Here is a 55,656-nt window from a genome sequence, read left to right as displayed (position 1 = left end):
AGGCCGAGGCTCCGGGCGACACCCGCCCCGTGATGCTTTTGACCGTGTCCGAACCTTCGCGCGCGGGGAGATGCGGATCGGACCAGGCGCATCCCCAGGTCGGTCTCCCAGTCCTGGATCCGGGCGCGTAGCTCGGTGGTCTCTTCGGGTGTCATGTCGATTCGGTTGTCGAAGGCGGGGCGGCATCGCCGGCGCCCACTCGACGGCTGCCCCGCCCCGCGCTACGGAGGGTGTGCTCCACCCGCGCGGGTCCGGCATACCGCGGAAGGTCCGCGCGCACGTCCAGCGCACGCCGACCGCGGAGGGCGAGTGGGCCACTCCAGGTGCGGAATGTCCGATCTGCCCGACCCGGCGTTCGGCCGGGCGGCCCTCTCCGGACGATGGCGCCGCGCGGGCCGGTGCGAGCGAAGCCGACAACCACAAGAAAAGACAGGCGACTTGCCCCGCCGCAACATCACCCGTGGCATCCTCGTCATCACATTGGGTGCGTGTCTGATCACCGGTCAGGAGAAGGCGCGGGGACGGGGGAAACGCGTGACGGATTTCGGAGCCGGCATGGGGCTGCGCGGCCGCAGCGGAATCGTGTCTCTCGTCGACGCGTGCCTGAAGCAACGTCCGGATGCGGAACGGCCCGTCACCATGCTCCTCGGTCCGCGCGGCAGCGGCGCCAGTGAGGCCCACAGCGCGCTGATGGAACGGTTCGGACCCGCGTACCCCTTCGCGTACGTCAACTTCGGCGGCACCCAGACACTGCTGCCGCGCTACGCTCTGGCGCTCCTCGCCCGCCAGCTGGAGCGCAAGCTGCCGCGCTACGGCCGCTCCCACTTCCCGCTGCTGAGCCTGGGGCTGCTCGCCTCCGACCAGGAGCTGCGGATGCGCAGCCTGGCGGAGGGACGGCGAGCCGTGCAGCGGCAGCTCGACCGGTTCCAGGAGGAGAACGAGGCCCGGCACGGCGACTATCTCGCCGCCTTCTTCGAGGTGGGCATGGGAGCGGTCGGCATGCCCGAAGGCGCCTCGGCCGTGGCGCTCGCGGTATTCCAGGACGCCCTGCGGCGCGGTCGGCGGCGGCTGCCCGGCCGGATGGCCGGTGTGTTCGGGGCCAAGCTCACCGCAAGCGCGCACTGGTACGGACGTCATCCGCTCACTCGTAACCAGGACCCCATGGAAGCGCTGGTCGAACTCAACCTGTGGCGCCACGAGGGCGACGAGGAGGAGCAGCAGCGGCTGAACCGGGTGCTCTTCTCGGCGTTCCTGGAGGACCTGCGGCGCAACGCCGCCCGTTCCTTCATGCCCCGCTCGTATCTGATGCTCCTGGACAACTGCCATACGGAATACGGCCGCCGGTTTCTCGACCTGCTGATCCGCGCCCGGCACGACGACACGGTCGTGACGGGTCTGGCCTGCGACCCGCTCACGGTCGTCGCCAGCTCCAACCGCTGGCTGCCCCGCTGGGGCCCTGCCACCGGGGACGCCTGGCCCTGGCGGCTGCGCGGCCCCGACCGGGCGTCGCCGGAGGACTGGAACGTACACCGGCCGACCCGCGACAGCGAGGACACCTGGTGGTACCCGCTCAGGCTGCGCGACCTCAACCTCGACGAAGTGCGCATCCGGATAGAGCTGCAGTTGGGCAGTCAGCCCGATCTCGCCCCCTTCACGCGCCTGAAGCCCTTCGTCCACCGGCTGACCGGCGGACTGCCACGGGCGGTGCACCAAGTCCTCGGCGTACTGCGGCAGTCCGGGGCTCCGGCGGAGGGCGGGCCCGAGCAGGACCGCTGGTTGCGCACCCTGCCGGACCGGCCGCTGCGCATCGGGGAGCAGACGCGTACGCTCGCCGAGACCGCCCTCGGCCACCTCCTGCGCGGCTTCGACGACAGCGAGCGCGCGGCGCTCGCCGACTACGCCGCCGCCCGTGATCTGTCGGTCGGCACCCGGGTTCTCAGTCCCGGGGAAGCGCTGTTCGGCGAGGTGCGTGCGCGCTGGCTGCTGGCGGGACCGGAGACGACGGTGCCCACCCTCCACCCGTGGCTGCGCCGGCTGTTGCTGTGGCAGCTGGCCCGGCGGCCGGATGACTGGGACTTGGCGCACGAGCTGCTCGCCGAGCACTTCAGAAGTGAGCGGCGGCCGGTGCAGGAGATGTACCACTTGCTGGCGCTGGAGCGGATCGACGAGGTGACCGACCATCTGCTGGCGCGCTTCCCCGCGGTGCCCGCTGTCCAGTGGATCAGCGAGTTCGACGCCATTACCGCCGCCCCCAACAGACTTCCGGCCGACGGTGGCCCGCTGGAGCTGCTGGCGGCGCTCGCGCCGCGCCGCCCCGGGCCGGCGGTGGACGCCGCATCCGTGATCCGTGGCCTGGTCACCGCGCGATGGGTGTGGAGCGATCCGCTCGGCGACCCGGCAATGAGACTGAACGACATGATCGCAGGCGGTTTCACCCAGCTGGCACAGCTGCGGAGGAACGACATCGTGGCCCTCTTCAACGAGGCGGAGCGCTACCGGCACTGGCGGCATCCGCAGACGGCCGCAGGGGGAGGGATGAGCTGATGGTCAGGGTCGAATGGCCGCTTCACGTCGTGCGCCGCATCGCCTTCGGGGTTGTCGCCGCGGTGGCGCTGGCGCTGGTGGGCTGGTTCGGGGTGTCCTGGATCCAGGACAGGCAGGCGCGGTGCGCCGACGGTGTCGTCGAACGGGGCCCCGACGACGAATGCGTCGGGGTGAGCGACGGCTCGTACCACTTCGCCCGCCATCTGGAGGGTGTCATGGAGAAGATCGAGGCGGAGAACGACGAGGTCCTCAAAGCGGCCGGCGAGGAACCCTACGTCAGCGTCGCGTACATGACCTCGTTCACGCTCACCGACGACGACAGCAACTCGGACGAATCAGTACGGCACGAGCTGCAGGGGGCCTACCTTGCGCAGCAGCGGCACAATCGCCTCGACCTCGCCGGATCCCCGAAGTTCCGGCTGCTCATCGCCAATACCGGCAGCAGCTCCGCACACTGGCGGCACACCGTCGACGAGCTGATCAAGCGCAAGGAGACCGGGGACCGACTGGTCGCCGTCACCGGCCTGGGACCGAGCACCGACGAGAACCTGGCCGCGGTGAAGCGGCTGTCCGACCACGGCATCGCAATGGTCGCCAGCACCATGACCGCCACCAGCATCCAGAACATAAAGGGCTTCGTCCGGGTCGCCCCCACCAATATCGACGAGGCGTATGCCGCCGCCGCGTATCTGAAGCGGCAGAAGGTCAGTACAGCGGTCGTCGTGCAGGACGTGTCCCAGGGCAACCTGTACGCCACCACCCTCGGCAGCGCGTTCACCCGGGCCTTCCCCGACGGAAGCGGCCACCGGCTGGTCGCTGAGCGCATGACGTACGACTCCTCGGTGCGCAGCGCCTGGAGAAACGAGCTGCGCTACATGCCGGGCCAGTTGTGCCACCAGAAGCCGCAGGTCGTCTACTTCGCGGGGCGGGGGCAGCACCTCACCCACTTCCTCGACGCGATCTCCAACCGCACCTGCCAAGACCAGCAGTTCAAGGTCATCGCCGGCGACGACACCACCAATCTCACGGCCAAGCAGCTCGCCCACGCGGCCGAGACGGGAGTGCAGGTTCTCTACACCGGCCTCGCGCACCCCGACATGCACGCCACAGCGCCCGAGACGGTCTCCGCGCCCTCCGCGAAAAACTTCCAGGACCGCGGTCTGCTTGCCCAGTGGTTTCCCAACGACCCGCGCCACGACGGTCAAGCCATCATGGGCCACGACGCGGTTCTGACCTCGGCGCTGGGCATCCAGATGGCTGCCCGCTGGCAGGGCGACGTGACCGGTGAGGCGGTGGCCCGGATGTTCCACCAGATGGACGGCCGTGAGCAGGTCGCCGGCGCCAGTGGCTTCATCTCCTTCCAGAACAATGGCAACCCACGCAACAAGGCGGTCCCGATCCTGCGGCTGAACCCCGACGGCCGGGCGGTCTTCCTCGAGGTCTCGGCCGCCCGCGGAAAGCCTCAGGAGGGTCAGTGAGCGGTTGCCGGCGGCGCTCGGTGCTCAGGCCGGTGAGTGTCTGAGGCGGCGCTCGGCGGGGGGTAGCCGGCCAGGGCTTCGGCGTAGTCGCATGATGTCCGGTTCGTGATCATATGAGTCCCAGGAGGGCGAGCGGGCGCCGTGCGTCGCGGACGTTGTGGCGCAGACCGGCCGCGACGTTTGTGACGCCGCTCAGCCGCAGGACTCCGATCATGAGGTTGCGCCAAGTGGCCATCGAACGGGGTGCGTCGCCGGTCCGAAGCTGCGAGGCATCCTCGGCGACTGGGTTCAGGGGCGCTTGCGGTGCCGTTGTCGCAGTTTTTCCAGCCTTGCGCGAGCCGCGTCATCTCGCTTCGTCGGCGGGGTTGCATGTGCCGGACGAGGTACTTGGGGTGGCGTGGGCAGACTCAGAGACGTAGATACGAGTGTGAGGATAGCTTCCAGATCAGTGGCAGCAAGGTGGGCAAGACCACCCTTGTTTAACCCTCGAAAGCGCGAGCCGTTCCTGCGGAACGAGGCCCAAGCCCGTCCCTTTCGGGTAGTGACGCGACTGCGCTCCGCCTGCGAGGTGTATTCGATCTCGATGTCCAGGTGGCGCTGCTCGGCGCGTGACCACCAGGCACGCCACTGTGGGTCGTCGTGGACCATATCGACTACAGTGCCGGCCGCATCGAAATACGCCGCAGGAATGTCGTTGTCGCCGTGCAGAGCGACGCTGAGCCAGGAGGCATCCCCCGTCACGATGGCCGTCGACTCTTCGGGTTCGTCCATCCAGAACCCAGGCAGTGGGCCCAGCCACGGTTGTCCGGTGGTGATCTCATAGGCTGTGGAGACAGCCTCGGCAAGGCCATCTGACTCGCTGAAGTCCCAGGCGCAGTCAGCCACCTGGTCTGGATTTTTCCGGATTTGCTGGAACCGTGAGCTGCCCGCTGCCACAACCGCGAAGTGGAGATTGATGAGCGCGTCACCAACCAGCGGCACCGGCGGCGCGCCTGATGGATCATTCACATCGCGGGCTGGAATTCCCGAGACAAGCTCACTTTCAAGACGCTGCAGCTTTTCCGCCAGCATATCGGCGAATTCTTCAACACGAACCTTCCCCTGTCACGCCAGGGCCTCTGCCAGTGCGGGAGCGGTTCGCTGGTTTGCCACGCCTCCGAGGAGGTCGATGAGGGACCAGAAATCTTCTTCTGTCATGGATTAGCCTCCTTTCCATCGATGAGTGCAGCGGGTGGGGCACCTTGGTGGCACCCTAGGGCTTCGGCATGATGTCCGGTTCGTGATCACGTGAGTCCCAGGAGGGCGAGCGGGCGCCGTGCGTCGCGGGCGTTGTGGCGCAGACCGGCCGCGATGTTTGCGACGCCGCTCAGCCGCAGGACTCCGATCGCGAGGTTGCGCCAAGTGGCCATGGCGCGGGGTGCGTTGCCGGTCCGCTGCTGCGAGGCGTCCTCGGCGAAGGTGGTGTCCCGGACGTGGTGCAGGGCTTCCACCTTCCAGTGGTCGCGCACGAGTGATGCCAGTTGCCCGGGCGTCGCCTGCTCGGCGGTGAGGCTGGTGACGGCGTAGACGGTCTTGATGGTGGTCTTGCCGATTTTGCGGTCGGTGCGGCGGCGTTTGATCTGGACTGCCTGGCGGGCGCCGGGGAAGGGCAAGTTTTTCACGGTGGCCACCTTGATGCGGCGGATCTCGGATCGTCCGTGGCCGCTGTCCCGAGTGCGTCCCTGGAGCGGGATCTGTTTCCAGGGCAGGGACTTGAGCTGCTTGCGCAGCTTCTTCTGGTTCCCCTTGACGATCACCGGTGGCGGGGTCAGGGAAGCAGACAGGCGGCTTCATCGACGATGACGCGGACACCGGCCCGCGCCATCGTGGTGACCCCCTCGATCCACGCCGCTTCCTGCAGCCGGAACTCTGCCCCGACGAGCACCCCGTCGTCCGGTGCGAACTCGATCCCCGATCCGTGCGTTTGCCGGAGCGGCTGTCCGCCGGGCACGAATGCGCGGTGTCACGGGCCCGGCACGCACAAGCAGGCGGGGGCTCCGACGAGGTCATCGACGCCGGAGTCCGTTATCGCTCTGCATCAATGCGTGGGGGCAGGCAGCGGCCCTGCCGGTGCCCGTGCTCTTGCGGACTGATCAGGCGGCTTGGGTGAGTTCGGCTCGGCCGAACAGGAGTGCGTAGCCCGAGGGAAGCTGAGTAAGGATGCGGTCGAGGAGGCCGGGGCCGGCGAGGTGGGCGACGGTGGCGAGGACGGCTCCGGTGTCCCACCGGGCGGTGGCGGGGGTGCGGCCTGTGCGGGTGGCGAGGTCTTTGACGAAGCCCCAGCCGGTGAGTGGTTCGTTGTCGGGGATCTGGGCGGTGAAGGTGAGGGCGGCCTCGATGGGGAGGCGGGCGGCGAGGCCGACCCGTTCGTCGCCCGTGAGCTGACGGCCGAGGGCGGCCAGCACGGCATGCGTGACGTCCTCGGCTCGTTCGCGGGTGGGATACGCGCCTTCGTGGCGGATCTTTTCCAGCATCTGGTCGAACGTCATGCCCGGCGCGGTCGGGGCTGGTTCGGGCAGCGGCTGCATCGGTGGAGTGGTTGCCTTTCTCGTCCTGGAGCTTTCAGTGGCGGTTGCGATCGTTTCGAGCAGGTGCCGGCCCTGCGTTGCCGGTCTTGCGCCGTCGTTGCCCTCTCCTGAGGTCAGGCGGGCTCGGGGTGGCCCAAGAGGCCGTAGCCCGGGGGGAGTTGGTGCAGGACGTGGCGGGTGAGTTCCTCGCCCGCCACGTCGGCGGTCACGCTCAGAACGGCGCTGACGTCCCCAGGTCGCGGTCTGTTCGGTGGCACCCTCGATCCAGGCAGCGGTGGCACGTACGAACCGGTCCGCGGGAAGGGGATCGGCGGTCTGCAGCGGGTTGAGCAGGATCGTGGCGAGGGTGCCTGGGAGCCGGCAGGCCAGCTCGGCCCGGACCTCACCCACCAGATGCGCGCCCAGCAGCGCCAGGACGGTGTGTGCTGCCCGTTCGGCTTCCCGGCTGGTGCCGTACTCGCCGCGTTCCTGTACCTGGTCGAGGAACGCTTCCCCTTGCATGGCCACCACTGCCCCTTCGTCTTGGTACTGGTACGAAGTGCGGAGGACGGGACTGGAGGGTGATCGCTTCCCGTCCTCCGCCGCCGGCACGGGTGAGTCGGGAATGCGGCTCAGCCGCTGATCTGTCTGGGCGCGGACTCCCCGCCGATGGCGATCTTGCGGGGCTTGGCGCGCTCAGCGATCGGGATCCGCAGGGTCAGGACTCCTGCTTCGTAGTCGGCGCTGATGCGCTCAGTGTCCAGGGTGTCGGCCAGCACCAGCTGGCGGGAGAAGACGCCCAGGGGCCGCTCGGAGAGCTCCATCCGGACATCATCGGCCTTAGCGACCGGCCGGCGCTCGGCTTTGACGGTCAGCATGTTCCGCTCGACGTCGATGTCGATCGCGTCCTTCGCGACGCCGGGCAGGTCGAAGGCGATGACGTACTCCTCGCCCTCGCTGTAGGCGTCCATCGGCATCGCCGAGGGTCTGGACCAACTACCCGCCGTCCCCGTCAGCTGCTGGGCGAGCCGGTCGAGTTCGCGGAACGGGTCGGTGCGCATCAACATTGCGAAACACCTCCAGAAGGTTCAGGCAGGAACTGCCAATGCGCTTCACCTGACACGGTTGTAGCATGTCATCCAAACGATGACAAGCGCGATGTCGTCGGAAGGGTGACGCCTGAGAAGGGGACTCCATGACCGCAGCCGACCAGCCCCGTACGCCGGCTTCCTTCCTCGCCGCCGCGGCGGCACTGAGCGCGATCGACGAGGCCGTACACACCGCGCAGCAGCCCCAGACCGGACACCATCCGGAAGACGGCGAGGCCAGCTCGGAGCAGGCCCTGGCCGCTCTGGTTCTGCTGCGCGAGTTGCGCGAGCAGCTTGCCGGATGGGAGCCGGGACTGATCGAAGCGGCCCGTACGGCGGGCGCCAGCTGGGCCGACCTTGCCCATCCCCTTGGCGTCGCCAGCCGCCAGGCCGCCGAACGTCGCTACCTGCGCGTACGTCCCGGAGCCCCGGGCACTACCGCCGAACAGCGCGTGCAGGAGACCCGCGGCCGCCGTGCAGCCGACCGCAGCGTCACCGCCTGGGCCCGGGCCAACGCGGCCGACCTGCGCCAGATCGCCGGCCAGATCACCGCCCTCACCGACCTCCCCACCGGCGCCCGTGTGCCCCTCGCGAGACTCGTCGAAGCTCTCGCCCACAACGACGCTGCCAACCTCGTCGGCCCGCTGACCGACACCCACGCCTACCTGAAGGCTTGCCACTCGGAACTCGCGGGCCGTATCGACACCATTACCCGGCATACCGATCAGCTCCGTCAGGACGGCGGGGACGGTCGCTGAACCAGCACGGACACGCGGCGGCCACCTGCTCCACCGCAATGATCCGGTGCGGCCTGGGGGGATGAGCGTGGCGCCGCTTTTCGGCGCCCTGTCGCTCGGGGCCGTAGCCCGGACCCTGCCCGCTGGGCGAGGTGGTAGCTGCTCTTGGGTCTGCTTTGGGAGTGGGCCAGAGCGGGTCTGGAGTCACCGCCCGCTGCCATTCGCGCGGGCTCACGCCGGCTCGCAGAAGCTGAGCGCCCTGAGCCGCGGTGGCAGGTGCCCTGGTGCACGCCTAGGGTGAAAGGGCGCCTCCAGCCAGGTTCTGTCCACGCCGGTCGGCCGACGCATCCGCATTGGGCCGAGCGGGAGCCCGCGGGGACAGGTGCCGACTTCGCGGCGCGACGTGCACCGCTCGCGACCATTGCGAAGGGGTGTGGCTATGGCCGGACTCTCCCAGCGGCCGGTTCCCCAGCGGGTTCTGTCCCCACTGACGACCGCAGCGATCTTTTTGGTCGTGACGCTCGATCCTGGGGGCGAGCCAGTCGTGCGGAAGGTGCTCTCCGACCTGACAGGCCTGCAGCGGGCGGTCGGCTTCCGGGTGCCGAACGGAAAGCTGAGCTGTGTCACCGGCATCGGATCATTCGCCTGGGGACGCTTGTTCGCCGGGCCGCGTCCGTCGGAGTTGCACCCCTTCCGAGAGCTGACCGGCGCCGCACACCGCGCGGTATCGACGCCCGGGGATCTGCTCTTCCACATCCGGGCCGCACATCTGGACCTCTGTTTCGGGCTGGCCGCCGAGATCATGGAACGTCTCCGTGGTGCCGTCACGGTGCGCGACGAGGTGCACGGATTCAAGTACTTCGATGTGCGTGACCTGCTCGGTTTCGTCGACGGGACCGAGAACCCGGTGGGGCGGGAGGCGAGTGCCGCGGTCCTGATCGGCGACGAGGACCCGCAGTTCGTGGGAGGAAGTTATGTGATCGTGCAGAAGTACCTCCACGATCTGCAGGCGTGGAACGCACTTCCGGTAGAGGCGCAGGAGATGGTGATCGGGCGTAGAAAGCTGTCCGACATCGAGCTGGATGACGAGATCAAGCCGGCCGATTCCCATGTCGCCTTGACCACGGTCGTTGATCCCGATGGCGCGAAGCGGCAGATCCTGCGCGACAACATGCCCTTCGGCCGAGTCGGGCAGGGCGAGTTCGGCACGTACTTCATCGGGTACGCCCGCACCCCGGCAGTAACGGAGACCATGCTGGAACGCATGTTCCTGGGCGACTCGCCGGCGTCTCATGACCGGATCCTGGACTTCTCCACTGCGGTCACCGGATCGCTGTTCTTCGTGCCGACCACTGATTTCCTCGACAACCTTCCCGACCCGCCTGGTGCCGGCGCGGAGTCCGAGGCAGACACGGCGTCCGATGTCCGGGCCCGGCCCCTGGACGTTTCCCTGGGGATCGGCGATATGAAGGGGAGCACTGCCGATGAACAATTTGCACCGTGAGCTGGCGCCCATCTCTTCTGCTGCCTGGGCCGACTTGGAAGAAGAGGCGCGACGCACGTTCAAGCGCCATGTGGCGGCTCGCCGGATCGTCGACGTCCCCGAGCCGGGCGGTTTGGAACTGTCCGCGGTCGGCACCGGGCATCTGGACGCTGTGGACGCTGCGGCCGAGGGGGTCATTGCCCACACGCGCCGTTCGCAGCCGATCGTGGAGCTGCGCGTCGCCTTCACCGTTGATCGTCAGCAGATCGACGACGTGGCACGCGGGGCCAAGGACGCGGATTGGCAGCCGGTGAAGGACGCTGCCCGGCAGATCGCCTTCGCCGAAGACCGCGTGGTGTTCGAAGGCTATGCGGCCGCGGGCATCGCAGGTCTTCGTGAGAGCTCGTCGAACCGGCCCCTGACCGTGCCGGCAGAGGTACGCGACTACCCGGACGCCATCAGCCAGGCCGTGACCGCACTGCGTCTGGCGGGTGTCGGAGGCGCGTACACACTGGCGCTCAGCGCCGAGATGTACACCGCCGTCAGCGAGACCTCCGATTACGGTTACCCGATCATCAAACACATAGCCGGGCTGCTGGACGGCGACATCGTCTGGGCGCCTGCCATCAACGGGGCGTTTCTGCTGTCGACGCGGGGCGGCGACTTCGACCTGCGCATCGGCCAGGACGTGTCCATCGGCTACCTGTCGCACGACGACAGCAGCATACGGCTGTACTTCCAGGAGACGCTGACATTCCTGGTGTACACCAGTGAGGCCGTGGTGGCCCTGGAGACGGAATCACCGTGGCCCGCAACGTGACGACCGGAGATGAAGAGCGTGAAGGCCGGAGTTGTGGGGGTCGGCGCGGTCGCATCCGCTATGGTGCTGTCCTTGGTCGAACGGGGCGGACCTGCCGGGAGATCGATGGTCGACCGCAACACCGCCCGTGAGGGCGTCGCGGCCTGCATGCGCTACGCAGGGCCGCTGGCGCCCACAGTGGACGTGCGGCCTGCGAACGTCGAAGCCGCGTGGCACGCCCGGGCTGTCACTTCGGCGAGGTCGAGCGGATCAAGAGCACTCCGAGCTGTGCCAGGCCCTCAGCATTGTCTCTCTGAGTCTGAGACCGCGTTTGAGATCTCAGCGGTAGCAGGGTTCAGGTCAGTAGCCGGATGCCGGGAGGCTGGGCGTCGGTAGCGAGCGGGGCCGCCCGGTGAGCATAGACCTCCCTTACTGGGCGGACCATATTGCTCTGAATACTGTAGGACCCCGCCTCCTGCGACTGGGGCAGCGGTATCCCATATACAGACGGACCCACGGGGCAGGTGTCCGCGCAGTGGCTGGTCGGTCCCGCCTGGTGTCGTGCAACGGTGCCCACCAGTAGTCGACCACGGACCGGAGTATCAACCGGTCCTGCCCGCTGGTGACGTCGAAGCCGGCGATGCGGGCCGCGGCGGGGTGCCCCGCTCTCCCGTCTCCTGTGCATGCCGCCTGTCCCTCGCCGTACTCAAAGTGAGTGATGCGGCCGGTGCGCCCGCAGATGAAGCAGTCCAGGCTCAGTTCGAGCTCCTGTTGCCGCGAAGCGGTCAACGACCGTACAGCACTGAGGCACGGCAGATCTCAAACGCGGTCTGAGGAATACCACCTTGCTGTCGTCTGCTCGTAGCCCAGCGGCAGGCTCGGCAACATCTCTCAGTTCGTTTGTGGTCCCAGAGTGGCAGAACCGGGCCGATAGGCCCACCACGTGAGAAGAGACGGAATATCATGCCGAACCGCCTGACCCGCCGCACTGTGACCCGTGCAGCCACTGCACTGGCTGTCGGGTCCTGTGCCCTTGCCGTCGTTGTGCCGATGGCGGCCGCTGACCCCCTGCCCGAGCCCGTCGTGTCGGAGCAGGGCACGGAGCACACCCATGGGCCGCGCGGTTTTGACCTGCAGGCGCACCGAGGAGGCCTGGGGCTGGTGGTGGAGAGCACCCCGGCCTCTTTCGCCAACGGCCTGGAAACCGGCGTGAGCACGCTCGAGCTGGATGTACAGATCACCGAGGACCGTCAGGCGGTCGTCACCCACGACCGGAGGATTTCCGGCACGAAGTGCAAGGACACGGGTCCCGTCACGCCTGGCGATCCGGAGTACCCCTATGTCGGCAAGTACGTCGTCAACCTCTCCCTGGCTCAGGTTCGCACCCTCGACTGCGGCTCCTCGACCCTGCCCCAGTATCCCGGGCAGCGCCCGAGTCCTGGTGCCCGGATGCCTTTGCTTACCGAGGTCTTCGACATCGTCAAGAAGTACAAGGCGAAGAAGGTGTGGATGAACATCGAGACCAAGGTTGAGGCGGGCGCCCCGCACGAGACCGCGCCTAGGGAGGAATTTGTCAAGATCGTCGCACGTCAGGTGCGCGAATCGGGTCTCTCGGAGCAGGTGTCCATCCAGAGCTTCGACTGGGGCGCGCTGATGCGGATGCGCCAGGTCGCCCCCGAGCTGCCGATCGTGGCGCTGACCAATGGTCAGCAGTTCCTGCAGGTGGGCATGGAAGGCGCTTCACCATGGCTGGGTGGCATCGACATCGACGATTTCGGCGGAGATCTGGTCGCGGCGGTCAAGTCCTTCGACGCCGACGCGATTTCGCCGGTGCACGGCAACCCGCAGAACGGCACGGTCACCGACCCGGCATACGTCCCCTACACCACCCAGAAGTTGGTGGATGACGCCCACAAGGCCGGTATGAGGGTCATCCCCTGGACGGTGAATGACAAGCCCACCATGCACAAGCTGATCGATGACGGCGTGGACGGCATCATCACCGACTACCCGGACCGGCTCCGCGAGGTTCTGGCGGAGCGCGGCTTCAAGCTGCCCAAGCAGTACACCCTCAAGGGCCACCACTGAGCCATATGCGTTCCCGGTTCCGGGCTTCCCGGAACCGGGAAGGCGTCCCAAGCGCTCGCGCAGTGACTTGCTTCCACCACAGCCGATGTATGTCGGGGGTGCCCAGCTGCGCCGCCTGTGCCGAATCAGTTCCCTCCGCCACTTCCGGGTCCTATGACCGAACCATCCGATAAACCGCGATGTTATTGAGCGACAGCGCCCTGGCTTACGCTCCCGTTCACATTGGGGTGAAGATCAGGCCACTTCGGCTTCGTAGCGTGGATGCGCCCCGACCGCGGCAACCCGTGGTCCATCTTGGCTGGAGGCCATCCGTGCGTCCCGACCCCGCCGCTTCACCCTCGATCTCCGAGCTGGCCCAGCGCCGCCTGTCCCGCAGGACGGTGCTGGCCGGCGGGCTCGTCACCGCCGCCGCATCGTTCTTCGGCGCCGCGACCCCGCCCGAGGCAGCGGCCGCCGCCGAGGCGGGAGCCGCGACGGGCGGTGCCGGCAGGCGGCGGCGGCTGCTCGGGTTCCCGGCGACCCCGCCGAGTGTCGCCGACACAGTCGCGCTGCCGCCCGGATATCGGCACCAGGTCCTCTTCCCCTGGGGCCACCCGATCGTGCCGTCCGGGCCCGCGTTCGCCGAGGACGCCAGCAACAGCGCAGCGGAGCAGGCCGGACAGGCGGGTGATCAGCACGACGGCATGTGGTTCTTTCCGCTCAAGGGTGGGCGCTCCGGTCTGCTCTGCGTGAACCACGAGTGCACGACCGAGCAGTTGCTGCACACCGACGGACGAGCCAACTGGTCGCCGGAGAAGACCGCCAAGTCGCTGGCCGCGCACGGCGTGTCGGTCATCGAGATCGAGCAGGGCCGCGACGGCCGGTGGCACCTCGAGGAGTCGGAGTTCGCCCGCCGGGTGACCATGACCACGCCTGCCGAGATCACCGGTCCCGCGGCGGGACATCCGCTGCTGCGCACCAGCGCGGACCCCGACGGCGTCCGGGTGCTGGGCACCCTGAACAACTGCGCCAGCGGGCCGACCCTCTGGGACACGTATCTGACGTGCGAGGAGACGATCAACAAGTACTTCTTCTTCGGCGAGGAACCGCCGCCGGCCGGTTCGGTCGAGGATCGCTACGGCATAGGATCGGAGAATCCGTACCCGTGGTACACCACGGATGCCCGATTCGACATGAGGGCGGAGCCGAATGAATACAACCGGTTCGGCTGGGTGGTGGAGATCGACCCCTTCGACCCCTCGTCGACGCCCAAGAAGCGGACCGCCCTGGGGCGCATGGAGCACGAGAACGCCGTTGTCGTGCGCGGCAGGCGCGGCGAGGCCGTCGTCTACATGGGCGACGACACACAGTTCGACTACTTCTACAAGTTCGTGGGCGCAGAACCGATCAAGAAGGCGCGCAAGCGCGGGCGAAGTCCCCTCGACGAAGGCACCCTGTACGTCGCCCGGTTCGAGGAGGACGGCTCCGGCAGGTGGCTGCCGCTGGTGCACGGCGTGCCGGGCCTGACCGAGGCCGACGGGTTCGCCGACCAGGCTGAGGTGCTGATCCGAACGCGCCTCGCCGCCGACGCGGTGGGAGCGACTCCGATGGACCGTCCGGAGTGGTGCACCGTACAGCCCGGCACCGGCGCGGTGTTCTTCACCTGCACGAACAACACGGCCCGAACCGAGTCGGTGAACGCGGCCAACCCCCGGCTGAACAACCGCTTCGGGCACATCATGAAAATCGACGAGAACGGCAACCCCAGCGCTGAGAAGTTCGGCTGGGACATCTTCCTGCTCGCCGGAGACCAGGCCAGTGGCGCCACCGTTCCCCCGGATCAGGCATTCGGCTCGCCCGACGGCCTCTGGTTCGACGCCCAGGGACGGCTGTGGATCCAGACCGACGGCACCCAGCCAACCGTCGACGGCGCCCCGCAGAACAACCAGATGCTGGCGGCCGACCCCGACACCGGCGACATCCGGCGGTTCCTGGTCGGCCCGCCGCGCTGCGAGATCACCGGCATCACCTCCACGCCGGACGGCCGGTCGCTGTTCGTGAACATCCAGCACCCCGGTGACTCCGGCACGCCAGACAACCCTCGGGCGAGTTCCAATTGGCCCGACTTCAGCGCCACCGGTCGCCCACGGTCGGCCACGATCGTCATCACCCGAGAAGACGGTGGCGTGGTGGGCGACCGCTGACCCCGCCCGCCGGCGCAGGATTTCGACGCCGGCGCCGGTCTGTAGTCCCCGGACCGGCGCTGAACGATCCGGCCCGCGCACATGACGACGAACGATGAGGCCCGACGGCATCGAGGCCGAGTGGCGGAGGCTGCTCTCGTCGGTCCGGGTGACGTCCGATACATCGGTCCCGGAAGGGGTGGCGGCTTCCTCTTGGCCGGCCCGTCACGACAGAGTCCGTCGGCGCCCCGGTAACCGCAAGTGCGGTGACCGTGGAACGGAGCGGCGCTGCCCGCCTCGCTTCGAGATCACCGGCAGGGGTGTCTGCGTGCCGCCGGGGCCGTCGACGTTACGCAGACCTGCCACCCGCAGACGGTCCGGCGTTGCGCCGGACCAGATGGCGGTCGGGCCTCTCATCAGCGGTCAAACGGTGCTCCGAGCCCGGTGACACCACCCCCCAGGTCATTCCTTCGACAGGGGGCAACAGTCATGCCGGGCCCGGAGGCCAGGAGCCCCGTTTGAGGGCCACGAAGAAAGTGCGGGCTGGGCCGGGCTATTTGGCACGCGCGGACGACGGTCGGCGTGCTCGTTGGCCAACCGCCATAGGGGGAAGGGGATTCAGGCCTACAGGTTCAAACCACCGTCACGGGTTTCTGACCGCTGCCGTGCATGTGCCCGCATCTGAGGGTCGAAACTGACGAATCGCAGACTCGTAGAGCGCAAACCTTTTGGATCAGCGATTAATGTGCCGTTCAACATCTAGGCATGGCAGGTGCATGACGTCACTCTGGAGCGGTCTCGTAAGCCCCACGAGGAGCACGGCCCCTTCCTCCCACGGAGGTTACGCATGCGTCGCCGCTTCGCCGTTCCGTTCGCCGCTGCCGCTCTCTCGCTCCCGCTCGCCCTGATCCCCGCCGTATCCGCTTCGGCTGCCCCTTCGGACAAGCCGCAGGTCCTCAGCTCCTGGACCCAGACAAGCGCCTCCAGCTACAACGCCTGGAACGCCGCGCGCAGCAACCAAGGCGCCTGGGCCGGGTATGGCTTCGACTGGTCGACGGACTACTGCAGTACCTCTCCGGACAACCCGTTCGGCTTCCCCTTCCAAACGGCCTGCGCCCGCCACGACTTCGGCTACCGCAACTACAAAGCGGCCGGCACGTTCTCCGCCAACAAGTCCCGCCTCGACTCTGCGTTCTACGAGGACCTCAAGCGCGTATGTGCCGCCTACTCCGGCGCAACGCGGACTTCGTGCAACAGCACGGCATGGACGTACTACCACGCCGTGGACATCTTCGGCATCGCACCGGCCAAGGCGAACTCCCACAAGCTGCCCCAAGCCGCCTGACAGTCGCCAACCCTTCGGGCCCGGGGCGCGCATTCGCGGTCCGGGCCCGCATGCGTCCACGCTCGCGTTCTGGCAGCTTGCTGCGCGGCCGTGGAGGATGTCGCAGAGCAGTTGACGCGGCTCCACGGCGCTTACGTGCACAAACCACAGCAGAGTTGGGGGCGGGCACGGTTGTAAATGGCCCGGGCAACCCGCGGGGTGCGGATGGCCTCCAGCGATACCGTCGCGAGCCTTTGGTACGGGAGGAGCTCACCGACCTTCATCTTTGGCTGCCTGGTCCGCCGGGGCAATCCTCATCCGCGCCCCCTCGTTGGGGTTCTCGCCTTCCGTCGTCCGGAGTGTCAGCCAAGCCACCAGCTCCGGCCACGGCTGATTGGCCCAGGGCGAAGGTGAAGCGGCCTCACTCATCACTCTCCCGTTGCACACGCGAGTCCCGTCGGCAGACCGAGAAACGGGGGAGGCACGCCTCCGCGGGCACTGATCGCATGCCGCCCCCAGCAGGGCCATTCATAGCCCGGCGGTGTCCCGTGGCCGCGCATTCATCCCACCGGGGGCAAGGTCAGGTTGAACCGCCCGGGCTGCCACGGCGACCCGTACGCTCAGCGCCTCCCACGGCCGGGGGCTGGAGGGTTCACCGCTATTCGGGGCGCATCTGTGCGTCGTGCGACCGTCCCGGGGCGCAGGGCGCCAGGCAGTCGGCGTCCGCGAGACGCGGTGCCGGCCCTGATGGAGCCCGACCGGTTCTTCGGCCGGTCACGGCCGCCCATCGAAGTGCAGTCGGGTCCGCGGACGGCATGCCCGGCGCAGTGAGGGCATGGCGGTCATCCGTCGTGCCTCGACCACACTGGGCAGATCGGTAAGTATTGTCGCGATATGGACCAAGTATCCGGTGGGCGCGTCAGTGTGCAGACCTTCGGCCTGAACGAGGTGCTGCAGGCGATGAGCCGTGACCTCCATACCACGCAGATCACCGCAGCAGGCGGCGGCAACGTCCAGCTCCAGGTCACTGAGGCGACCATCGAACTCTCAGTGGCCGTGGAACAGGGCGGCCCGGACTTCGACGGCGTGAGTGTCAAGGTGCTGGGACTGGGCGTGCCGGACCAACCGGGCTGTGCAGTTCACCGCATCCAGCTCAAGCTCACCACCGCGCCGAGCGGAGCCCGGGCAGTGTCAGCTCCCGGAGAATCTGGCACGGAGGAGGCCGGTCGAACCGGCCGGGCTCCCGCCGCGGCCGGCAAAGCCCCGGTCCGGAGCACCGCCGCCGCCGAGAAGAACACGGCGATCGTACGGAAGACCACGGCCAAGAAGACACCGGCGAAGAAGACCACGGCCAAGAAGACACCGGCGAAGAAGACGGCCCGAAGCCGGGGCTGAACCACCGGCGCTACGCCGACCGCTACGCCGCCGCGCTCCTTGGCGTTGAACGGCCGACCAGGTCGTCAGCGCACCCGGCCCTCGATCCGGGGTGGGCCGAACGGTCTCAGTCCTGCTCGCTCGGGCGGCCGTGCGGGTATGGGTGGGGGCGTGTCATGGGCCGGGGTGCGTACCCGGCTGGCACGGTGAACAGGCCCCCGAACACGGCACGACTGGAAGGGACTGTCCGGGATGGGACATGGCGGGAATGTGATCGAGGAGCTCATGGCGGATCACCGTGAGGTGGATGCGCTGTTCGGCGAGATCGAGACACAGCCAGTGGGTGATCAGCGGCGTCGGGAACTGGCGGACGAGCTGACGATGGAGCTGGTACAGCACGCGGTCGCCGAGGAGCAGTATCTGTATCCGGCGGTGCGTGAGTACGTCGATGGCGGTGACGCGCTGGCGGACAAGGAGATCGCCGACCACGCCAAGGTGGAGCGGCTACTGAAGGACCTTGAAGGCCTCGACGCGGACGACGCGCAGTTCGACGACCGGGTGGCGAGGCTGAAGTTCGAAGTCACCGACCATGTCCGTGACGAGGAAGACCGGCTGTTTCCCATGCTCGCCGACGCCTGCACGCCGCAGACGCTGGAGCAGCTGGGCGACAAGGTCCGCCGGGCAAAGCAGTTGGCCCCGACCCGCCCGCACCCCGCGGCGCCCGACACCCCGCCACTCAACAAGATCCTGGCGCCCGGCGCCGGGCTGGTCGACCGGGCACGCGACCTGCTCACCGGCCGCGGCCGCAAGGACTGAACCGCTCCACCGCCTCGCCACAGGCCTGGCGGCGCCCCCGAACCGATCGTGAAGGCAGAAAGTTATGACCACGGCACGAGACATCATGACACCCGGCGCGGAATGCATTGGCGCCGATGAACCGGTACTGCGCGCGGCGCAGAAGATGACCGAGATCGGCGTCGGCGCGCTGCCGATCTGCGGCACCGACGACCGGCTCAAGGGCGTGCTGACCGACCGGGACATCGTGGTGAAGGTCTTGGGGGCGGGCAAGGACCCTGCGCAGACCACGGCGGGGGAGTTGGCGCAGGGCGAGGCGGTGACGATCGGCGCCGACGACGACGCGCAAGAGATCCTGCGCACGATGAGCGAGCACAAGGTGCGCCGGCTGCCGGTTATCGACGGGCACCGCCTGGTCGGCATGGTGGCCCTGGCCGACGTGGCCCGCGCGCTGCCGGACTCGCAGGTCGGGGACCTCCTCGAGGCCTTGTCCACCGACTGACCAGCCCCGGTGCCGCGCCGGGGCACGAGGCCAATGACCGGGCCCATGGTGGACACAACAAGGTGGCGCAGATGGTGATGCTCTTGCCTTGCGGGCTCCCGGCCTTGACGGTGATGGTCCGGGCGTGCGCTTCTCGGCCCGGGGGATGGCGGGACCGAGCAGGCCCTTGGCCACGTCGGCGCAGCCCTCGTGGATGCCGTCGACCAGGGTCTCGGCGTCGATCGCCGCGCGGGCGGCGGCACGGAGGGAGGGGGTCGGTGAAGACTCCGCGCCCGGTGTTGAGGTACAGGGCGTTGGTGCGCGGCATCGGGGCTTCGGTGATCTGGTCCTCGTCCAGCTGGGACGCCTGCCAGACCGGGACGGACTCGACGATGTCGGCCTCGCCGCTGTGCAGGGCGGCGGCGCGTGCGGTGCCGCCCGGCACGACCCTGGCGTCGATGCCCGCGGCCTGGGTCTGCCGCCCCAGTAGTCCTCGTGCCGCGATTTGGTGAGCGAGCGCACCACGTCCTCGGCGGTGACTTCGGTCCCGTCGTGAAAGGTGACGCCGTCACGGATGGCGAAGGCCCACGACCTGGCGCCGGTCTGCTGCCACTTCTGCGCGAGGGCGGGCTGCGGGTCGCCGTCCACGTCCAGCACGACCAAGACTCGGCGGTCCTCCAGCGAGAGAGCTTGAAGGCGTCGTCGCTGAGTCGGGAGAGCCCTGAGCGGGGCGACCGCATCATCACCACCCTGATCCGCTGGTCGCCTGCGGCGGACCTGCTGGGCTCGCAGGCGGTAAACAGCCGGTGAGAACGAGCTCGGAGGCGACCGTCACTGCAGCAGTCGACAAGCCGCCGCTCCGTTGGCGGCCAGGAGATGAGTCATGCCGGACCTGAGCGTATCGTGGCAGGCGGTGGATCGGGCCGCAGCCTCCGGCGGGTTGGGCGGCCTCATCCGGCTGGGCCCTGCCTGCTTTGCTGCGGCTGAAAGACTCGCCCGCTTCCAGCCGCTTCGGCCATTCACGCGGAAGGATCAGCAATGAGCACGGTCACCACCAATGACGGTACGAATATTTTTTATAAGGATTGGGGTCCGCGCGACGGTCAGCCGATCGTCTTCCACCATGGCTGGCCGCTCAGCGCCGATGACTGGGACAACCAGATGTTGTTCTTCCTTGCGCATGGCTATCGGGTGATCGCCCACGATCGACGTGGCCACGGGCGCTCCACTCAGACCGCGACCGGTCATGAGATGGACACCTATGCCGCCGATGTGGCGGCGCTGACCGACGCGCTAGAGCTGCAAGGGGCCTTCCATATCGGGCACTCGACCGGCGGTGGTGAGGTCGCGCGCTATGTTGCGCGCGCCAAGCCGGGACGTGTCGGGAAGGCGGTGCTCGTCAGCGCGGTGCCGCCGATCATGGTCAAGTCGGCCACCAATCCCGGCGGCCTGCCGATCGAAGTCTTCGACGAACTGCGCACGGCCCTCGCCGCCAATCGCTCGCAGTTCTACATCGACGTACCGACGGGTCCGTTCTACGGCTTCAACCGGCCCGGCGCGAAAGTGTCGCAGGGGCTGATCGACAACTGGTGGCGGCAGGGGATGATGGGTGCGGCCAACGCCCACTACGAATGCATCAAGGCGTTCTCAGAGACCGACTTCAATGAGGACCTCAAAAAGATCGGCGTCCCGGTCCTCGTCGCCCACGGCACCGACGATCAGATCGTGCCGTATCCGGATTCAGCGCCGTTGTCGGCCAAGCTCCTGAAGCGCGGCACCCTGAAGAGCTACGAGGGGCTTCCCCACGGCATGTTGTCGACCCATCCAGATATCGTCAATCCCGACATCCTGGCGTTCTTGAAGGCATAGAGCTCGTAACAGGATCATGGCCGATGCTTCTTGAGTCGTCGCCAGCAGATGAGGTTGCAGCCAGGGAGACGAACGCATCGTGCAGGTCGGTGCGGCGTTCCCAGCGGACGGCGTGGCTTTTGATGTAGTGGAGCGGGGCGAAGGTCTGCTCGACGACGTAGCGGAGCTTGCCCAGCCCGTGGATTCGACGCCAAGTCAGAAGCACTGGTTCCGGTACTTGTTGGCTCCGGGTGAAGGTGAGTATGAGTACTCATGTGCGCAGTGATCAGCGTCCTGCATGATGCGCGCATGCGATCAATATCCCTCCCGAAGCCTGCGCTGGTGGTCGCGCTCGGCTGCATGGTCCTGTCTGGCTGCGGCACTCAGAACGCCACCACCGATCAGACCCCCGCAGGCAGCGCCGTCTCGGCGACACCCGCGCTGGATGCTCCGCCGAGCGACAACGATCCGGAGATGCGGTTCCTTGCGTTGATGACCCGCATCACGCAGAGCTGTGCTCCGGACGCCCCGAACGGCAGCGGCAGCGGTGGCGTGCCCAAGCCCGAGGACCTGCCGGGTTGGGAGGGTACGCCCACACCGAGGTACGGGCCGGGCGAGGCCCCGCCGGGTGTTCCGAACGCCGAGGGAGATATACCGGTTCCCCTGGATGATCCCGCGCCGTCGAAGCCGACCCCTGACTCCACCGGGCCCAAGCCGGTCAAGGAGGTGCCGCTGACCGGTACCGAGAAGTGCAGCGGCAGCGAACACGCAAAGCGCGTCAGCGAGGCGTTCAAGAACACGAAGACGACCAGCTACCAGGCGATGCACAAGAAGCTGACGGGTCTGGACTACCCGGCGTCGCGGATTCACCAGATGCCGAACCATGCGGGCGCGCCCCGGGCAAGGCTCGACTTGCGCATGATGGGCAGCCACTTGGCTTTGGAGGTCACCGGCACCAGCGGCGACGTGATCGTCGAAGCGTTCGGGGCTTCTGAGACGGAGGACGTGAAGGTGACCGATGTGAAGCGGAAGCCGAAGCTGGACGCGCCCACGTCCTGACCGAATCGCACGGGACGTGCGCTGATGCGGTGGCGGTCGGCATACAAGTGAACGGGAATGAATGTGCTCGGCGAGGTACAGATAAACGGGCTTGTCGCAGATCTTGTGATGCCGGCCGTGCTGTTGGGTGGGTCTTTGGCGGAGCACGCGTGACTTTGGTTCAGGCCCTTGGGCGGAGCGTGAGTTGGCGTGCCTCAACAGCCTTCTCACGGACGTAGGGATCAGGGTCTGATGCAAGCTGGTCGAGGATGTCCAGGATGGCTGGCTCGATGCCGGAGTCGGTTGTAGGAAAGCGGGCCAGGACGATGGCCACCCAGGCACGGATTGTGGGGGTGTCGTCGTCCGCGAGGCGGCCGATGGCCGGCAGGGTCGCAGGATTGCGGATGTAGCCGAGGGAGTCGAGGGCGGACACCCGCACCTGCGTGGAGAGGTCACCGAGCAGGGTGACCAGTATTTCGAGGGCCGACTGGATGGTGCGATGGCTGGCGAGCGTGGCGGCGGCTGCGGTGCGGATCCCCTCGTCCGTGTCGCCAGCGGCTCGGGCCAGCAGGGCGATGTCTGCGGGATCGGGCACGTAGCCGAGGTAGTGGATCGCCACCCGCCTCAGATCCTGGTCGGGAGCATCCGCCCATGGCACAAGGACGCCCCGTGCGGCCGCCGGGTCCTCCGTGGCGAAGGTGTGGAGCGTCGTTGAGAGGGAGTCCTGGTCGTCACCCAGATCTCGGGAGTAGGCCTGCAGCAGGTCGGGCATAGCCGTGCGGCCGGCTGTCTCGGCCAAGATCCCAGCGAGCACGGAACGGGCATACCAGTTCCCGGCTTCCACAGCATTCGCCAGGTGTGCCCTCAGATGCGGGATGAGATCCGGATCCCGGGTGTTGAGGAGTTCCCTTTCTACCTCGGCCCAGGCATCGACGTCGCAGTCCGGGTCGGCCAGGGCGGCCGCGAGTGCGTCGAGGTGTGCGGTGACGACGGAGCGCACTATTTGGGGCGTCGCTTCGATCTCAGGGTCCACCCGTCGAAGCATCGCAGGGCCACTGATGTGACGGTCAGCCGCCCTCCATAAGAGCTCCCGCCGTCCCAAGATCAGCGACAGAGCCGATGAACGTGCTCAGCCATGGACCTGTTGAGGCAGCACACGGTGCGGCAGTGGCTGACGCCATTCGCCCAGCAGCTCGACAAGGATCTGGCGGGCCAGAGTCCGGACCTCGCCCCAGGCCAATTCGGCACCGTCTCGAAGTCGAGCACTTGCCTTCCGGCGGCGATCCGAAGCCGATCTGGCTGTGGTGGTCACGCGTGCACGATGACGGTGCCGGCGATGATGGGCAGTTCACCGTCGTGGCCGAGCCAGGCGGCCCTGCGGGTCCGCCGCGGGTGGAGATGGTCCCTTGCCTGCACTGTCGCCTTCCCGTGGCGGCGGGTGTCGGTGACGGTCACTGCCTGCTCGGTGCCCCAGGTTGTGGGGTCGCCGAAGACGACTCGCCGCCGTGCTTGGGCGGCGCCCGCCCTTGGGGTCGTAGACGCAGGGCGGGGCCGGCCCCACGCATCACCCGGTCCGAGCGGGTCCGGCCGAGCACTTCGACGGGCAGATCGCCCAGGAAGTGGGCGATGCGGGGCGCGTCGTATCCGGCGTCCAGCACGATCAAAATGTGTGGTCGCCCGGAGCCCACTGGCCGGAGGCGATCAGGCGCTCGACAACTTCGCGGACCTGGGCGATGGTGACGGCAGCTACGTCCGCGCCCGGCCGAGGCGCACAGCGTCCAGGTCCGCGTCCACCAAGACGTGGGGCGGACCGCTCTGCCTGCTGACCGCCAAGCGATCCCAGGCCGAACTCGCAGAGGTGCGAGCAGAATTGGAGAAGCGGGTCAAGGCCGGGAACTCCGGCTACATGGGCGTGGGCGCGGACCCCGTGAACAACCGCGTACGGCTGTACGTCACCGCCCCGAGCGACCACATGCAAAGGGACCTCGACCGGAGTTACGGCAAAGGCGTGGTCGGACTCAAGACGTGGCTGCAGGCCAAGGCCTTGTCGCCTGACGCAGACCCCCGGCGGCCCTGACGTCACCAACGAAAGCGGTGGCCTCCCTTGGCGGTGCTCCTTGACGACTCGCCACTCACCGCGACGAAGGGTTGGCGTTCGACACGATGTGCTTGGCTTTGTTCACGCGTTTCGGCAGCAGATGTTCAGCTCGACGGGAGGCATCCGATTCGGGCCGGGGTCGATGTTCCCAACGGCCTTTCCTGTACGGCCTCCCGCCGGGGCCGGTGGCCGGCCCCTTTGCCGGAGGAGTGCCCCGCTTGGTCCGGATTTCCCGGCGGGTCCGTTCCATTCCCGGGGCGGCGGGGTCTGAGGAAGCCGTCAACGCAAGGGCTATTCCGGCTCGGCCTCGCTGTCGATGGCAGAATCGGCAAGCAGCAGCCGTGCCTGCTCGACAGTGGCGGCGATGGTGAAGATCTCCTCCGCGCCGAGCAGCGTCAGCAGCGACTGAAGCCGGTCCGGGACGCCTGCCAGCGCCAGTACGCCGCCAGCGTCTTGTGTAGCCTGCCGGGCCACGAGCAGTGCGTTGAACCCGCACGAGTCACAGAACGCCACACCTGCGCAGTCCACCACGACCCGCCGGTACCCGGCGTCAATCAGCTCACCGACCGCCCGTGCCAGTAGCGCCTCGCCGTCCATGTCCAGTTCACCGGCCAGTGACAGCACCGCGTCCCGCTCCACCACCGCCGGTGTAATCACCAGCCTCTCCACCGGCACCCACTGCTCCTCATCCTCGGCACACTCTTGAGGTTTGCTGTCCCTATTCGAAACGCCGCCCGGATCCTCCCCGGCCTGCGGGCACATCATGTCAGCGCAGGGCGGTGAGGAGTTTCATTCCGCATGGATGGCTTTCCCGGGCTTGCCAGAACGCTGAGCAATACCCGTAGGCGCCATGCGGGTAGGGGCTGGCTGCTTGCAACTGGGCCCCTTGCCACACCGGCTGGCTGGTTGTAACCGTCAGGCCCTGCAACTCGCCGGCGAAGGCAGTCCGCACGCGGGGACTCACGTTCACCGCTGCCGGAGGGCGGCCTCGCACGCCTGCTGCGGCATGCGGATGGCCGCACCCAACGCCCGCGGTCGAGAGGCAGGAGGCCGGTGTCGTTGCAAGTTCACACGCGTCACTCAGGGGTGACCGCGTGATCCACAGTAGGTGGTTTTTCTCTTGCCAGTCAGGGGCAGGCGTCTGCGTCTGCGCCGACGGTTCAGCAGTCTTCTGTATCTCCCGGCACGGCCGACCCAGGTTCGGAAGCGCCCTCGGCTTAGACCGACCGGCAATAGGCGGTCGCTGTGGGTTCGGGAGATGGGCTGGATACAGTGCGGGCACGGGTCCCCGTGATCATGGAGTTCTCTACGCTCAGTGATCACGAAGGACGGCCGTGCCCGCGCTGCCGTCTTGCCTGCTTGAACCCCTCTGGGACAGTTCGCCGTACTCCTGCCCGCCCGGGGGAAAGTGGGCCCGGTCGGCCTGTCGGCCGCCGGGATCGCCGACCGGACGGTCTTCGAGCACATCGTGCTCGCGCTGGTCCACGGCTCCGGATACGAGCGCATCTCCACTCCCGGATGTTCTGACCGTACGATCCGACGACGTGTCAAAGAGTGGGCTGAACTGGGTATATCCGAAAAGGTGCACGCCCTCGCGCTTGAGGCGTACGACCGGATGATCGGCCTCGGGCTGTGAGAGATCTCAGTGGACGGCTGCATCACCAAGGCCCCGTCCGGGGGCGAGAAGGCAGGGCGCTCTGACGGCTGCGGAGCGGCCGGTGGAGCGGGGCCGCTGAGCAGCAGGGCCGCAACCCGCACAGGCCGATGCCCGGCCCGGTGTCAGGCTTCGTCCCGGGCGATGCCGTAGCGGTCGTACAGGCGGTGATCCTCCTCCTCGGGCAGTTGGCCGCCGGTGTCGACGTCGACGGTGGGGGCGTCCTTGATCGTGTCGTCCGCCTCACCGCATAGCACCGTCTTTGGAAAGCCTCCGCAACGGCCGGGAGATTGTCGATTCAGTTTTGGCGGGCTCTGCGCAGGGGACGCCTCGATGCTCTGGCCGAGCCGCGTACCACCATGTCCGTTAGGATGCAATTTGAGGTTTTGTTTAGATATTCGAGGTGTTTGAGCAGATTATGCCTCTGGATCGAGACGGCGATGGAGCGAGGCCCCGTAAGCACACGCGTCGCGGGGCGGAGGAGCCTGGCGTCCGCAGCCGAGGTGAGAGCCCGCGCCGCAGCCAGCGGTTTTCGGCGTCGCGAGCCATGCTTTCGGCGATGCAGCAGTTGGAAGGCTTGCTGGGAAGGGCGCCGGAATCTGTCTCAGCGGTTAGGCCCACCGATGACGGATGGGAGGCCCAGGTGGAGGTGCTGGAGATCGAGCGTATTCCTGAGACGACCAGCGTGATGGCCAGCTACCGGGTGACGCTCGACGCTGACGGTGAGCTGATGGCGTACGAGCGGATCCGCCGGTACACACGCGCCCAGATTGACCGGCGTGCCTGAGGGCTCTGCCCGGGCTGTGTACCCGTAGAAGTGAACACAGCCGGATCGGGGCCGCACCGGCAGTGGCCCACGAAAGGAGGCACCATGACGGTGGTGCCGCAAAGCGGTGGAGGCAGCGCTGTCCAGGGCGGTGGCTCGGGATCGCTGTACGACGTCCTGGAACTGGTCCTGGACCGCGGGCTCGTCATCGACGTCTTCGCCCGCGTGTCGCTGGTGGGCATTGAGATCCTGAAGATCGACGCCCGCGTGGTGGTGGCTAGCGTCGATACCTATCTGCGCTTCGCCGAGGCCTGCAACAGGCTCGATCTCGAGACGGGGCGCAAAGCACCGGCACAGCTGCCCGACCTCGTCGGCGAGGTCACCGAAGGCGGAGCCAAGGGCAAGAGTAAGGGCGCGCTCACCGGCGCGGTGGAGGCGGTCGCAGACTCGTTCCACCAGGACCGGGAGGACCGAGACGAAGAGCGCGAGCCGGTAGAGGAGCGGAAGAGGTCACGGCCGGCGCGCCGCCCTCCTCGGCACCGGGAAGAGTGAGTCATGGCCGTCTACGTCTACGCGATCACCGCTGCGACCCATCCCCTACGGCTGGACGGCGTCACCGGCGTGGGGGAACCACCACAGAAGCTGCGCACCGTGAACGGTCAGTCGCTGGTAGCCGTGGTCAGTGATGCGCCGGACGGACTCAGGGCCAAGCGGCGCGACGTCCTGGCGCACCAGTCGGTGCTGGAACGGTTGATGGCCGATGGCAGCGTGCTGCCGCTGCGCTTCGGAGGGTTGGCCTCCGACGATCAAGCGGTGCACCAGGTGCTGGACGAGAGAGCCGATTCGTATCAGGAGCGGCTTGTGGCCCTGGACGGCTGTGTGGAGTTCCACCTGAAGGCCTCCTGTGACCAGGACGCGCTGCTGCGGGAGATCCTGTTGCAATCGCCCGAGGCCCGCCAGCTGAACGAGGATATCCGCAGCGGCCGGGCCGGCCCGGATCTGCAGATCGCGCTGGGCGAACTGGTAGCCGGGGAGGTTCAGCTGCGCCAGGAGTCTTTTGCCGCAGGAGTCGTCGAAGCGCTGCGCCCCATGGCACGCGACATCAGGGCTTCGGATCCGATAGGAGGGGACTTCGTGAGCGTCTCGTTCCTTGTGGAGAAAGCCCGGCAGCAGGAGTTCACGGCCGAGGAAAGAGATCTGGCAGAGCAGCGCGGTGAGGACTTCGACTTCCGTCTGCACGGGCCGCTGCCGCCGTACAGCTTCGTCGAGTCAGCGTGAGTACGGAGATCTTGTCATGGGTCTGATGACTCAGCTTCTGACCCTCCCGCTGGCCCCCGTGCGGGGCGTCGGGTGGGTCATGCAGCAGGTGGTGCGGGCCGCGGAAGAGGAGTACTACGACCCCGGCCCGGTGCTACGGGAACTCGCCGAGCTGGAACGAGCACTGGATTCCGGCCAGATCGATCAGGAGACCTTCGACCGACGTGAGGACGAGCTGCTCGACCGGCTCGAAGAGATCCATCGCTTCCGGGAGGCCAACGGAGCATGAGGTCCTCAGCCGCGCTGGGACGAACGAAGAAGGCCAAGTCGGCCATGGCCCTCGCGCCCTTGATCTTCGGAAAGAAGGTGGATCGGAAGAGGATCACTTCGATGATCACGGGTTCGCCGGCCCTCGAGGCCGAGGAGTTGGAGGACTACGAGGCGGCCAAGGGCGAGCCTGCAAGGGCACGGGAAGGCCCCTACGAGGAAGCTGAAGAGGAGGAGTACGAAGAGCTCCGTACGCAGAGGAACGTCCGCGCCGCCGCGCCACGAGTCGGCGCTGACCGACGCCGCCGACGCCGAATCGAGGTCTGAACGGCCGTGACCGAACCTGTCCCCAGCAACCTCGGCTCCTTCCCCTCCCGGGCATCCCCCTCCTACGGCCAGGGCTCCTCGGCCAACCTGGCCGACATCCTGGAACGCGTATTGGACAAGGGCATCGTCATCGCGGGCGACATCCAGATCAACCTCCTCGACATCGAACTGCTCACCATCAAACTGCGCCTCCTAGTGGCCTCGGTCGACAAGGCCAAGGAGATGGGCATCGACTGGTGGGAACACGACCCGGCCCTGTCCTCCCGCGCTGACGGCGGCCGTGAGCTGGCCGATGAGAATCGCAGGCTGCGTGAAGAGATAGCCGCCCTGCGGGACGCCCAGGCCCTTCCGCCGGCCGAGCACCCCGCTGAGGAACCCGAGCGCCCCCGGCGACGTGCCAGTACTGCCAAGTCCACCCGCGCCGGGAACCGGCGGCTTCCAAGGTCGGACCGATGACCGCGGCGGTCAGTTACCTGTACGGGGTGGTGGCGGTGCACACGGGCTTGTACGACATGGTGGCGGTACTGCGAGGGATCGCCGACGCGCCAGTGCGTCTGGTGCCGGACGAAGACGAGAACCTGGCAGCGATCGTCAGCAGCGTCCCTGCCGGCGACTTCGAGGAAGCGCCGCTCGCGGCTCACCTGGAGGATCTCGACTGGCTGGAGGCCGTGGCCCGGGCGCACCACCGGGTCATCGACGCTATGGCGGCCCAGACCACCGTCCTGCCCCTGCGGCTGGCCACCATCTACCGCGACGACGACCGCGTTCGCGCCATGGTCAGAGCCGCCCGCCGCGCGTTCGCGCACCGCCTTGCCCACCTCGCCGGCCGCGTGGAATGGGGAGTCAAAATCTACTTCGATCCCCCCGCGGCTCCTGCGGCCTCCACAGCGGCTGCACCCGCGGCCGATCTGAGCCCCGGCCGGGCCTACCTGCGAAGCCGCCACCAGGAACGGCATGCCCGCCAGGACGCCTACCGGGCCGCCGAGCAGGCCGCGCAACGCGTCGAGGCCGCAGCCTGTGCCCTGGCCGTCGAACACGCCCGCCACCGCCTGCAGCAAGGCCCCCTCGCCCACGGCTCCGGCGAGAACATCGTCAACAACGCCTACCTGGTGCCTGACGACCAGGCCCAGGATTTCAAGGACGCAGTCCAGCGTGCCGCCGAGCAATCCGAGATCATCCGCGTCGAGATCACCGGACCATGGGCGCCGTACTCCTTCGCCGCGTCCGGACAAGACGAACCCGGTGAAAAGAGCGAGGAGGCGATCACCTGATGACGGCCGACTTCTCCCTGTCCGGCCCTGCGGAGTCCCGCTCACCGGATCGCGGGTCTCTGCCCGACCGTCAGATCGCGCTCATCGACCTGCTGGACCGCCTGCTCACCGGCGGCATCGTCATCACCGGTGACGTCACCTTGTCGATCGCCGACATCGACCTCGTCCGGATCTCCCTGAGAGCCCTCATCGCCTCCATCGGCGCCGACACCCCGAGTCCCTGGAACCGTGGTGGACCTGGCCCTGTCACCTCACCCGGCCACCGTGACCAGTTCCGCTCACCATGACACCCGATACCCCCCGTCGCCACGGCCGCTCCGACGAGGCGGCCGACGAGGCTGCCCGCCCCTTCCGCCTGCTCCCCGCCGCCCCGCAGAACGGCCCCGCGTCGGGCCACGACCCTCCACCTCATCCGGCCTCCCGCATCAACACCGATCCGGACACCGTGGAACGAGATTTGATCAAGCTGGTACTGACCCTGGTCGAACTCATTCGCCAGCTCATGGAACGACAGGCCCTGCACCGCGTGGACGCCGGCGATCTCGCCGAGGAGGAGGAGGAGCGCCTGGGGATGACTCTGATGGTCCTGCACGACCGCATGAACGATCTTTGCGGTCGCTACGGCCTGACCATGCAGGACCTCAACCTGGACCTCGGCCCCCTCGGCACTCTGCTCCCACCCTCCGAGTCCTCGGACTGACGGTGTGCGCAATCTCAGCGCATACCGACACGAATGATGTGATGGAAAGTCCACTCTCTATCAGCGGCGCGCCCGCACGGGCACGGGGATCGCTACCACTCTCCAGGGGATCCGAGCAGGCCGTGCACCGCCTGTACGAGCACTACGGCATCGACTGGCACGCCGCCTGGCAGCAGGCCAACCAGCCGGAAGGCGGCCGGGCTCGTCGGGAGACCGAGACGGCCGGAACCTCTGCCGACGACGCGACAACGGGTTCGGAAGAGCAGGTGCCCGTCGGGACCGAGCGCCGCGTGAGAAGTTTCGGGCGTCGACGGGTTCACCCATCAGCACGGAGAACAGCTCGCCCACCAGTGTCGCGTCGTCCAGGAGCCGGTGCTGGGCACGACGACGGCGGCGCTCTGCGTGTGGCCGCCCGGGCTGCGGGTCCGGCGGCCCGGGCGGCCACGGCCTCATCGGCGCGGGAGCCGGTGAACACATTTTCTGCCGAGCCGCTGATCCGGGCGTGCGCTATCCGCCATCTCCTGGGGGCAGTGCGTCGGCGTACAGCGCGAACAGGCGCAGGGTGGGCGTGCGGCCGGGCGTCCGGGTTTGGCGAAGGCGTCTCCAGCAGTCGGCTGTCAGGCGGCGGGCGTGGCTTCCGGGCCAGGGCCTGGGCAGGAGTTCGGGGGGCAGGAGGGGGTCGGGGTCCATCGCTGCGGTGAACTGGGCGGCGAGTTCGACGGCCACGGTGAGCCGCTCGGTGTCCGACGGCTCCGGCCCCTCGGTGAGCCGGGTGAGGCGGGATTCGGCGAAGGCGGCGAGTCGTTCGTGCCGGGCGGCGATGTCCTGCAGCGGCCACAGCGCGGCGGCGAGGTCCTGCGGGTCGGTGATGCCGCCGATCCGCAGCTCGGTGGTGGTGAGGCAGGTGAGGGTGTCGGTGACGCCGAGGTGACGCACCTGGGCTTCGACGAGTTCGGTGACGGGGCTGGCGGTGACGTAGAGGCCGCTTTGGATGGGTGCGGCGCCGAGGTGGAGGAGGTTCTCGCGCAGGGTGTCGCGGGCGGTGCGGCGGGATTCGGGGATGGCGAAGGCGAACAGGTGCCAGGTGGCGTCCCAGGGTGCGAGGCCGGCGTCCTGCCGGTAGGCGTGGCGCACATAGGTGGCGTCTGGTGCCAGGGATCCGGTGACGTCGGCGATGGCGCGGAGGGTGGCTTTGCGGCCGCGGCCCGGAAACGGGACGGTATGACCCGCACCACTGGCACGACTTTGGCAGCTGCCGCCCGGGACTCGGCAGTTGAGCGTCTGGCCGCGGTCGACGCGCTGCGCGGCTTCGCCCCAAGGCCACGGCCTGGAGCATTTCGGCGAGCGCGGCCAGTTCACCGATGCGGCCGGCGGGGGTGCTGAGGACGCCGCCAGGGTGGGGAAGGCTCGGGAGATCTGGGCGGTGGGTGCGACAATCCAATGGATGTGTGCTGCGTTCGTCCATCCGAACATCGAGACTGGGGTGGCGCCACTGAGCCGGTATCTGTGACGCCAGTTCTGTGGGCGCCGCAGTGTGACGTCGTTGCCGCACAGTGCGATCAGGGCCAGGGCAGTCGGGTGAACAGGGAGCGGCAGACCGATGCCTCCTGTCGTTCAGAGAACCCTGGCGCTGAACGACCGTGCTCTGGCCCCTTCATTCAGATCTTGAACGCTCCACCCGACCCTCAGGTGGGTTGGCGGTGGCAAATGAGGGACGCGATGTCCACGGAGTCGGCCATGGCCTGCATGCCTTTGTCGTTGGGGTGCAGGTGATCGCCTCCGTCGAAGGACGGGAGGATGCGTTCCGCGTCGTAGGGGCTGCGGAGGGTGCGGTCGAAGTCGGTGACAGCGTCGAATTCACCGCTTGTTCTGATGAATTCGTTGACCTCCCGGCGCACGGCCTCGGCCACCGCGTCCCACTCGTACCAGCCCTTGAAGGGCGCGATGGTCGCCCCGACGATGCACTTGCCGGCCGTGTGCGTGCGGTCGATGATCTCGCGGTAGCCGGCGATCATGTCCTGGGCGGTGACGCCGGTGTGCGCCTTGATGTCGTTGACGCCTTCGAACAGGAAGACGGTGCGGACCCCGGGGTGGGAAAGCACGTCGCGCTGGAGCCTGTTGAGGGCGCTCTGGCCGGCGCCGTCGGCCAGGACCTTGTTGCCGGAGATGCCTTCGTTCGCGACTCCCTCGACCGGGGTGCTGTCGGTGGCCCGGAGGCGGCGGGCGAGGTAGTCGGGCCAGCGGCGGTTGAGGCCGGTCGAGGACTGCCAGCCGTCGGTGATGGAGTCGCCGAGGGCGACGACGGCACCGGTCTCCGGCCTTGTGCGTACGGTGACGGCGTCGAGGTAGTACCAGGAGCCGGTCCGTTCGGTCCAGATGTCGGCGCTCTCCTCGGCCGTGTGGTCGCCGGTGGTGGCGTATGAGGTCTGCATCGCCATGCCGTGGCCGGTGGCGGGCCCGCCGGCGTCCGACACGTGCAGGCTGACGACCAGGGCGGTCGCCGCGGGGAGACGTCCGGGGAGCGGGTCGCTGAGGACGGTGTCCCCGGCGGCGACCGTGACGGACCGGCTGCCGCCGAACGTCACGCGCCGGTTGCTTCCAGGGATGAGTGCGGCGCCGGTCTTCTGGAGGCCGGAGTAGGCGCTGCCGAAGGTCACAGGCCGGTCGCCGAAGGCGTTCGAGAGACGGATGCGCGCTCCGGAGCCGGCCGCGCTGGTGCGGACGATCAGCCGGTAGCTGCGGTCGGGGACCGCGTTGCCCATGCGGTCGGCACTGGCGCCCCAGGTGACCACCTCATGCGTCGTGGCAGGGGCGGCAACTGCAGCGCTGTCAACGGCAGGGGTGGTGAGCAGCCAGGCCGCGGTGACGACAAGGGCCAACAGGGCGGCGAGCCGGCGCGTACGGCGGGTGGTGACCAGGGCGGATGTGGTCCGGTGCACGCCGGTCACCGCCCCAGGTCGTGCAGCGTGACGGATCGTCCCGGCGCGAGAGTGATCTCCCGCGAGGTACCCCCGTACGAGACGGTGGTCGTGCGGCCGCCGACGCTGCGGACCGTGACCCGGGTGGGCCGTCCGTCCTTCCACTGGAGGTCGACGACGAAACCGCCGCGTACGCCTACGCCGGTGACCCGTCCGGATACGGCCCAGGCGGCGGGCAGGGCGGGGAGCAGTTCGAGGTGGCCGGGACGGGAGTAGACCAGCATCTCGATCATTGCGGCGGGTGTGCCGAAGTTGCCGTCGATCTGGAAGATGCCTCGTCCTCGTTCCACTTCGTAGATGTCGAAGAGGTTGGGAGCGGTGCCGTTGCCGCCGTCGGTGGAGGGGCGCAGGTTGTTCACCACGAGCTGGTACGCCTTGTCGGCGTCCTTCAGGCGGGCCCAGCACAGGCTGCGCCAGGCGTTGGCCCAGCCGAAGCTCTCCATGCCGCGGGCGGCCAGCAGGGCAGTGGCACCGTCGACGATGTCCTTCGGGGCGGAGCCGTCGGGGCGGATCCGGTCGCCGGGGAAGAGCTGGACGAGCGGGGAGAGGTGCCGGTGGGTGGTCTCCCCGAGATTGTCCGGGGACATCCACTCCTCGAGCCAGCCGGTCCTCGGGCTGACGCGGGGCAGATACAGCCGCTTCTGCAGGGACTCGACGGTCCTGGCGTACGCCGCGTCCTCGCCCAGGACGGCGCACGCGGTGCGGTAGTTGTCGAAGAGGGTCCAGACGAGTTCCTGGGCGTAGGTGATGCCCTTGGCGTCGAGCGGGCCGTGCTCGGGCGACCAGTCGCTGTCGGCGATGAGGACCTCCTTCTCGGCCCCCGTCTCCGGGTCGCTGACGGTGGTCGTCAGCAGCCGCGCTTCCCAGAACTCGCATGCGCCCTTGAGCATCGGGCGGATTCGTGCGAGGTGGGAGCTGCTCTGGGTGAACTCGTAGTGCTCGAAGAGGGAGTTGCACAGCCAGGCGTTGCCGGCGGGGTGCCACCACCAGCCCATGCCGCCGTGGATGTTGGTGGAGATGGCCACGGTCCAGCCGGCGATCCTGCCCGTGGAGTTGCGGTAGCGGTTGCGGGGGTCGTTGAAGTGCTTACGGGTGAGCTCGGTCCAGGACGGCAGCTGGGCGAGGCAGTAGTCGGTGAGGGCGTCGAAGCAGTCGGACAGGGCGGTCCGGTCGGCCATCCAGTAGTTCATCTGGATGTTGATGTCGGTGTGGTAGTCGCCCATCCAGTCGGGGTCGTTGCCGTCGAGCCACAGGCCCTGGAGGTTCAGGGGGAGGCTGCCGCGGGACCCGGCGATCATCAGATAGCGGCCGTACTGCAGGTACGCGGCCTCGAGTTCGGGGTCGGGGTCGCCGTCGATGGCGCGTGCCCTGATCCGCTCCCAGGTGTCCATGGCGCGCTGCTGCGCGGTCGAGGTGCCGAGAGAGAGTTCCATGCGATCGAACAGTGCGCGGTGGTCGGCGATGTGGGTGTGGAGCAGGGTGCTCGCGGGGTGCCCGGCTGCCTGGAGGACCTTGGTGCGGGCGAGCCTCTGCGGGTCGAGGGCGGGATCGCGATAGTTCCTGGCGGCGTTCGGGGCGTAGTTGGTGCCGCCGCTGATCACGACGGTGAGGGTCGTGCAGTTCCTGAAGGTGATCCGCGGGCCGTCGACGGCGACCGTGCCACCACTGCCGTAGGCGGTGACGGCTGCCCCGTACCGCAGACCGTTGGGGAAGGTGGCGCCGAAGGAGGCGTACCGGCCGGGCGGTGAGGCGGTGGTGGTCTCGCCATGGGTGCCGTCGAGGCTGATGGTTCCCGTGTAGCGGCCGCCGCCGCTCTGGGTGAAGTGCGCGATTAGGACGTCGTCGGGCCGGCTGGCGAAGATCTGCCGCCGGTAGGCGACGCCGGATTTTGCGTACGCGGCGCTGACCAGGCCCTGACGAAGGTCGAGGGCGCGACGGTAGTCGGAGACGGCGGAGAGGTCATGGTCGGGGATGTCGACGGTCAGCTTCGCCAGGAGGGTGAAGGAGCCGAAGTTCTCGCGGGCGTAGGGGAACTGGCCGTCGCCGTCGAGGGTGTCGTTGAGGCCGCCCGTCCAGGTGGTGGCGTCGGTGATGAAGAGGCGCTCCCTGCCGGGGTCGTTTCCGACGAGCGCGCCGAGCCTTCCGTTGCCGACCGGCAGGCCCTGCTCGATCATCGACCCGTCGTCCGCGGGGGCCTGCCACCACAGTTCGGTGGTGTCGTCCTTCGCCGGGATGGAGGACGTGGCGGGCCGCTGCGGCTCGGCGTGGGCGGTGAAGGCGGGCAGCCCGCCTAGGGCCGCGAGCGTGCCGGTCGCGGCGGCGAGGGAGAGCAGGCCACGGCGGCTGGGGAGGTGTTCCGGCTGGTCGGTGCGCTGGGTGTCCACGGTGCACTCCGTTCCGGGGTTTGCGGGCAGGCGGGGCGTGCCGGGGCGGCAAGGCCGGGGGCAGGGGGTGCCTGTGGCCCGGTCCAGATGTCCGGGCCGGGCCACCGGCCGATGCTCAGGACGGGTCCGGTACGCGGATCCGGTCGATGTCCGGGGCGTAGCCGTCACCGCTGTCGAAGGTGATGGTGTTGGCGCCGGCTTTGAGGCTGAGGGGGACGCTCACGGTCTCGACGGTTCCCCAGTCCCCGGTGGAGGGGAGCTTGTGGCTGGTGAATCCGCCGTCTCCCACGGAGATCTGCACGGTGCGGGCGTCGCCGCTGACATAGGCGATGTCGACCACGTACCGCCCGGCCTTGTCGGCGTGGATGCCGTTCATCGTGAGCTTGCCGCCGAGGTAGAGGTTGCCGACCTTCTTCCCGCCGGAGCAGGCGCCGCAGTCGGCGACCGAGGCGTTGCCGCCGAGGGTGTTGACCGCCGCCTCCGCTTCGTACGCGGTCTTGGGCTGGACGGGGCCCTGTGGGGTCACGGTGAACAGGCGGGAGCCGTGGGCGGGCAGCGCCTGGGTGATCTTGTTCTGGTACGTGCCGAGGTTCTCGCGGTTCCACAGGTCGCGGACCGTGGCCTTGCCGGTGAACCCGAACGCGGGCCAGTCGGCGGTCACGGCGGCGGGAGCGTCACCGAGGTTGAACAGGGCCACGGTGTAGCTGCCGTCGGAGTTCCTGGCACCCCACACCTGTTGGTCACCCGCGGGGGTGACGGGGCGGGCCGGCGGAGTGCCGCCCTGGTTGAGCGCGATGACGTCCCGGTTGGTGAGCAGCGAGAGGCCGTACGCGTCGAGGCGGGTGAGGTCGTCGCCGGTGTAGAGCGGCGACTTGGAGATGGCCCACAGCGTGGCGTAGCTCTGCCGCTCGGCCTTGGTGAGTCCGTCCATCTCGCCGTTGCCGACGTTGAGGGAGTCCAGGTCGTTCCAGCCGCCGGGGCCGGCGTGGCGGGCCCAGGCGGGGGCGTCGTCGAAGCGGTCGTCGACCGAGTTCTCCCAGCTGACCAGGGTGTTGCAGTAGCACTCGACGTCGGTGTCGATGCGCCAGCCGTTGGAGTACTTCTTCCAGTCGGCGACATGGCCTATGTCGAGGGACCAGGACAGCTCGAGGTGGATGGGGCGCCCGGTGGCGGTGATCGCCTTCCGCCAGGCGGCGACGTCGGCAACGTTGTCGTAGTTCTCGCCGGACTTGAAGGATCCGGGACCGACGCCGTCGAGCTTGAGGAAGTCGTAGCCCCAGTCGGCGAACATCGTCGCCTGGGAGTCGATGTACTTCTGGGCGCATGGGCGCGAGAAGTCGATCTTGTAGGCGCTGTCCCAGCCGTTGGTGGTGCGCAGATCGCCGTGGACGATGTCGGCCGTTGTGCAGCCCTCGGCGTTCCGGATGGGGACCTTGCCCTCGCCGTACGCCTCCTTCTCCAGACCGACCGGGAGGTAGATGCCCGCCTTCAGACCCTTGGCGTGGATGTGGTCGGCGACGGCCTTCATCCCGCGGGGGAAGCGGACGGGGTCCGCGGCCTGTCGGCCATACGCGTCGAAGCGGGGCTTCCACGCCATGTCGCGCCACCAGCCGGCGTCGATGTTGACGTACTCGTAGCCGTAGGACTTGAGCTTGGCGGCCATGGCGTCGGCCTGCTTCAGGACGTTCTTCTCGGTCAGGTAGCTGTAGTCGCCGTCAGGGTTGAGCCCGGGGTACTTCGATGACTGCATGGTCCAGCTCGTCCAGCCCATGTACGGCTTGGCCGCGACGCCGCCGCTCGTGGTGACGGATACGGCAGAAGCGGCGGCGGGCGTGCCGGAGGCCGCGGGGGCGAGGACGGTGAGGCCCGCAGCGAGGGCCAGGAGGAGCAGCGCCCCTGTGGTGCGGCGGCCGGGACGGGCGGGGCGTACGGACGTGGCGGGGCGTACGGACGTGGCAGGGCCGGGGGATGACCGCATGGGTCGGACCTCCTGGGTCGGGTGGCGGGCGTGCGGGGCGGGTGGCGCAGCGGGGGTGTGACGGTGGCTCAGCCCTTGCCGGAGCCGATGGTCAGCCCGCTGATGAACTGGCGCTGCAGGGCGAAGTAGACGAGCAGGGTGGGGATCGCGGTCATCAGCGCGCCGGCGGCGATGAGGTTGGGGTTGGTGAAGTACTGGCCCTGAAGGTTGGCCAGCGCGGAGGTGATGGGCCGTTTGTCACCGGACTCGATGAGCGCGAGCGGCCAGAAGAAGTCGTTGTAGATCCAGATCGACTCCAGGGTGGCCAGCGCGGCGAAAGGCGGCCGGCACAGCGGCAGGACGATCTGGAAGAACTGCCGCCACACGGACGCTCCGTCCACCTGTGCCGCTTCGAAGATCTCCTTGGGGATGGTCTTCATGTAGTTGCTGAGCACGAAGGTGCAGAAGCCGCACTGGTAGGCGATGTGGATCGCGATGATGCCCCAGGCCGAGTTGTAGAGCAGCAGCGAGTCGCTCATCCACTCGGGCAGCGGGATCAGCAGGTACAGCCGGTAGAGCGGAGTGATGAGGACCTGGGCCGGCAGCAGGTTGCCGGCCGTGAAGAGCATGAGCAGGGCCAGGTTCCAGCGGAAGTCGAAGCGCGACACGAAGAAGGCGACGGCCGCGGAGAACAGCAGGGTGCCCAGCACCGCGGGGACGGTGATGAGGACGGAGTTCCAGAAGAAGTGCGCCATGCCGGACTGTGCCCAGGCGTCGGTGTAGTTCGTGAGCGAGACACTGCGCGGCCAGGAGAGGTAGCCGTCGCGGGTCGTGTCGGAGTAGGGCCTCAGTGAGGTGTAGACGGCCCAGAGCAGCGGGACGAGCCACAGCAGGGCGATGCCGCCGAGCAGCAGGTGGCGGCCGGTCTGCCGCCGGGTCTTCGTGGGCCCGGCGGCGGAGCGGGGATGGGGAGGGGGGCGTTCGGTGGTGGCTCGGGGCGGGACGGTCGTGGTCACTGGTCCTCCTTGCGGAAGTTCTGCACCAGGAAGGTCCCGATGGCGGCCAGGGAGACGACGAGGAGGACGACGGCGAGCGCGGATCCGTACCCGATGTGGCTGGACTCGCCGACGATGTTGTCGGTGATCAGCAGCGACAGCAGTTCCATGCCCGGCTTGCTGCCGACGCCGCCGCCGAGGATGTAGACGACGTCGAAGGCCCGCAGTGACTCCATGGCGGTGACGACGACGATGACGACGTTGACCGGCCGCAGGGCGGGGAAGACCACGCGGAGGAAGGTCTGCCGCCCGTTGGCGCCGTCGAGGGCCGCGGCCTCCTTCAGCGCCGGGTCGAAGCTCTTCAGCCCGGCCAGGTAGAGGATCATGATGTAGCCGGTGTGCCGCCATCCGGAGGCGACGAGGACGGCCCACAGGTTCAGGTCGGGATCCCCGAGCCAGTCGATGTGGTGGCCGGGTGCGGCCGCGCCGATGATGCCGTTCAGGAGGCCGTTGTCCGGGTTGTAGATGATTTCCCAGATCAGGCCGACGACAGCCGGGGCGAGCACCATGGGCAGGAAGATCGCCGTCTGGTAGATCCTGGTGAAGCGCAACTGCCGGTCGAGCTGGTACGCGAGGAAGATGCCGAGCGGCGTGGGCAGGAGCACGGTGAACAGCAGCCAGATCACGTTGTGCTGCACGGCGGGCCAGAACGGCGGGTAATTGCCGAAGATCTCCTGGTAGTTGTCGACACCGGTCCAGTGGATGTCGGACAGGGCGATGCCGTCCCAGGTGGTGAACGACAGGCCGATGGAGGCCAGCGCGGGCAGCCAGACGAAGACCAGCAGGGCGGCCATCGGGATGCCGATGATGACCGTGAGGAACAGCCGGTCGCCTGCGCTGAACCTGCGGGGCCTCGAGCGGCGACCGACACGCGGTGAAGGCTCCGGTACGGGGGGCCGCGCGGGGGAGTCGGACGGCACGGGGGGTGCGGAGGACACGGTCATTCCGGCCTGGTCAGGCGGTGAAGAAGCGCGAGCGCTGGGACTCGATCTTCTTCAGCAGGGCCGAACCGTCGTCGGGGTGGCCGAGCCACTCCGTCAGGCCGGGCAGGACAACGGTGGAGATGAAGCCGGGGTCGCTGTCGCGGTCGCCGAACTGGGTGATGTGCTTGGCGGCGGCGATGAGTTCGGCCGACTTCTTCTGCAGGTCGTTGTACGACCCGGTGCCGGCCTGCTGGTGGACGGCGACGTTGCTGGGGTCGACGCCCATGTAGAGGTTCTCCGCCTGCGCGCTGCCCAGGAACTCCAGGAAACGCTTGGCGCCCTCCTCGTTCTTGGGCCTGCGGCTGAGCATGAAGCCGTCGGTGGGGGCCTCGACGGTGTCCTGGCCGTGGGCGGAGTCAATCTCGGGGAAGGGGAAGAAATCGATGTCGGTGCGGAGCGACTCGTCGGTGATCTGCTGGCCGAGGAAGAGCCCGATGACCGCCATGCCGGACTTCTTGTCGAGCAGAGACTGGGCGGCGTCCTGCCAGGACCGGCCACCGGCGCCCTTCTGGTAGTACGGGGCGAGCTCCCGCCAGTGGTCGAGGGTGGCGGCGGCGCGCCGGTCGGTCCAGGAGACCTCGCCGCGCATCAGGGACATGTGGAAGTCGTATCCGTTGGTGCGCAGGTTGAGGTAGTCGAAGGCGCCGAGGATGCTCCAGCTGTCGCCGCCGCCGTAGCCCGAGGCGAGCGGCGAGAGGCCGTCCTTCTGCATCTGCTTGGCGAGGGCGGTGAACTCGCTCCAGGTGCGGGGTGTCGCGTAACCCCGCTCCTGGAACAAGCTCTTGCGGTAGAAGACGGCCCACGGGTAGTTGTACAGCGGCACGAAGTAGTAGGTGCCGTCCTCGCCGCGCGAAAGCTGCTTGGTGGCCTCGCTGAAGCCGGTGCCGATCTTCTCCCACACGTCGTCGAGGGGGCTGCACAGCTTCTTCTTGGCGAAGTACTGCATGCGGTAGCCCGCGAACCAAGTGAACACGTCGTCCGGCGTGCCCTGGAGGTAGTTGGAGATGCTCTTCTGGAAGGTGTCGTGGTCGACGGTGTTCGTCTTCACCGTCAGACCGCTCTCCTTGCCGAACGCCCTCGTCACGGCGGCGTAGGCGGACTTGGGCGTGGCGTCCGCGCCGTTGGAACCGAAGGTCACGGTCTTCGGGTCGGCCGCCGCGCCCGACCCGCAGGCGGTCAGAACGGGTGCGGCCAGGGCGGCGGCACCGACGCCCAACAGCCCGCCCACCACATTGCGGCGTCCGGGCCCGGCCGTGGCCGGCGCCGGTGACGGATTGCGGCTCTGCAGCGTCATCGCTACTCCTTGTGCGTGTCTGATCTGATGAAGGACTGGATGGCGGTGGCCGCGGCCCCGCGCGCCCACTCCTCGAAGGGCAGCGGACGCGTCCTGACGTCGCATCGCGCGGCGGTGCCGAAGGCGGATGCGGCGAACGCATCGCGGATCTGCTCGGCGAACAGGTCGTAGGCTGCGAGGCCCTCGCCGGAGATGATCACTCGCTCGGGGCCGAGGAGATTGACCACGGAACCGATCGCGCGTCCGATGGCCTCGCCCGCCCGGGCGTACACCCCCCTGGCCCCGGGGTCGCCGCGGCGGGCGAGCTCCAGGGCCTCGGCGGCGTCGGCCACAGGGACCCCGGTGGCGGTCCGTACGTCGCGGACGATCGCGGAGTCGGCGGCGATCGCCTCCACACAGCCGCGGTTCCCGCAGTGGCACTGCGGGCCCGCCGGGTCGAGGGGGAGGTGCCCGATCTCACCGGCCACCCCGTGCGCGCCGGAGACGACCCGCCCGCCCACGACGAGGCCGCAGCCGATGCCGGCGCCCACGGTCACCAGTGCGAAGTCGGACAGTCCCACTCCGGAGCCGAACCACTGTTCGGCCACGGTCAGCGCCCGTACGTCGTTGTCGACGGTGACCGGCAGTCCGGTGGTCATGGTGACCAGTTGCGCCAGCGGGATCTCCCGCCACTCCAGGAAGGGCGAGTACCGCACCATCCCGGCTGTCCGGTCCACATCGCCGGAGACGGCGACGCCCACGCCTCGCACCCGCACGCCGAACCCCTCGGCCTCGGTGAGCAGTTCATGTACGAGGCCGGTCATGGCGGCGAGAACGGCCTTGGGTTCGCGGTCGTCGAGCGGCACGTGCCGGGCGACGCGCACGCGGCAGCACAGGTCGGTCAGCACGGCGATGATCTCGTCGCCGGTCACCTTGACCCCGATGAACAGGGCCCGGCCTCCGTCGACACGGACCGGATTGGCCGGCCGTCCCAGCGCAGGCCGGGCCTCCTCGTCGACGTCCTCCACCAGATATCCGGCCTCGATCAGCGGCCGGACCACCTTGGTCACCGCTGCCGGGGACAGGCAGGCCCGTCGTGCGATCTCCGCCCGCGTCAAGGGACCGTGAGACAGCACGACGGTGAAGATCTGAGGGGCGGCCGGCGTATGAGCCGGGAAAACCTCCGGGCGAGGGGGCGAGTGCATGGCCGGGAACCTACGACCCATTCTTTTCTGCTGTCAATGAAAATAAGCAGGATCCATGGGAACTTGGGTTCCCTGGCATGTTGCACCGTCAAATGGCGGATGTGAGCGGGGTATTGACAGGTGATTCCTGGAGGACTTGGGTGACGTCTGCACGCGGCATCGCTCTCTCACGTGAGGATCCATGACGGTCATCTCCTGCGCCCCGGACACCGGGCTCTGGCTGCTGAACACCCCGCACACCTCGTACGCGCTGCGGGTCGACGAGTCCGGGGCTCCCTGTCATGTGGCCTGGGGCCCGCGGCTGGAGTCGGCCCAAGCTGCCGAACTGGCCGCTCCGCCCGCGCCGCCGCACAGCAGCTTCGAAGGCAGGCCGGGCGTGGGTGAGGAACTGCCCGTCGACGGAGGCGCACGCTTCGGGCCGCCGTCACTGCAGGTCCGCTTCGCCGACGGTACGCGCGGCTTCGAATGGCAGCCCGAGGGCCATCGGATCGCCGAGCCGACCCCCGGGGTGCACGAACTCGAACTGTCCTTCCGCGACCGGATCCACCCGCTGCGGGTGGTGCTCTACTACCGGGTCCATGAGGACACCGACGTCATCGAGCGCCGGCTGGTGCTGCGCAACGACGGCGACGCGGCGATGGAGCTGCTGCGCGCGGATTCGGCGGCCTGGTCACTGCCACCGCTGCCGGGCTACCGGCTGACCCACGTCACCGGCCAGTGGTCAGCGGAGAGCCAGCTGCGCCGGGAGCCGCTGCCGCACGGCGAGACGGTCCTGACCAGCCGCCGAGGCATCACCAGCCACCACGCGAACCCTTGGGTGATGGTGGACGACGGTTCCGCGACCGAGACCCACGGGCGGGTGTGGAGCGCGGCCCTGGCCTGGAGCGGCAGTTGGCGGATCACCGTACAGCGCACGCCCGACGGACGGGCCGGGCTCACCGGGGGAGCGGGCCACGACGGCGTCGCCCTGCCGCTCGGCCCCGGCGAGGAATTCACCACCCCCGTCTTCGCGGGCCTGTACGGCGAGGGCGGCTTCGGCGCGGCCAGCCGCGCCTGGCACACGTACACCCTGGCCCACGTGCTGCCGCACCCCGAAGAGCCGGCGCCGGTGCTGTACAACTCGTGGGAGGCCACCGGCTTCGACGTCGACGAGGAGGGCCAGCTGGCGCTCGCCGCGCGGGCGGCCTCCCTCGGCGTCGAACTCTACGTACTGGACGACGGCTGGTTCGGCGCGCGCCGCAGCGACCGGGCGGGTCTCGGTGACTGGAGCCCGGCAACCGATCGATTCCCCCGAGGCCTCGGACCGCTGGTCAAGGAGGTCCACCGGCTCGGTCTGCGGTTCGGCCTGTGGGTGGAACCGGAGATGGTCAACCCCGACAGCGACCTGTACCGCCAACACCCGGACTGGGTCCTGCACATCCCCGGCCGCGCCCGCACAGAACTGCGCAACCAGCTGGTCCTCAACCTCGCGCGCCCGGACGTGGCCGACTTCACCTACGACTGGCTGACACGGCTGGTCGGCGACGAGGGCATCGACTTCCTGAAGTGGGACATGAACCGCCCCTTCAGCGAGGCCGGCTGGGCGGGCCAGGAGCACGGCTCCGACCTGCTGTGGACCCGGTACGTGCACAACTTGTACGGGATCATCGACCGGCTCCGCGCCGACCACCCGGACCTGCGCATCGAAGCGTGCAGCGGAGGCGGCGGCCGGATCGATCTCGGCATCCTCTCGCGCACGGACCAGGCGTGGACGTCGGACAACACCGACGCGCTGGACCGCATCTCCATCCAGCACGGCTTCGGCCAGATCTACCCGGCGCGGACCATGGCGGCCTGGGTCACCGACGTACCGAACCAGCTGACGACGCGCAGCGTCCCCCTGCGATTCCGTTTCCACGTCGCGATGTCCGGGCTGCTGGCCATCGGCGGCGACCTGAACGCCTGGTCGCCGCAGGAGCTGACCGAGGCCGCCCGCCTGGTGTCCGAGTACAAGGCGGTACGTCACCTCGTGCAGCACGGCGCTCTCCACCGGCTCGGCGAACCCGCGGGCGAGGGCCCGACGGTGGTGCAGTACACCGCGCAGGGTGCCGGGGAGGCGCTGCTGCTGGCTTGGCGCTCCACCGAACGCCACGGAAGCCCGCGCGTCCCGGTCCGTCTGCGCGGACTGGACACAGCCGCGCGTTACCGCGACATCCGCACCGGGGCGGTGCACCACGGAGCGGTCCTGGCGGGATACGGACTCCCGCTGGATCTGCCGGCGGGGGACTGGTCGAGCATGTCGGTCCACCTGGTGCGGGAGCGGGCGTAGCACCGGGACCGCTGGTCAGGTGCGGCACAGTCGTGGGTAAAAGTGGGATACACAACGCAGGTGGGACGAGGACGAAGAAGCCCGCCTCTGCGCGCTGGTCCGCGAATGGGTGCCACCCGTGCTCTCCGGCATGACGGGTTGGTGGGAGGGCGACGCTGGTGCGAACGCCAGGTGGACGCGATCATCCGCGAGCGCTACGGGAGCTGGGCCCAGGAAATGCGCAGGCTGCCGGAGGCAGGTCCCGGTCGATGACAAGTACGGCTACTGCCGTCTCTGCCGAGCCGAGGCGACTTGGGCGATCAAGGCCAGCGGCAAGGCATCGGTGATCGAACCATATCTGCGGCAGGTGACCTGCCAGCAGCTGTTCCTCGCGTACCTGCAGCGGCCCAAGAACGGCGGGCAGCCGGTCGGCAAGGCAGGACGACGCGGGATCTCACGGGAACTGGGCGAAGTCCGCGGCTGGAGACGCTGGATCGCCAGTGACGTCGACCGGGCTCTGGTCATCGTGCTGTCCGGCTACTGCGAGGGTGAGTTGATCCGGTACTCCGAGCTCTTCCCGGCCTTACGCGTCCGGGGGCTTCCAGTCGTGCGGACCGCCGAAGTACTCGACCGCCTCGGGTTGTTCAGCGACGACCGTGCCCCTGCGGTCGACCGCCCGCAACCCCACGATCCGGATCCATGTCCCCGGCAGGCCGGCGGTGTCATTCAGTCCCTCGACCAGGCGGACATCGACACGACGATCGACACCGCCACCACCCCGGACCTGCGGCTCATCATCGCCTTGGCTTCCGTCCACGCGGCACGGCCGAAGACGATCCGCACCATGCAACTGGAGGATGCCGATCTCGGAAACCGGCGCATCACCGTCGGCGGCCACGTCCGCCCGCTCTACGACCTCACCCGCCGTGCCGTCCTGGACTGGCTCGACTGCCGCCGCAACCGCTGGCCGAACACCGCCAACCCCCACCTGCTGATCACCCAGAAGACCGCCGTCGAACTCGGTCCTGCCGGCAAGCTCTGGAGCACCCGGGCCACCCGCAACCTCACCGCCACCCTCGAACGACTCCGCGTCGACCGCCAACTCGAAGAGGCTCTCACCCACGGCGCCGACCCGCTCCACCTCGCTCTCGTCTTCGGCATCGACGAAAAGACCGCCATCCGCTACGCGGACTCGGCACGAAAGCTTCTGCAATCGGAGCCGGAGACCGGCCCGGCCTGGCCGCACGGCTCATCTCGGAGAAAACCGAACCCACCGTCGAGGTTCACGCTGAAAGGGTCTGGTCACCGCAGTCGCTGTCCTGGACGCAGGCAGCCGCCAATGCGTCCAAGGACACCTCCAGCGCTGCGGCCAGGGCCGTCACGGTGAAGAACGCCGGAGTCGGCGCCCGACCGGTCTCGATCTTGCGCAGGGTCTCAGCCGACACCCCCGCCGCTGCGGCGACCTCCACCATGCTGCGGTCGCCTCGCGCCTGACGCAGCAGCGCGCCGAACCGCTCTCCGCGCTGCCGTTCCCACGGGGTCAAAGGAGTTCTCACCATGCCCGTGATACTAATACCGGTATAAGAATTGGATGCTGGCGCGTGAGACAGGGAGTCGCAGGAGATGGTGGAGATCAAGACCGATACGGCGCTGGACGCAATGCGGGAAGCCGGTCGCATCGTGGCCCAGGCCCTCGCCGCCGCCCGGGAAGCGGCAGGTGTCGGGGTATCCCTGCAAGAACTGGACGAAGCGGCCCGAGCGGTGCTGACCAAGGCCGGGGCCCGCTCGCCCTTCCTCGGCTACCAGCCCTCCTTCGCCCCTACCCCCTTCCCCGCGGTGATCTGCACATCGGTCAACGACGCCATCGTTCACGGCATCCCCACCGGCTACCGCCTGCGCGACGGCGACCTGGTCAGCATCGACTGCGGAGCGGAGCTCGACGGCTGGACCGGCGACGCCGCCATCAGCTTCACCGTCGGCACCCCACGACCCGCCGACGTGGACCTGATCAACGCCACCCAGCGCGCTCTTGACGCCGGCATCGCCGCAGCCAGCCCTGGCAACCGCATCGGCGACATCTCGCACGCCATCGGCACCGTCGCCCGATCGGCACGCTGCGGCATGCCCGCCGACTTCGGCGGTCACGGCATCGGCCGCCGCATGCACGAAGACCCCCACGTCCCCAACCGAGGACGCCCCGGCCGCGGCTTCCCCCTCCGCCGCGGCCTGACCCTCGCCATCGAACCCATGCTCATGGCCGGCGGACACGACGACTACCGCACCGGCACCGACGGCTGGACTCTGCACACCATTGACGGCAGCCGAGCAGCCCACATCGAGCACACGGTCGCCATCACAGAAGAAGGCCCCCGCATCCTGACCCTGCCCTGATCCGGACAGCGAACCGTCGCAGCGCTGACCATCCCCACGCCAACCCGCGTGTTCAACACGAACCCGCGGGTCCAGACCCGGAAACCGGCACATTAGACCCGTGAGTTCCCGCTCAACCACCTTCAGTTTTCGCGAACTCACGGGGATCCCGGCCCTGTTCTCGTAGAGCTGCGTCCAGGTGGCGTGTAGCACTGCGTAACGCGTAGGTCTTCGGTCGGCGCGAGGGCCGACGGCACAGCGGATAGCGGTAGCAATCGTTCCGCTTCGAGGTCGGCTGATCGGACTTCCGCTCGCCGGCGGTCCGTCAGGATGGTGCCGCAGCAGATGCCAGATTTACTGCGGCGGACCCCCTACGGTGATCTTCGCGACCTGCGGCGGACCATTCCGGCCGCCGGGGTGAGGTGTGCGCATTTACTGCGGCAGCGCCGGAAGGGCGGGGCGGGCGTGGCGATCGAACCAGTGACCGAACTCGGGAGCGGCGGCCGGCGCCGCCGGATCGCACCAGTGCCCTGGCGGAGAACCAGATCGCCGCCCTATGGCGCCTGGACGTCGCCCTGCGGGAGAAGACGCAGTGGAAGATGCTCTACCAGTCCGCCGCGCGGGCCGATGAGGCGCTGTGCCTGAACGTGGAGGATCTGTACCCGCAGGGACGAGCGCGGGAAGATCACCGCGAAGGGCGGGGCGACCGAGTGGATTCACTGGCAGTCCGGCACCGCCTAGCTGCTGCCCCGCCTGATCGGCCGCCGTACCCGCGGCCCGCTGTTCCTCACCGACCGCAAGGCCCCTGCCGGAACGCCGACGCTCGACGTGTGCACGGAGACCGGCCGGGCCCGGCTCTCCTACCGCCGAACAGAGGAGATCTTCGAGGAGAACACCAGGCTGCCGGCCAACCCGCTCGCCTCACCGGAGGACATCGAGGACCTGGACGGCCGGACCCTCCACCAGGTCCGCCACAGTGCTCTGACACACGACGCCGAAGGCGGCACTTCCACCGCGATGCTGCTGGCCCGCTCGCGCCACGCTTCCGTCCGCTCCCTGGTGCGGAACGCACGCCCCGGCGTCGACGCGGTCGCCCGGCACGTCGCCGAGCGCGACCCCGCCGCATGTCGCCGGGGCTGAACCAGGGGCAGCGGCCGTCGACGCGGACGGGGCGGCGTACGCCGACGCGATGTCGGAGTACGCCGCCCCGGGGCGGGACGAGCTGCGGGAGGCAGCCCGCGCTGCCATGCCGGTTACTTCGGGTCGCGGTTGAACTGCGCCTTGGACCAGAAGTAGCCGAGTACGGCGAGAGCCAGGCACCAGGCGACGGCGAGCCACCCGTTGTGGCCGATCTCGCTGCCGAGCAGCAGGCCGCGCAAGGTCTCGATGGCCGGGGTGAACGGCTGGTACTCGGCGATCGGCTGGAACCAGCCCGGCATCGACTCGACCGGGACGAAGGCGCTCGAGATGAGAGGCAGGACGATCAGCGGCATCGCGTTGTTGCTGGCCGCCTCGGCGTTCGGGCTGCCCATGCCCATCCCGACCGCGATCCAGGTGAGCGCCATGGCAACCAGCGCGAGCAGCCCGAACGCCGCCAGCCACTCCAGGGCCGTGGCATCCGTGGACCGGAAGCCGATGGCCACGGCGACGGCACCTACGAGGACCACGCTCATGACCGACTGCAGCACGCTGCCGACGACGTGCCCGATGAGCACGGACCCGCGGTGGATCGCCATCGTGCGGAAGCGGGCGATGATGCCCTCGGTCATGTCATTGGAGACGGACACCGCGGTCCCGACCACGGTGCCGCCGATGGTCATCAGCAGGATGCCCGGCACGACGTAGGCGATGTACTCGGAGCGATCGGCGCCGCCGCCGCCGATGCCCGAGCTCATCACGTCGCCGAAGACGTAGACGAAGAGCAGCAGCAGGACGATCGGCGTCAGCAGCAGGTTCAGGGTGAGGGACGGGTAGCGCCGCGCGTGCAGCAGGTTGCGGCGCAGCATCGTGTTCGAGTCGCGTACGGCGAGGGAGAGGGAGCTCATCGGACAGTCTCCTTGGGCTGGTTGGGCACGTTGCTGCCGCCGGTCAGGGCAAAGAACACGTCGTCGAGGTCGGGGGTGTGCACGGTCAGCTCGTCCGCCTCGATGCCGGCCGAGTCCAGCCAGTCGAGGATGGAGCGCAGCTCGCGCTGGCTGCCGTCGCTGGGGATCTGCAGCGACAGCGCCTCGTGGTCGCGGGTGACCTCGCGCAGCGCTAAGGCGGCGGACTGGTACGCCGACGGGTCGGAGAACCGCAGCTGCACATGCCCGCCCGGGATCAGCCGCTTCAGCTCGTCGGCGCTGCCCTCGGCGGCGATCTTGCCGTCGCTGAGCACCGCGATACGGTCGGCGAGCTGGTCGGCCTCCTCCAGGTACTGGGTGGTGAGGAAGACGGTCACTCCGTCGGAGACCAGCTCGCGGATGATCCCCCACATGTTGTGGCGGCTGCGCGGGTCCAGGCCGGTGGTCGGCTCGTCGAGAAAGATGATCCGCGGGTTGCCGACCAGCGTCATGGCGATGTCCAGGCGGCGCTTCATGCCGCCGGAGTAGGTGGAGGCGGGCTTCTTCGCGGCGTCCACCAGGTCGAAGCGCTCCAGCAGCTCGGCGGCGGTGCGGCGGCCCTCGCGCCGGTCGAGGTGGTGCAGGTCCGCCATGAGGAGCATGTTCTCCTCGCCGGTGATCAGGCCGTCGACGGCGGAGAACTGCCCAGTGACGCCGATCGCGGCGCGCACACCCTGCGGGTCGGCGGCCAGGTCGTGGCCGCCGACGTGGATTGGGCCGGATTCGGGGTCGGCGGTGATCAGGGTGGAGAGGATCTTGACGGCGGTGGTCTTGCCGGCGCCGTTGGGCCCGAGCAGAGCGAAGATGGTGCCTTCGGCGATGTTCAGGTCGATGCCGTCGAGCACGAGCTTGTCGCCGTAGGACTTGCGCAGTCCGGTGGCGGTGATCGCCGGCGCCGTCGCGTTCGCGGCGATCGGCGCGGAAGTCTGGGTGGCAGTCATGCCGCTTTCCTTTCGGGGGTGGAGAGTTGGGGGTACGCGGGGTCAGGCGCGGCGGATGATGATGTCGCCGGCCGCGGTCCGGGCGTGCACCTCGACGGTCTCGTCGGAGTCCGCGGGGCCGGCGGCGGAGCCGAGCGAGTTGCGTACCGTGCCGTACTTGGGGTTCAGGTCGAGCCAGGCGGCGGTGCCCTCGTGGATGCCCACTTCGAGGTCGCCGACGGAGGTGCGCAGGTCGATACGGCCGCGGGTGACGTCGCCGACGCGGATGCCGCCGTTGGAGGACATCGCGTCGACCCCGGCGTGGGCCACGCCGATCGCGATCCGGCCGTTGGCGCACTTGGCGCCGACGCTGCTGTGCGCGATGCCGACGGAGATGTCGCCGTTGGCCGCGTTGGTCTTCAGACCGCCGGTGACCTCGCCGACCTCGGTCGCGCCGTTGCCGTTCTTGACGGTCGCCGTGCCGGCGACCGTGCCGACCTCGATCCGACCCGAGCCGATGACTTCGATATCCCCGCTCGAGCGGGCCAGGCGGATGTCGCCGTGGTCGGTCTTGAGGTTGGCGCTGGCCACCTCGTCGACCTGGAGGTCGCCGAGCGAGGTCTTGAGCACGGCCTCGCCGAGGCGGCCTTCGCAGTAGAAGCTGCCCATGGCCGAGGTGCCCCGGACATCGGATCCGGCGGGCAGTTCGATGCTCACCTCGATGGAGCCCGGCTTGCCGAACAGGGACCGCTTCTTGGGTGTCTTGACCGTGAGGTGGCCGCCCGAGCAGGTGACCTGGGTCTGCTGCACGGCGCGTACGTCGTTGTCGTCGGATCCGTTGCTCGGCAGCACCTCCACGACCGTGTCGGTGCGCTTGCCCGCGGTGATGCGGGCGGTGCCGGCATCCAACTCGAGGGTGGCGGAGATCGGTTCGGGGGTCTCGAAAGCAGGCATGGCTGTTCCGTCCTCTTGGCTTGGGTGGGTGATCCCGCTGGTGAGGCGGGTGATGAGTGACGTCGGCGGGATCGGCGATCCGCCGGTGAAAGTGGGGTGGGGTGGGCCGGCGGCCCTAGCGGACCCAGCCGGTGAAGCCCCGGCTGCCCTTGTCCTTGCCGCGGCCCGGCGGGCTTGCGCGCTCCCCGCTGTCGAGGGCGGTGGACACGGCCCGCACCAGCCAGGCGTTGACCGACAGGCCCTCCGCCGCCGCGGCGTTCTCGGCGCGGGCCTTGAGGTGGGCGGGGAGGCGGAGGTTGATCCGCGCCATGGCGCCGTCGTCGGCGTCCGCGGGCGGCGGTGGCGGCGCGGGCGCGGCGGGTTCGGTGACCGGCTCCTGCGCCTCCCGGAACGGCTCGGGGGCGGGCGGCGCCGTCACCACGAACTCCGGGTCGAGTCCGCGCAGTCGCACGTCGACCGAGCCCGGCGCCAGCTCCCGCGTGACCTCGCTCATGGCGGCGGACAGTGCGTTGAGGAGGGTCAGGCGGGCGGCGGACTCCAGGGGGGCGGTGAGCCGCTCGGCGAGGGCGCGGGCGTCGTCGCCGCCGGCGTCCGCGGCGGCGGCCAGCTCTTGCCGGAGGTTGTCGACGTAGGGCGTGAGGTCCATGACGCCATCATGGCACATTGATGGCGTCATGGCGAGCCAGATTGACTCCTTCGTGGAGTACATGCCTCTGAGCTGGGATTCCTCAGTAAATTGGTGTGTCGTGGCCCCGTATTGGAGGGGGAGTGGCCACCGGTGGTGCTGTGGTGATGCCATGGTGGTACCACTCGAGCGGCGGGTCTGGCGCCATCGGACCGCCGGTCTGGCGCCATTGCTGAGGACGCTCCGCGTCCTGCTGCCGCACGCTGCTCGGCGCTGTGCGTCTTCGACCTTCCCCGCCCACCGACAAGAGTTCCAGCCGTGGCTACCTTCCTCTACAAACTGGGCCGTCTCGCCTTCCGGCGGCGATGGCTGATGGCGCTGCTGTGGGTGGTGATCTTCTGCGGTGCGGGCTTCACCGCCTCCTCCGCCCCGGCGCCGCCCGCCGACACCTTCTCCATGCCCGGTACGGAGTCGCAGAAGGCCTTCGACCTGCTGGAGAAGAAGTTCCCGGACGCGAGCGCCGAAGGCGCGAGTGAGCCAGGACCTACGCAGCGGCCGCATCCGCCCCCGCCTCACCACACGCTCGGCGTGGATCGACCACGAGGGCGAACTCCCCATCATCGAGGGAACGTTGATCCGTCTCCAGGTTGAGTGCAGTGCCGCAGCACGCCCTCATCATCGAGGCGACCTCGGAGGCCGAGTAGCTCTTGAGCTGGGAGTAGATGCAGGCCGACTTCCGCTCGACGTTCCAGTAGATCATCACGCCGGGGCCCCGGTAGCGCTGGTGCCACTCGGTGCTCTTGCGCCAGGTGCGGCCCGACGCGGACGCGGCCGTCCTCGCCCATCTGCTGCTCGCACCGTTTGCACTGAGCCTGTTCCACCATCTGACGGCCGGGAGAGGGGCGACCCAGGAGCTGATCAAGGCGGGCCTCGATCAGCCCCTGGGTCATCAACCCTGAAGGCAAGTCGCCGATGGCCTCGCGGTGGGCACGGAAGCGTCGAATTCTGAGGGCGGGGTGACCGTCATCCGCTCCAGCAGCTCGAGGTCTCGGCCCTCGCGATCTTCTTCTTGCGAAGGGCCCGGAGCGCGTTGTCGACGGTGGCCAAAGAGAGCATCAGTGCCTGTGTCAGGTCCGACAGCGACGACCCTTCGACCCGGCCGGCCCGTCTCGTACGCCCGACCGACGGGGCCCGGCCTGATACGCGACACCCAGCACCGCCCACGCGGCCGAACCTCATCGACACCTACCAACTCAACAGGCACCATCCCCCGTTGGGCATGAATCTGTACCGAATCCGGCCCGTCCTGGGCCCCTGGTACAAGCACCTGTCCGACGCGTACAAGGACGGCCGCCACCACGGGCGGCAGCGTCGTCGACACCCGCGCCCGCTTCGGCTACACCGCCGCCCCGGGCACCACAGGCGATGCCCGGCTGCGCGACGTCTACCAGGGCCGGGTGTGTAGCGAGGCGGCGCTGCGCGTCATCGCCGGCATCGACACGGCGCTGGTGACCGCCTGCCGTCCGGGTGCCGAGGCGCTGTTGCCGTCGCTGTATGCCAAGGCCCGTACCAAGGATGACCAGTCGGTGCGCCGGAGGGAGTGACGCGGCGAACGAATATGCCGTCGGGCTCCGGTGACTTGCCCTTGGGGTCTACGAGGAGCCCGCATGGTGCACGGTCTCGACTGAGCCCCACAACACCATGGTGGGCTTCCGAAGAGATGAGTCTACGGCCGCGGAATCTGACGGTCTCTCGGACGGCCGGGAGGGTCCGCTCCTCAAAGGCTTCCGACAAGCGGCGTCAGGAGTCGGTGGGCGGCTCCGGCCTGAGGACCGCGACCTCGCTCGGATGCAGCACGCGTCCGCCGGGGAGCGTCAGGTCGAGCCGAGCCACCCGCTCACCGGTGCTCTTCTCGACGAGCGGCGGGGCCGTCTCGTCCGGGGTGAACAGGAAGTCTTCGCCCCACTGGTGCAAGGCGTGCATCACGAGGCGAAGGGACTCTCCCTTCTCCGTGAGGACGTACTCCTGATACGTGCTGCCGTCCGAGGCGGGCTGCAGACGGAGGATGCCGTGGGAGACGAGCTTGCTCAGCCTCGCGCTGAGTATGTTCCGGGCGAGGCCGAGGTGCTTTTGGAAGTCGCTGAAGCGCCGTACGCCGTCCAGTGCGTCGCGCATGATCAGAAGTGACCACCAGTCGCCGATCTGGTCCAGCGACCGGGCCACCGGGCACGAGGCGTCAGCGAAAGTGGTCCTGCGCACTCGGACGGCCCTCCTCTTGCGATGCCTTGAGTTTTCTCTCCGTTAAGCGAGTGGTTTCAAATCTAAACCGATTCCCCTTGCCGGGCAAGACGCCTGCCGACGGGGCGTGTTCGCTTCTTCGGCGTCCGGGACGTGTCCGGCCGGAGCACCCAAACGTGCTCAGCCTCCGGGTTGAGCCATAGGGAACTGGCCCTGGGGACTTCGGCGTCGACGCCCCAGATCTTCGCCAAGAACGACAGCTTGCGCGCAGTGCGGGCACCAGTGTCCCACCCGGCGCAGCGTTGAGGAAATCCTCGACCCCCTCGCCCGCTTCTGCCGACGGACCTCCGGCGCAGGACACTAGGCGGTCGCGGCGGTCGCGGCGGTCCGGCTGCGCCGCAGCTGCAGGAGCGTGGCCGCGTAGAGGAGGAGGAACCCCGCACTTGCCGCGGCCAGGAGGACCCACGACATCGCCTGCCAGGCGGCCACGTCGGTTCCGTGGAGCCAGAGGATCAGGAAGTTGGCGCCGGCGGCGACCGGGAACGAGAAGACCCAGTACCCGTAGTGGAACGACCGCTGATGCAGATCCGGAAGAAGGAACACGACGACCAGGACCGTGAAGAGCAGCATCCCGGCGAAGCCTTGGCCCACGGGGTCGAACGTGCCATCGTGCGCCGCCGTCCAGGCGAGTCCGCCGGTGGCCGGAGGGATGGTCAACACCGTGAGGGTCGGCCGGGCGGGCGGGGGTATGCCGCCGCCGTTGGCTACCAGGCCACCGAGGATGACGGTGCCGAAGGCAAGCCAGTACAGGACGCCGACGGCGAAGGTTGCCGCGGCGACCTGGGGGAGGTCCAGCGTCGAGGCGGTGGCGCTGGAGATGAACGGGGCGGACACCACCGGCAGCAGGTACCCGGGATGCAATGGAGCGGAGGCAAGGCCACCCGTGACCCAGTGCGCCAGAAGGCGCGCGGCGATGATCGCGGCCATCACGGCGAACACGGCGTATCCCCATCGGGCGGCGTCCAGTCCCAGGCGGGAGAAGTGCCCGGCCGCGAGCATTCCGATGATGGGGACGTAGGCGAGGGTGAAACCCAGGCCGGGGTGGTGCAAGTCGTCGAGGACGTTTCGCCACCGCCCTCCTCCGTGGCGTAGGTACTGCGCCAGCAGGACGACCCATACCACGCCGCTGAGGGCGAACAACGCATCACTGATCCATATGGGCGCGCCGAGGGTGATCGTTGCGGACCGCCATGCCCCGCCGAGCCCGGCCGTGCCCAGAGAGATCGACAGAAGGCTGATCCTCCCCGCACGGACGGGTGATCCACTCGCGCTGTCGGTGACGTCCGTTCCAGCGGCGTCACGTGCTGGGGCGTGCGACGTCCGCGGGGGTTCGACTGACCCGTCCACCGTCTCCTCGGCTGTGCCGACCGGCTGCATAGCGACCTTCCTGACCTTTTCGTCAGCTCCCGATCAAGGAGCGTGATGTGGACGCAGGGGAGGGCCCGCTGTCCTCCACACAAGCTGGTGTGGTTGCATGATTAAACCAGAGTGCTCCAGTGGCAACCACGAACCATCCGGATATATGCCGCAGAGTCGCATGGCCAGACCGTTGCCGCGGTCGGCGCGCGGGCTGCCCACGTTGCGCCGCATCGCGCCGCCGGCGTCCGCCATGACCGGGGCGGAGACCTGTTCGGAGGTGAACGTCCACTTTGCGGCGCGCGCCCGTCCCGCGCGTTCGGCGACCCGGTAGATCCAGCCGAGCAGCGTGAGTCTGCTCGGGGTGGTCGAAGCGGGCCGTCTCGGCGGCGAAGATGACATCGGCGCGGAGCGCGAGTTCGAGATGGCCGCACGGCGCCGCGCACCCGTGGCCGGGCACCATCCTGCGCTATTCGCCGCCACGGCGAAGGGGACGCGAACAGGGAACGGCCCGGCCCCTGCGGCTGCGAGCCCGCGCCGGTCTGCTGGAGCGGGCCCGCGCCGTCTTGCTGCGCCTGCCGGGGCAGTACCAGCGCTGGTCCACTACAGCCAGCACCGTGCCGTGTCTGGCCTGCAACTTCGTCAACTTCTCGGCCGTAAACGACCGAGCTTGCTGGCTCGGTCGTCTACACCTTGTCGCGCTCCCGACTGCCCACTACGGCAGGACGGTCACGGGTCGCATCTACCAGCGGAAGGAGGTGTTCAGGTCCTTTGTGGTACGGGT

At 68.6% G+C, this 55,656-nt stretch carries 54 protein-coding genes and 8 pseudogenes; 33 read left to right on the top strand and 29 right to left on the bottom strand.

Going from position 1 to position 55,656, the window contains the following annotated elements; genetic code table 11:
- Positions 1–534 precede the first annotated feature (534 nt).
- A complete protein-coding gene (locus AB0M62_RS25485; RefSeq protein WP_366076604.1) occupies positions 535–2,544 on the top strand; it encodes a hypothetical protein in 2,010 nt (669 codons plus the stop codon).
- A complete protein-coding gene (locus tag AB0M62_RS25480; protein WP_366076603.1) occupies positions 2,544–4,022 on the top strand; it encodes a branched-chain amino acid ABC transporter substrate-binding protein in 1,479 nt (492 codons plus the stop codon). Before AB0M62_RS25485 ends, AB0M62_RS25480 begins: the two co-directional genes overlap by 1 nt.
- Positions 4,023–4,131: 109 nt before the next feature.
- Here AB0M62_RS25480 and AB0M62_RS25475 read toward each other — a convergent pair.
- The 7 genes and pseudogenes from AB0M62_RS25475 to AB0M62_RS25445 form a co-directional block, all read right to left on the bottom strand.
- Positions 4,132–4,302, bottom strand: a pseudogene (locus AB0M62_RS25475) (ISAs1 family transposase); the annotation flags it as partial.
- A gap of 8 nt (positions 4,303–4,310) precedes the next feature.
- Entirely contained in the window at positions 4,311–5,093 is a 783-nt protein-coding gene (locus tag AB0M62_RS25470) for a hypothetical protein (protein ID WP_366076602.1), read from the bottom strand.
- A 212-nt stretch (positions 5,094–5,305) separates the two neighbouring features.
- Positions 5,306–5,818: an ISAs1 family transposase gene (locus tag AB0M62_RS25465; protein ID WP_366076601.1), complete on the bottom strand. Its 513-nt coding sequence runs from the start codon at positions 5,816–5,818 to the stop codon at positions 5,306–5,308.
- A gap of 32 nt (positions 5,819–5,850) precedes the next feature.
- Positions 5,851–5,988: pseudogene (locus AB0M62_RS25460) on the bottom strand (chloramphenicol phosphotransferase); the annotation flags it as partial.
- Between the two features lie 166 nt (positions 5,989–6,154).
- The gene (locus tag AB0M62_RS25455; protein WP_366076600.1) at positions 6,155–6,550 is read right to left on the bottom strand and encodes a DUF2267 domain-containing protein; all 396 of its coding nucleotides are present in this window, start codon (positions 6,548–6,550) and stop codon (positions 6,155–6,157) included.
- 152 nt (positions 6,551–6,702) lie between these two features.
- Positions 6,703–7,096, bottom strand: a pseudogene (locus AB0M62_RS25450) (DUF2267 domain-containing protein).
- 104 nt (positions 7,097–7,200) lie between these two features.
- Entirely contained in the window at positions 7,201–7,635 is a 435-nt protein-coding gene (locus tag AB0M62_RS25445; protein ID WP_366076599.1) for an Hsp20/alpha crystallin family protein, read from the bottom strand.
- Between the two features lie 128 nt (positions 7,636–7,763).
- Between AB0M62_RS25445 and AB0M62_RS25440 the strand changes: the two genes are divergently transcribed.
- The 10 genes from AB0M62_RS25440 to AB0M62_RS25395 all read left to right on the top strand — a co-directional run bounded on the left by AB0M62_RS25440 (position 7,764) and on the right by AB0M62_RS25395 (position 19,389).
- On the top strand, positions 7,764–8,414 hold the full coding sequence (locus AB0M62_RS25440; RefSeq protein WP_366076598.1) for a type III effector protein: 651 nt from the start codon (positions 7,764–7,766) through the stop codon (positions 8,412–8,414).
- 418 nt (positions 8,415–8,832) lie between these two features.
- Complete coding sequence (locus tag AB0M62_RS25435) at positions 8,833–9,897, top strand: Dyp-type peroxidase (RefSeq protein WP_366076597.1); 1,065 nt, start codon at positions 8,833–8,835, stop codon at positions 9,895–9,897.
- Positions 9,878–10,696: a family 1 encapsulin nanocompartment shell protein gene (locus AB0M62_RS25430; RefSeq protein WP_366076596.1), complete on the top strand. Its 819-nt coding sequence runs from the start codon at positions 9,878–9,880 to the stop codon at positions 10,694–10,696. The genes AB0M62_RS25435 and AB0M62_RS25430 overlap by 20 nt, the downstream gene beginning before the upstream one ends.
- 1,029 nt (positions 10,697–11,725) lie before the next feature.
- Complete coding sequence (locus AB0M62_RS25425; RefSeq protein ID WP_366076595.1) at positions 11,726–12,763, top strand: glycerophosphodiester phosphodiesterase family protein; 1,038 nt, start codon at positions 11,726–11,728, stop codon at positions 12,761–12,763.
- A gap of 311 nt (positions 12,764–13,074) precedes the next feature.
- Positions 13,075–14,946 (top strand): PhoX family phosphatase, encoded by a 1,872-nt coding sequence (locus AB0M62_RS25420; protein ID WP_366076594.1) that lies wholly within the window; start codon positions 13,075–13,077, stop codon positions 14,944–14,946.
- A gap of 826 nt (positions 14,947–15,772) precedes the next feature.
- Complete coding sequence (locus AB0M62_RS25415) at positions 15,773–16,270, top strand: phospholipase (protein WP_366076593.1); 498 nt, start codon at positions 15,773–15,775, stop codon at positions 16,268–16,270.
- An 873-nt stretch (positions 16,271–17,143) separates the two neighbouring features.
- The gene (locus tag AB0M62_RS25410; protein WP_366076592.1) at positions 17,144–17,644 is read left to right on the top strand and encodes a trypco2 family protein; all 501 of its coding nucleotides are present in this window, start codon (positions 17,144–17,146) and stop codon (positions 17,642–17,644) included.
- A 231-nt stretch (positions 17,645–17,875) separates the two neighbouring features.
- Positions 17,876–18,439, top strand: coding sequence for a hemerythrin domain-containing protein (locus tag AB0M62_RS25405; RefSeq protein WP_366076590.1), 564 nt, complete (start codon positions 17,876–17,878; stop codon positions 18,437–18,439).
- A gap of 64 nt (positions 18,440–18,503) precedes the next feature.
- Positions 18,504–18,920 (top strand): CBS domain-containing protein, encoded by a 417-nt coding sequence (locus tag AB0M62_RS25400; RefSeq protein WP_366076589.1) that lies wholly within the window; start codon positions 18,504–18,506, stop codon positions 18,918–18,920.
- 193 nt (positions 18,921–19,113) lie between these two features.
- Complete coding sequence (locus AB0M62_RS25395) at positions 19,114–19,389, top strand: hypothetical protein (protein WP_366076588.1); 276 nt, start codon at positions 19,114–19,116, stop codon at positions 19,387–19,389.
- A 62-nt stretch (positions 19,390–19,451) separates the two neighbouring features.
- On the opposite strand, the pseudogene AB0M62_RS25390 reads toward AB0M62_RS25395, so the two are convergent.
- Positions 19,452–19,547, bottom strand: a pseudogene (locus tag AB0M62_RS25390) (hypothetical protein); the annotation flags it as partial.
- Between the two features lie 390 nt (positions 19,548–19,937).
- Between AB0M62_RS25390 and AB0M62_RS25385 the strand changes: the two are divergent.
- Together AB0M62_RS25385 and AB0M62_RS25380 are read left to right on the top strand one after the other, a co-directional pair.
- A complete protein-coding gene (locus tag AB0M62_RS25385; protein WP_366076587.1) occupies positions 19,938–20,768 on the top strand; it encodes an alpha/beta hydrolase in 831 nt (276 codons plus the stop codon).
- Between the two features lie 261 nt (positions 20,769–21,029).
- Positions 21,030–21,806 (top strand): hypothetical protein, encoded by a 777-nt coding sequence (locus tag AB0M62_RS25380; RefSeq protein WP_366076586.1) that lies wholly within the window; start codon positions 21,030–21,032, stop codon positions 21,804–21,806.
- Between the two features lie 160 nt (positions 21,807–21,966).
- On the opposite strand, the gene AB0M62_RS25375 is transcribed toward AB0M62_RS25380, so the two are convergent.
- From AB0M62_RS25375 to AB0M62_RS25365, 3 genes are all read right to left on the bottom strand, one after another.
- Entirely contained in the window at positions 21,967–22,818 is an 852-nt protein-coding gene (locus AB0M62_RS25375) for a HEAT repeat domain-containing protein (protein ID WP_366076585.1), read from the bottom strand.
- Positions 22,819–23,093: 275 nt separating this feature from the next.
- On the bottom strand, positions 23,094–23,240 hold the full coding sequence (locus AB0M62_RS25370) for a hypothetical protein (RefSeq protein WP_366076584.1): 147 nt from the start codon (positions 23,238–23,240) through the stop codon (positions 23,094–23,096).
- Entirely contained in the window at positions 23,237–23,560 is a 324-nt protein-coding gene (locus AB0M62_RS25365; protein ID WP_366076645.1) for a transposase, read from the bottom strand. Before AB0M62_RS25365 ends, AB0M62_RS25370 begins: the two co-directional genes overlap by 4 nt.
- On the opposite strand from AB0M62_RS25365, the gene AB0M62_RS25360 reads away from it, so the two are divergent.
- A complete protein-coding gene (locus tag AB0M62_RS25360) occupies positions 23,455–23,862 on the top strand; it encodes a hypothetical protein (protein ID WP_366076583.1) in 408 nt (135 codons plus the stop codon). The genes AB0M62_RS25365 and AB0M62_RS25360 overlap by 106 nt on opposite strands.
- A gap of 312 nt (positions 23,863–24,174) precedes the next feature.
- Here the strand turns inward: AB0M62_RS25360 and AB0M62_RS25355 are convergent, their stop codons facing one another.
- Positions 24,175–24,540 (bottom strand): STAS domain-containing protein, encoded by a 366-nt coding sequence (locus tag AB0M62_RS25355; protein WP_366076582.1) that lies wholly within the window; start codon positions 24,538–24,540, stop codon positions 24,175–24,177.
- Between the two features lie 677 nt (positions 24,541–25,217).
- Here AB0M62_RS25355 and AB0M62_RS25350 point away from each other — a divergent pair.
- A pseudogene (locus AB0M62_RS25350) lies at positions 25,218–25,582 on the top strand (IS5/IS1182 family transposase); the annotation flags it as partial.
- A gap of 80 nt (positions 25,583–25,662) precedes the next feature.
- On the opposite strand, the gene AB0M62_RS25345 reads toward AB0M62_RS25350, so the two are convergent.
- Positions 25,663–25,794 (bottom strand): hypothetical protein, encoded by a 132-nt coding sequence (locus AB0M62_RS25345; RefSeq protein WP_366076580.1) that lies wholly within the window; start codon positions 25,792–25,794, stop codon positions 25,663–25,665.
- Between the two features lie 161 nt (positions 25,795–25,955).
- Between AB0M62_RS25345 and AB0M62_RS25340 the strand changes: the two genes are divergently transcribed.
- From AB0M62_RS25340 to AB0M62_RS25300, 9 genes are all read left to right on the top strand, one after another.
- Positions 25,956–26,324, top strand: coding sequence for a gas vesicle protein (locus AB0M62_RS25340; protein ID WP_366076644.1), 369 nt, complete (start codon positions 25,956–25,958; stop codon positions 26,322–26,324).
- Between the two features lie 84 nt (positions 26,325–26,408).
- Entirely contained in the window at positions 26,409–26,855 is a 447-nt protein-coding gene (locus AB0M62_RS25335) for a gas vesicle structural protein GvpA (protein WP_366076579.1), read from the top strand.
- Between the two features lie 3 nt (positions 26,856–26,858).
- On the top strand, positions 26,859–27,581 hold the full coding sequence (locus AB0M62_RS25330; protein WP_366076578.1) for a GvpL/GvpF family gas vesicle protein: 723 nt from the start codon (positions 26,859–26,861) through the stop codon (positions 27,579–27,581).
- A gap of 16 nt (positions 27,582–27,597) precedes the next feature.
- A complete protein-coding gene (locus tag AB0M62_RS25325) occupies positions 27,598–27,849 on the top strand; it encodes a gas vesicle protein GvpG (protein ID WP_366076577.1) in 252 nt (83 codons plus the stop codon).
- Between the two features lie 44 nt (positions 27,850–27,893).
- Positions 27,894–28,154: a hypothetical protein gene (locus AB0M62_RS25320; protein ID WP_366076576.1), complete on the top strand. Its 261-nt coding sequence runs from the start codon at positions 27,894–27,896 to the stop codon at positions 28,152–28,154.
- A 6-nt stretch (positions 28,155–28,160) separates the two neighbouring features.
- Complete coding sequence (locus AB0M62_RS25315) at positions 28,161–28,610, top strand: gas vesicle protein (protein WP_366076575.1); 450 nt, start codon at positions 28,161–28,163, stop codon at positions 28,608–28,610.
- Positions 28,607–29,425 carry a GvpL/GvpF family gas vesicle protein gene (locus AB0M62_RS25310; RefSeq protein ID WP_366076574.1) on the top strand — a complete coding sequence of 273 codons (819 nt, stop codon included), beginning with the start codon at positions 28,607–28,609 and terminating at the stop codon, positions 29,423–29,425. Before AB0M62_RS25315 ends, AB0M62_RS25310 begins: the two co-directional genes overlap by 4 nt.
- On the top strand, positions 29,425–29,712 hold the full coding sequence (locus tag AB0M62_RS25305) for a gas vesicle protein (RefSeq protein WP_366076573.1): 288 nt from the start codon (positions 29,425–29,427) through the stop codon (positions 29,710–29,712). The genes AB0M62_RS25310 and AB0M62_RS25305 overlap by 1 nt, the downstream gene beginning before the upstream one ends.
- Positions 29,709–30,125 carry a gas vesicle protein K gene (locus tag AB0M62_RS25300; RefSeq protein ID WP_366076572.1) on the top strand — a complete coding sequence of 139 codons (417 nt, stop codon included), beginning with the start codon at positions 29,709–29,711 and terminating at the stop codon, positions 30,123–30,125. Before AB0M62_RS25305 ends, AB0M62_RS25300 begins: the two co-directional genes overlap by 4 nt.
- A 507-nt stretch (positions 30,126–30,632) precedes the next feature.
- Here the strand turns inward: AB0M62_RS25300 and AB0M62_RS25295 are convergent.
- The 8 genes from AB0M62_RS25295 to AB0M62_RS25260 form a co-directional block, all read right to left on the bottom strand.
- On the bottom strand, positions 30,633–31,259 hold the full coding sequence (locus AB0M62_RS25295; RefSeq protein WP_366076571.1) for a PaaX family transcriptional regulator C-terminal domain-containing protein: 627 nt from the start codon (positions 31,257–31,259) through the stop codon (positions 30,633–30,635).
- 551 nt (positions 31,260–31,810) lie between these two features.
- Positions 31,811–32,977, bottom strand: a complete 1,167-nt coding sequence (locus AB0M62_RS25290) for an SGNH/GDSL hydrolase family protein (RefSeq protein ID WP_366076643.1) — start codon at positions 32,975–32,977, stop codon at positions 31,811–31,813.
- A 92-nt stretch (positions 32,978–33,069) separates the two neighbouring features.
- On the bottom strand, positions 33,070–35,487 hold the full coding sequence (locus AB0M62_RS25285) for a glycoside hydrolase N-terminal domain-containing protein (protein ID WP_366076570.1): 2,418 nt from the start codon (positions 35,485–35,487) through the stop codon (positions 33,070–33,072).
- Positions 35,488–35,602: 115 nt separating this feature from the next.
- On the bottom strand, positions 35,603–37,465 hold the full coding sequence (locus AB0M62_RS25280) for a carbohydrate-binding protein (RefSeq protein WP_366076569.1): 1,863 nt from the start codon (positions 37,463–37,465) through the stop codon (positions 35,603–35,605).
- A 68-nt stretch (positions 37,466–37,533) separates the two neighbouring features.
- Positions 37,534–38,460: a carbohydrate ABC transporter permease gene (locus tag AB0M62_RS25275; RefSeq protein ID WP_366076568.1), complete on the bottom strand. Its 927-nt coding sequence runs from the start codon at positions 38,458–38,460 to the stop codon at positions 37,534–37,536.
- Positions 38,457–39,437, bottom strand: a complete 981-nt coding sequence (locus AB0M62_RS25270) for a sugar ABC transporter permease (RefSeq protein WP_366076567.1) — start codon at positions 39,435–39,437, stop codon at positions 38,457–38,459. Before AB0M62_RS25270 ends, AB0M62_RS25275 begins: the two co-directional genes overlap by 4 nt.
- A 16-nt stretch (positions 39,438–39,453) precedes the next feature.
- Positions 39,454–40,776, bottom strand: coding sequence for an ABC transporter substrate-binding protein (locus AB0M62_RS25265; RefSeq protein WP_366076565.1), 1,323 nt, complete (start codon positions 40,774–40,776; stop codon positions 39,454–39,456).
- Positions 40,777–40,778: 2 nt separating this feature from the next.
- The gene (locus AB0M62_RS25260; RefSeq protein ID WP_366076563.1) at positions 40,779–41,960 is read right to left on the bottom strand and encodes an ROK family transcriptional regulator; all 1,182 of its coding nucleotides are present in this window, start codon (positions 41,958–41,960) and stop codon (positions 40,779–40,781) included.
- Positions 41,961–42,141: 181 nt separating this feature from the next.
- Between AB0M62_RS25260 and AB0M62_RS25255 the strand changes: the two genes are divergently transcribed.
- Both AB0M62_RS25255 and AB0M62_RS25250 read left to right on the top strand, forming a co-directional pair.
- Positions 42,142–44,268: an alpha-galactosidase gene (locus AB0M62_RS25255; protein WP_366076562.1), complete on the top strand. Its 2,127-nt coding sequence runs from the start codon at positions 42,142–42,144 to the stop codon at positions 44,266–44,268.
- A 322-nt stretch (positions 44,269–44,590) separates the two neighbouring features.
- Positions 44,591–45,634: a hypothetical protein gene (locus AB0M62_RS25250; RefSeq protein WP_366076561.1), complete on the top strand. Its 1,044-nt coding sequence runs from the start codon at positions 44,591–44,593 to the stop codon at positions 45,632–45,634.
- Here the strand turns inward: AB0M62_RS25250 and AB0M62_RS25245 are convergent.
- A complete protein-coding gene (locus AB0M62_RS25245) occupies positions 45,531–45,806 on the bottom strand; it encodes a helix-turn-helix transcriptional regulator (protein ID WP_366076560.1) in 276 nt (91 codons plus the stop codon). The genes AB0M62_RS25250 and AB0M62_RS25245 overlap by 104 nt on opposite strands.
- 64 nt (positions 45,807–45,870) lie before the next feature.
- Here AB0M62_RS25245 and map point away from each other — a divergent pair, with 64 nt between their 5' ends.
- Complete coding sequence (gene map, locus AB0M62_RS25240) at positions 45,871–46,638, top strand: type I methionyl aminopeptidase (protein WP_366076559.1); 768 nt, start codon at positions 45,871–45,873, stop codon at positions 46,636–46,638.
- Between the two features lie 807 nt (positions 46,639–47,445).
- Positions 47,446–47,757, top strand: a complete 312-nt coding sequence (locus tag AB0M62_RS25235) for a site-specific integrase (protein WP_366076558.1) — start codon at positions 47,446–47,448, stop codon at positions 47,755–47,757.
- Between the two features lie 113 nt (positions 47,758–47,870).
- Here AB0M62_RS25235 and AB0M62_RS25230 read toward each other — a convergent pair whose 3' ends face one another.
- From AB0M62_RS25230 to AB0M62_RS25215, 4 genes are all read right to left on the bottom strand, one after another.
- Positions 47,871–48,662 (bottom strand): ABC transporter permease, encoded by a 792-nt coding sequence (locus AB0M62_RS25230; protein WP_366076557.1) that lies wholly within the window; start codon positions 48,660–48,662, stop codon positions 47,871–47,873.
- On the bottom strand, positions 48,659–49,660 hold the full coding sequence (locus AB0M62_RS25225; protein ID WP_366076556.1) for an ATP-binding cassette domain-containing protein: 1,002 nt from the start codon (positions 49,658–49,660) through the stop codon (positions 48,659–48,661). The genes AB0M62_RS25230 and AB0M62_RS25225 overlap by 4 nt, the downstream gene beginning before the upstream one ends.
- Positions 49,661–49,702: 42 nt before the next feature.
- The gene (locus AB0M62_RS25220; RefSeq protein ID WP_366076555.1) at positions 49,703–50,593 is read right to left on the bottom strand and encodes a DUF4097 family beta strand repeat-containing protein; all 891 of its coding nucleotides are present in this window, start codon (positions 50,591–50,593) and stop codon (positions 49,703–49,705) included.
- 115 nt (positions 50,594–50,708) lie between these two features.
- Positions 50,709–51,239 (bottom strand): toxin-antitoxin system HicB family antitoxin, encoded by a 531-nt coding sequence (locus tag AB0M62_RS25215; protein WP_366076554.1) that lies wholly within the window; start codon positions 51,237–51,239, stop codon positions 50,709–50,711.
- Positions 51,240–51,536: 297 nt separating this feature from the next.
- On the opposite strand from AB0M62_RS25215, the pseudogene AB0M62_RS25210 reads away from it, so the two are divergent.
- Positions 51,537–51,752 (top strand): annotated as a pseudogene (locus AB0M62_RS25210) (MMPL family transporter); the annotation flags it as partial.
- Positions 51,753–51,894: 142 nt separating this feature from the next.
- Here AB0M62_RS25210 and AB0M62_RS25205 read toward each other — a convergent pair.
- A pseudogene (locus AB0M62_RS25205) lies at positions 51,895–52,026 on the bottom strand (Tn3 family transposase); the annotation flags it as partial.
- Here AB0M62_RS25205 and AB0M62_RS25200 point away from each other — a divergent pair.
- From AB0M62_RS25200 to AB0M62_RS25190, 3 genes and pseudogenes are all read left to right on the top strand, one after another.
- Positions 52,013–52,177, top strand: coding sequence for a hypothetical protein (locus AB0M62_RS25200; RefSeq protein WP_366076647.1), 165 nt, complete (start codon positions 52,013–52,015; stop codon positions 52,175–52,177). The pseudogene AB0M62_RS25205 and the gene AB0M62_RS25200 overlap by 14 nt on opposite strands.
- 384 nt (positions 52,178–52,561) lie before the next feature.
- Positions 52,562–52,663: pseudogene (locus tag AB0M62_RS25195) on the top strand (XRE family transcriptional regulator); the annotation flags it as partial.
- A gap of 12 nt (positions 52,664–52,675) precedes the next feature.
- The gene (locus AB0M62_RS25190; RefSeq protein WP_366076553.1) at positions 52,676–52,822 is read left to right on the top strand and encodes a hypothetical protein; all 147 of its coding nucleotides are present in this window, start codon (positions 52,676–52,678) and stop codon (positions 52,820–52,822) included.
- A gap of 196 nt (positions 52,823–53,018) precedes the next feature.
- On the opposite strand, the gene AB0M62_RS25185 is transcribed toward AB0M62_RS25190, so the two are convergent.
- On the bottom strand, positions 53,019–53,477 hold the full coding sequence (locus AB0M62_RS25185) for a helix-turn-helix domain-containing protein (protein ID WP_366076552.1): 459 nt from the start codon (positions 53,475–53,477) through the stop codon (positions 53,019–53,021).
- Positions 53,478–53,816: 339 nt separating this feature from the next.
- On the bottom strand, positions 53,817–54,893 hold the full coding sequence (locus tag AB0M62_RS25180; RefSeq protein WP_366076551.1) for a hypothetical protein: 1,077 nt from the start codon (positions 54,891–54,893) through the stop codon (positions 53,817–53,819).
- Positions 54,894–55,656 lie beyond the last annotated feature (763 nt).

It is taken from the genome of Streptomyces sp. NPDC051219 (genome assembly GCF_040682335.1).
Taxonomy (GTDB): Bacteria; Actinomycetota; Actinomycetes; order Streptomycetales; family Streptomycetaceae; genus Streptomyces.
This window is presented reverse-complemented; position numbering and strand designations above follow the sequence as displayed.

What these genes read in the sequence shown, in the direction of transcription:
- map (WP_366076559.1), top strand. Translation starts at nt 45,871, where the DNA reads ATGGTGGAGATCAAGACCGATACGGCGCTGGACGCAATGCGGGAAGCC.
- AB0M62_RS25225 (WP_366076556.1), bottom strand. Translation starts at nt 49,660, where the DNA reads ATGACTGCCACCCAGACTTCCGCGCCGATCGCCGCGAACGCGACGGCG.
- AB0M62_RS25385 (WP_366076587.1), top strand. Translation starts at nt 19,938, where the DNA reads ATGAGCACGGTCACCACCAATGACGGTACGAATATTTTTTATAAGGAT.
- AB0M62_RS25255 (WP_366076562.1), top strand. Translation starts at nt 42,142, where the DNA reads ATGACGGTCATCTCCTGCGCCCCGGACACCGGGCTCTGGCTGCTGAAC.
- AB0M62_RS25425 (WP_366076595.1), top strand. Translation starts at nt 11,726, where the DNA reads ATGGCGGCCGCTGACCCCCTGCCCGAGCCCGTCGTGTCGGAGCAGGGC.
- AB0M62_RS25435 (WP_366076597.1), top strand. Translation starts at nt 8,833, where the DNA reads ATGGCCGGACTCTCCCAGCGGCCGGTTCCCCAGCGGGTTCTGTCCCCA.
- AB0M62_RS25180 (WP_366076551.1), bottom strand. Translation starts at nt 54,893, where the DNA reads ATGCAGCCGGTCGGCACAGCCGAGGAGACGGTGGACGGGTCAGTCGAA.
- AB0M62_RS25230 (WP_366076557.1), bottom strand. Translation starts at nt 48,662, where the DNA reads ATGAGCTCCCTCTCCCTCGCCGTACGCGACTCGAACACGATGCTGCGC.
- AB0M62_RS25215 (WP_366076554.1), bottom strand. Translation starts at nt 51,239, where the DNA reads ATGGACCTCACGCCCTACGTCGACAACCTCCGGCAAGAGCTGGCCGCC.
- AB0M62_RS25220 (WP_366076555.1), bottom strand. Translation starts at nt 50,593, where the DNA reads ATGCCTGCTTTCGAGACCCCCGAACCGATCTCCGCCACCCTCGAGTTG.
- AB0M62_RS25310 (WP_366076574.1), top strand. Translation starts at nt 28,607, where the DNA reads ATGACCGCGGCGGTCAGTTACCTGTACGGGGTGGTGGCGGTGCACACG.
- AB0M62_RS25325 (WP_366076577.1), top strand. Translation starts at nt 27,598, where the DNA reads ATGGGTCTGATGACTCAGCTTCTGACCCTCCCGCTGGCCCCCGTGCGG.
- AB0M62_RS25430 (WP_366076596.1), top strand. Translation starts at nt 9,878, where the DNA reads ATGAACAATTTGCACCGTGAGCTGGCGCCCATCTCTTCTGCTGCCTGG.
- AB0M62_RS25330 (WP_366076578.1), top strand. Translation starts at nt 26,859, where the DNA reads ATGGCCGTCTACGTCTACGCGATCACCGCTGCGACCCATCCCCTACGG.
- AB0M62_RS25405 (WP_366076590.1), top strand. Translation starts at nt 17,876, where the DNA reads ATGGGACATGGCGGGAATGTGATCGAGGAGCTCATGGCGGATCACCGT.
- AB0M62_RS25320 (WP_366076576.1), top strand. Translation starts at nt 27,894, where the DNA reads ATGGCCCTCGCGCCCTTGATCTTCGGAAAGAAGGTGGATCGGAAGAGG.
- AB0M62_RS25300 (WP_366076572.1), top strand. Translation starts at nt 29,709, where the DNA reads ATGACACCCGATACCCCCCGTCGCCACGGCCGCTCCGACGAGGCGGCC.
- AB0M62_RS25445 (WP_366076599.1), bottom strand. Translation starts at nt 7,635, where the DNA reads ATGTTGATGCGCACCGACCCGTTCCGCGAACTCGACCGGCTCGCCCAG.
- AB0M62_RS25260 (WP_366076563.1), bottom strand. Translation starts at nt 41,960, where the DNA reads ATGCACTCGCCCCCTCGCCCGGAGGTTTTCCCGGCTCATACGCCGGCC.
- AB0M62_RS25480 (WP_366076603.1), top strand. Translation starts at nt 2,544, where the DNA reads ATGGTCAGGGTCGAATGGCCGCTTCACGTCGTGCGCCGCATCGCCTTC.
- AB0M62_RS25470 (WP_366076602.1), bottom strand. Translation starts at nt 5,093, where the DNA reads ATGCTGGCGGAAAAGCTGCAGCGTCTTGAAAGTGAGCTTGTCTCGGGA.
- AB0M62_RS25455 (WP_366076600.1), bottom strand. Translation starts at nt 6,550, where the DNA reads ATGACGTTCGACCAGATGCTGGAAAAGATCCGCCACGAAGGCGCGTAT.
- AB0M62_RS25340 (WP_366076644.1), top strand. Translation starts at nt 25,956, where the DNA reads ATGCCTCTGGATCGAGACGGCGATGGAGCGAGGCCCCGTAAGCACACG.
- AB0M62_RS25265 (WP_366076565.1), bottom strand. Translation starts at nt 40,776, where the DNA reads ATGACGCTGCAGAGCCGCAATCCGTCACCGGCGCCGGCCACGGCCGGG.
- AB0M62_RS25335 (WP_366076579.1), top strand. Translation starts at nt 26,409, where the DNA reads ATGACGGTGGTGCCGCAAAGCGGTGGAGGCAGCGCTGTCCAGGGCGGT.
- AB0M62_RS25400 (WP_366076589.1), top strand. Translation starts at nt 18,504, where the DNA reads ATGACCACGGCACGAGACATCATGACACCCGGCGCGGAATGCATTGGC.
- AB0M62_RS25440 (WP_366076598.1), top strand. Translation starts at nt 7,764, where the DNA reads ATGACCGCAGCCGACCAGCCCCGTACGCCGGCTTCCTTCCTCGCCGCC.
- AB0M62_RS25395 (WP_366076588.1), top strand. Translation starts at nt 19,114, where the DNA reads ATGCCGTCGACCAGGGTCTCGGCGTCGATCGCCGCGCGGGCGGCGGCA.
- AB0M62_RS25245 (WP_366076560.1), bottom strand. Translation starts at nt 45,806, where the DNA reads ATGGTGAGAACTCCTTTGACCCCGTGGGAACGGCAGCGCGGAGAGCGG.
- AB0M62_RS25415 (WP_366076593.1), top strand. Translation starts at nt 15,773, where the DNA reads ATGCGTCGCCGCTTCGCCGTTCCGTTCGCCGCTGCCGCTCTCTCGCTC.
- AB0M62_RS25280 (WP_366076569.1), bottom strand. Translation starts at nt 37,465, where the DNA reads ATGCGGTCATCCCCCGGCCCTGCCACGTCCGTACGCCCCGCCACGTCC.
- AB0M62_RS25410 (WP_366076592.1), top strand. Translation starts at nt 17,144, where the DNA reads ATGGACCAAGTATCCGGTGGGCGCGTCAGTGTGCAGACCTTCGGCCTG.
- AB0M62_RS25305 (WP_366076573.1), top strand. Translation starts at nt 29,425, where the DNA reads ATGACGGCCGACTTCTCCCTGTCCGGCCCTGCGGAGTCCCGCTCACCG.